This is a genomic window from Rhodococcus marinonascens NBRC 14363 (assembly GCF_001894885.1).
Lineage (GTDB): Bacteria > Actinomycetota > Actinomycetes > Mycobacteriales > Mycobacteriaceae > Rhodococcus_F > Rhodococcus_F marinonascens.
Genome location: NZ_BCXB01000012.1, coordinates 57,672 through 115,342 on the forward strand (window position 1 = coordinate 57,672; position 57,671 = coordinate 115,342).

Annotated in this window: 36 protein-coding genes and 2 pseudogenes (2 of these 38 cut by a window edge); 17 read left to right on the forward strand and 21 right to left on the reverse strand. The window is 64.9% G+C overall.

Going from position 1 to position 57,671, the window contains the following annotated elements:
* Nucleotides 1–1,095 carry the final stretch of an MMPL family transporter gene (locus tag RM2_RS10800; RefSeq protein WP_072688972.1) on the forward strand. The gene continues 1,923 nt to the left of window position 1, outside the view, so only the last 1,095 of its 3,018 coding nucleotides appear in the window; the start codon falls outside the window, past its left edge; it ends in the stop codon at nucleotides 1,093–1,095.
* 24 nt (nucleotides 1,096–1,119) lie between these two features.
* Here the strand turns inward: RM2_RS10800 and RM2_RS10805 are convergent, their stop codons facing one another.
* On the reverse strand, nucleotides 1,120–1,776 hold the full coding sequence (locus tag RM2_RS10805; protein ID WP_072688973.1) for a DUF1707 SHOCT-like domain-containing protein: 657 nt from the start codon (nucleotides 1,774–1,776) through the stop codon (nucleotides 1,120–1,122).
* Nucleotides 1,777–2,091: 315 nt separating this feature from the next.
* Here RM2_RS10805 and RM2_RS10810 point away from each other — a divergent pair, with 315 nt between their 5' ends.
* The 5 genes from RM2_RS10810 to RM2_RS10830 all read left to right on the forward strand — a co-directional run bounded on the left by RM2_RS10810 (nucleotide 2,092) and on the right by RM2_RS10830 (nucleotide 7,470).
* Entirely contained in the window at nucleotides 2,092–3,549 is a 1,458-nt protein-coding gene (locus tag RM2_RS10810; protein WP_072688974.1) for an adenylate/guanylate cyclase domain-containing protein, read from the forward strand.
* 29 nt (nucleotides 3,550–3,578) lie between these two features.
* Nucleotides 3,579–4,715 carry a lysylphosphatidylglycerol synthase transmembrane domain-containing protein gene (locus RM2_RS10815; RefSeq protein ID WP_072689083.1) on the forward strand — a complete coding sequence of 379 codons (1,137 nt, stop codon included), beginning with the start codon at nucleotides 3,579–3,581 and terminating at the stop codon, nucleotides 4,713–4,715.
* Nucleotides 4,716–4,920: 205 nt separating this feature from the next.
* Nucleotides 4,921–5,475 (forward strand): YceI family protein, encoded by a 555-nt coding sequence (locus RM2_RS10820; protein ID WP_072688975.1) that lies wholly within the window; start codon nucleotides 4,921–4,923, stop codon nucleotides 5,473–5,475.
* An 87-nt stretch (nucleotides 5,476–5,562) separates the two neighbouring features.
* On the forward strand, nucleotides 5,563–5,958 hold the full coding sequence (locus RM2_RS10825) for a DUF3054 domain-containing protein (RefSeq protein ID WP_072688976.1): 396 nt from the start codon (nucleotides 5,563–5,565) through the stop codon (nucleotides 5,956–5,958).
* A 39-nt stretch (nucleotides 5,959–5,997) separates the two neighbouring features.
* Nucleotides 5,998–7,470 carry a peptide MFS transporter gene (locus RM2_RS10830; protein WP_072688978.1) on the forward strand — a complete coding sequence of 491 codons (1,473 nt, stop codon included), beginning with the start codon at nucleotides 5,998–6,000 and terminating at the stop codon, nucleotides 7,468–7,470.
* 33 nt (nucleotides 7,471–7,503) lie between these two features.
* On the opposite strand, the pseudogene RM2_RS10835 reads toward RM2_RS10830, so the two are convergent.
* The 3 genes and pseudogenes from RM2_RS10835 to RM2_RS10845 form a co-directional block, all read right to left on the reverse strand.
* A pseudogene (locus RM2_RS10835) lies at nucleotides 7,504–7,761 on the reverse strand (TSUP family transporter); the annotation flags it as partial.
* Nucleotides 7,762–7,779: 18 nt separating this feature from the next.
* Nucleotides 7,780–9,459 carry an NTF2-like N-terminal transpeptidase domain-containing protein gene (locus tag RM2_RS10840; protein ID WP_084721739.1) on the reverse strand — a complete coding sequence of 560 codons (1,680 nt, stop codon included), beginning with the start codon at nucleotides 9,457–9,459 and terminating at the stop codon, nucleotides 7,780–7,782.
* 96 nt (nucleotides 9,460–9,555) lie between these two features.
* Nucleotides 9,556–11,367 (reverse strand): penicillin-binding transpeptidase domain-containing protein, encoded by a 1,812-nt coding sequence (locus RM2_RS10845; protein ID WP_072688980.1) that lies wholly within the window; start codon nucleotides 11,365–11,367, stop codon nucleotides 9,556–9,558.
* A 111-nt stretch (nucleotides 11,368–11,478) separates the two neighbouring features.
* Between RM2_RS10845 and abmR the strand changes: the two genes are divergently transcribed.
* Entirely contained in the window at nucleotides 11,479–12,045 is a 567-nt protein-coding gene (gene abmR, locus RM2_RS10850) for an ATP-binding transcription factor AbmR (RefSeq protein WP_072688982.1), read from the forward strand.
* Between the two features lie 134 nt (nucleotides 12,046–12,179).
* Nucleotides 12,180–13,775, forward strand: a complete 1,596-nt coding sequence (locus tag RM2_RS10855) for an ABC-F family ATP-binding cassette domain-containing protein (RefSeq protein ID WP_072688983.1) — start codon at nucleotides 12,180–12,182, stop codon at nucleotides 13,773–13,775.
* Between the two features lie 3 nt (nucleotides 13,776–13,778).
* On the opposite strand, the gene RM2_RS10860 is transcribed toward RM2_RS10855, so the two are convergent.
* Both RM2_RS10860 and RM2_RS10865 read right to left on the reverse strand, forming a co-directional pair.
* Nucleotides 13,779–14,735, reverse strand: coding sequence for an isopenicillin N synthase family dioxygenase (locus tag RM2_RS10860; protein WP_072688986.1), 957 nt, complete (start codon nucleotides 14,733–14,735; stop codon nucleotides 13,779–13,781).
* Nucleotides 14,732–15,229, reverse strand: a complete 498-nt coding sequence (locus tag RM2_RS10865; protein ID WP_072689087.1) for a nucleoside deaminase — start codon at nucleotides 15,227–15,229, stop codon at nucleotides 14,732–14,734. The genes RM2_RS10860 and RM2_RS10865 overlap by 4 nt, the downstream gene beginning before the upstream one ends.
* Before the next feature lie 101 nt (nucleotides 15,230–15,330).
* On the opposite strand from RM2_RS10865, the gene RM2_RS10870 reads away from it, so the two are divergent.
* From RM2_RS10870 to RM2_RS10880, 3 genes are all read left to right on the forward strand, one after another.
* Nucleotides 15,331–15,780, forward strand: a complete 450-nt coding sequence (locus tag RM2_RS10870) for a MerR family transcriptional regulator (protein ID WP_072689089.1) — start codon at nucleotides 15,331–15,333, stop codon at nucleotides 15,778–15,780.
* 79 nt (nucleotides 15,781–15,859) lie between these two features.
* On the forward strand, nucleotides 15,860–16,873 hold the full coding sequence (locus RM2_RS10875; RefSeq protein ID WP_072688988.1) for an aldo/keto reductase: 1,014 nt from the start codon (nucleotides 15,860–15,862) through the stop codon (nucleotides 16,871–16,873).
* Between the two features lie 4 nt (nucleotides 16,874–16,877).
* Entirely contained in the window at nucleotides 16,878–17,681 is an 804-nt protein-coding gene (locus tag RM2_RS10880; RefSeq protein WP_072689091.1) for an alpha/beta fold hydrolase, read from the forward strand.
* A gap of 3 nt (nucleotides 17,682–17,684) precedes the next feature.
* Here the strand turns inward: RM2_RS10880 and RM2_RS10885 are convergent, their stop codons facing one another.
* From RM2_RS10885 to RM2_RS25160, 3 genes are all read right to left on the reverse strand, one after another.
* Nucleotides 17,685–18,062, reverse strand: coding sequence for a VOC family protein (locus RM2_RS10885; RefSeq protein WP_072688990.1), 378 nt, complete (start codon nucleotides 18,060–18,062; stop codon nucleotides 17,685–17,687).
* A 65-nt stretch (nucleotides 18,063–18,127) separates the two neighbouring features.
* On the reverse strand, nucleotides 18,128–19,366 hold the full coding sequence (locus RM2_RS10890) for an acyl-CoA dehydrogenase family protein (protein WP_072689093.1): 1,239 nt from the start codon (nucleotides 19,364–19,366) through the stop codon (nucleotides 18,128–18,130).
* A 75-nt stretch (nucleotides 19,367–19,441) separates the two neighbouring features.
* The gene (locus tag RM2_RS25160; protein WP_245813838.1) at nucleotides 19,442–20,755 is read right to left on the reverse strand and encodes a hypothetical protein; all 1,314 of its coding nucleotides are present in this window, start codon (nucleotides 20,753–20,755) and stop codon (nucleotides 19,442–19,444) included.
* A gap of 159 nt (nucleotides 20,756–20,914) precedes the next feature.
* On the opposite strand from RM2_RS25160, the gene RM2_RS10900 reads away from it, so the two are divergent.
* Nucleotides 20,915–21,502 (forward strand): phosphoribosylanthranilate isomerase, encoded by a 588-nt coding sequence (locus RM2_RS10900; protein WP_072688992.1) that lies wholly within the window; start codon nucleotides 20,915–20,917, stop codon nucleotides 21,500–21,502.
* A gap of 1 nt (nucleotide 21,503) precedes the next feature.
* On the opposite strand, the gene RM2_RS10905 is transcribed toward RM2_RS10900, so the two are convergent.
* Both RM2_RS10905 and RM2_RS10910 read right to left on the reverse strand, forming a co-directional pair.
* On the reverse strand, nucleotides 21,504–22,400 hold the full coding sequence (locus RM2_RS10905) for an alpha/beta fold hydrolase (RefSeq protein WP_072688994.1): 897 nt from the start codon (nucleotides 22,398–22,400) through the stop codon (nucleotides 21,504–21,506).
* A 37-nt stretch (nucleotides 22,401–22,437) separates the two neighbouring features.
* Nucleotides 22,438–23,077 (reverse strand): annotated as a pseudogene (locus RM2_RS10910) (alpha/beta hydrolase family protein).
* 152 nt (nucleotides 23,078–23,229) lie between these two features.
* On the opposite strand from RM2_RS10910, the gene RM2_RS10915 reads away from it, so the two are divergent.
* From RM2_RS10915 to RM2_RS10925, 3 genes are all read left to right on the forward strand, one after another.
* The gene (locus tag RM2_RS10915; RefSeq protein ID WP_072688996.1) at nucleotides 23,230–24,114 is read left to right on the forward strand and encodes a LysR substrate-binding domain-containing protein; all 885 of its coding nucleotides are present in this window, start codon (nucleotides 23,230–23,232) and stop codon (nucleotides 24,112–24,114) included.
* A 248-nt stretch (nucleotides 24,115–24,362) separates the two neighbouring features.
* The gene (locus tag RM2_RS10920) at nucleotides 24,363–25,712 is read left to right on the forward strand and encodes an MFS transporter (protein ID WP_072688998.1); all 1,350 of its coding nucleotides are present in this window, start codon (nucleotides 24,363–24,365) and stop codon (nucleotides 25,710–25,712) included.
* Nucleotides 25,713–25,735: 23 nt separating this feature from the next.
* Nucleotides 25,736–27,082, forward strand: a complete 1,347-nt coding sequence (locus RM2_RS10925) for an enolase C-terminal domain-like protein (protein ID WP_072689000.1) — start codon at nucleotides 25,736–25,738, stop codon at nucleotides 27,080–27,082.
* A gap of 49 nt (nucleotides 27,083–27,131) precedes the next feature.
* Here RM2_RS10925 and RM2_RS10930 read toward each other — a convergent pair whose 3' ends face one another.
* The gene (locus RM2_RS10930; protein ID WP_072689097.1) at nucleotides 27,132–27,311 is read right to left on the reverse strand and encodes a hypothetical protein; all 180 of its coding nucleotides are present in this window, start codon (nucleotides 27,309–27,311) and stop codon (nucleotides 27,132–27,134) included.
* 340 nt (nucleotides 27,312–27,651) lie between these two features.
* Between RM2_RS10930 and RM2_RS10935 the strand changes: the two genes are divergently transcribed.
* On the forward strand, nucleotides 27,652–28,416 hold the full coding sequence (locus RM2_RS10935) for a pirin family protein (protein ID WP_072689001.1): 765 nt from the start codon (nucleotides 27,652–27,654) through the stop codon (nucleotides 28,414–28,416).
* 64 nt (nucleotides 28,417–28,480) lie between these two features.
* On the forward strand, nucleotides 28,481–30,430 hold the full coding sequence (locus RM2_RS10940) for a M13 family metallopeptidase (protein ID WP_072689003.1): 1,950 nt from the start codon (nucleotides 28,481–28,483) through the stop codon (nucleotides 30,428–30,430).
* 86 nt (nucleotides 30,431–30,516) lie between these two features.
* Here the strand turns inward: RM2_RS10940 and RM2_RS10945 are convergent, their stop codons facing one another.
* From RM2_RS10945 to RM2_RS10985, 9 genes are all read right to left on the reverse strand, one after another.
* A complete protein-coding gene (locus RM2_RS10945; RefSeq protein WP_072689005.1) occupies nucleotides 30,517–31,431 on the reverse strand; it encodes a L,D-transpeptidase in 915 nt (304 codons plus the stop codon).
* Between the two features lie 129 nt (nucleotides 31,432–31,560).
* Nucleotides 31,561–33,240 carry an FAD-dependent oxidoreductase gene (locus RM2_RS10950; RefSeq protein WP_072689007.1) on the reverse strand — a complete coding sequence of 560 codons (1,680 nt, stop codon included), beginning with the start codon at nucleotides 33,238–33,240 and terminating at the stop codon, nucleotides 31,561–31,563.
* A gap of 147 nt (nucleotides 33,241–33,387) precedes the next feature.
* The gene (locus RM2_RS10955) at nucleotides 33,388–34,608 is read right to left on the reverse strand and encodes an MFS transporter (protein WP_072689009.1); all 1,221 of its coding nucleotides are present in this window, start codon (nucleotides 34,606–34,608) and stop codon (nucleotides 33,388–33,390) included.
* A 242-nt stretch (nucleotides 34,609–34,850) separates the two neighbouring features.
* On the reverse strand, nucleotides 34,851–35,072 hold the full coding sequence (locus tag RM2_RS10960) for a dodecin (RefSeq protein WP_072689099.1): 222 nt from the start codon (nucleotides 35,070–35,072) through the stop codon (nucleotides 34,851–34,853).
* A 72-nt stretch (nucleotides 35,073–35,144) separates the two neighbouring features.
* Nucleotides 35,145–35,660, reverse strand: coding sequence for a DUF6764 family protein (locus RM2_RS10965; RefSeq protein WP_072689011.1), 516 nt, complete (start codon nucleotides 35,658–35,660; stop codon nucleotides 35,145–35,147).
* 54 nt (nucleotides 35,661–35,714) lie between these two features.
* Nucleotides 35,715–36,752, reverse strand: coding sequence for a DNA polymerase domain-containing protein (locus RM2_RS10970; RefSeq protein WP_072689013.1), 1,038 nt, complete (start codon nucleotides 36,750–36,752; stop codon nucleotides 35,715–35,717).
* Nucleotides 36,753–37,796: an ATP-dependent DNA ligase gene (locus tag RM2_RS10975; RefSeq protein WP_072689015.1), complete on the reverse strand. Its 1,044-nt coding sequence runs from the start codon at nucleotides 37,794–37,796 to the stop codon at nucleotides 36,753–36,755.
* 206 nt (nucleotides 37,797–38,002) lie between these two features.
* Entirely contained in the window at nucleotides 38,003–39,163 is a 1,161-nt protein-coding gene (locus RM2_RS10980) for a magnesium and cobalt transport protein CorA (protein WP_072689017.1), read from the reverse strand.
* Nucleotides 39,164–39,492: 329 nt separating this feature from the next.
* Nucleotides 39,493–57,671: the 3' portion of a non-ribosomal peptide synthetase gene (locus RM2_RS10985; protein ID WP_072689019.1), read on the reverse strand. 8,548 nt of this gene lie beyond the right edge of the window; 18,179 of the gene's 26,727 nt are visible here — the last part of the coding sequence; the start codon falls outside the window, past its right edge — the gene reads right to left on this strand; the stop codon is at nucleotides 39,493–39,495.

Genomic DNA, 57,671 nt, shown 5'->3' on the forward strand with positions numbered 1-57,671 from the left:
CTCATCCTCATCGTGGTCACCGGTGCGTTCGGATTCTCGGAACTGGTGATGATGAAGTACATCTCGTACGGCATGATCGCTGCGCTGATCATTGACGCCACCCTGATCCGTATGTTCCTCGTGCCCGCCACGATGAAACTTCTCGGTGACGACTGCTGGTGGGCGCCGGCGTGGATGAAGCGCATCCAGGAGAAGACAGGTCTCGCTGAGCCCATCCTCGACACCGAGATGATGCCGACCGACGTTCCGGAACTCACCCCGATCGGTGCCGCCGCGTCTGCGCGCGATGCCGCCGGGGCGTTCACGCCCGGGAAGCCTGAACCGCTCACCGAGCCAATCCCCTTGGTCACCCAGGCCCCGGCCGGCAAAAATTCCGAGGACGACGCCGAGACTCTTCAGGCCCAGACCGAAGCTCGACGGTCGGCGACCGGCCGGCCCGCCCGTCCACAGAAGGAGAGCGAGGACGCCTCGCCGGCGCAACCGCAGACCACGGCGCTGTCACAGCCCACTCCCCAGCGATCAGCCCCGACGCAGTCACATCCCGCACCGCAGTCACATCCCGCACCGCAGTCACATCCCGCACCGCAGTCACATCCCGCACCGCAGTCACATCCCGCACCGCAGTCACATCCCGCACCGCAGTCACATCCCGCATCGCAGTCGCGTCCGGCGCCGCGACCCCGCCCGGCAGCTCCGACAATGGGGCCCGCCACCGAGTCGCGGCCCATCGAGAGCTGGCTCGCAGACCTTCGATCCACATCCACAGCCGAACGGCGTGCGGTCTCCCTGTCTACGGAAGCGCACCGGACTGCGTCGGTGCCGCCGCTCCCGACCGTCACGCCCCGCCCGGTGTCCCCGCCGCCGAAGCCTCGCGAACCGGAGGCCCCGGAGTCCGCGAATAGCGATCAGCGCGAAAAAGGCACGAGCGGAACCCCTGCAAAGGACGCGACCGACGCACCGGCCAACGGCACGCGTCGTCGTAGCGGCGACGAGCCCCCCTCCGATCCGGACGACGCGTCGAGCGGCAGGCATCGAGCGGACGACGCCGCCGCCGTGAGCGTGAGCGAGCTCATCGCCCGGCAGCACCGGCAATGACGAAATCACATCCGATGAGGTTTGCTACCTGAACATCCGGCGAAACGACGTGCCCAGAGAATGTCTTGCGGTGACGCTCCCGAATCGGAGCTTGCCCCGTGCTACGACATGCAGTGGGCCGATCGGCGGGCCGGTCCGAACCTTGTTACTCACCATGCCGCCGATCGTTTCCACCCCGGCGAGGTCGACCGTCGCTTCTTCCGGTACAACAAGCGTGATTGTGCTTCCGTAATCGTCGATCGCGACATGCACCACCTGCGTCGCCATGACGGCTCGGGTGAAGTCGAGCGACACTGTAGACAGCTTGGTGTTCACTTGGAGGACCGGTGCAACACTCCACCGCCCGGTACGGCTAATGGTTGACAACCGGCCCTGGATGACGCCTCCCGCCATCGGGGCCTGTGGCAAATACGCGTTCGGTGGCGCCGGGCGCGCCACCTGTTGTGGGTCAGGGTACGGGGGAACGGGGTACGGGGTACGTGCGAACTCGGAAACGATGGCGATACCGGGGAGATCCGCCAGAACTGCGTTCAACTCCCCCCGCGTCTTCGCGGCGAGAGCCGTGTCCATCCGTTCCGTGAACTCACCGAGCGAAAGCATCCCCTGGCCCACAGCCCGCTGCAACAACTCGCCGACATGTTCCCGTTCCGCATCCGATACGCGCAGATTCCGTGCCTCCATACCGATCAGAATAGGCAACCCATTCTTAGAAGTATCCGGAAGGCTCCGGTCTTCACCGCGTCCGGAACGTGCCCATTGACGTCGGTGGTGAGGTTTGCGTTCGAGTTCTTCCTGTTTCCGAGTGCTGCTCGTTCGCTGCACCTGCGGAGGATATCGACGTTCGGAGAATATCGGGCGGTTCGCTCCCGGGACGCACGCGTTCGCGCGCATTGAGGGACATGCACTACTCCACTGTTGACACCCGCTAAGTTAAACGGCGTGCGGGAATTCTATAGAGCGATTGCGACGACAGTCCGCAGCCGATGGCCGCTCTATATGTTTTCGATGCTTCTCGCCAATTTCTTCGGCGCCATTCTCGTCTTCGCGTTCGTGCGCTACGGCGTGCCGATCCCGGAAACGCCGGCCATCGCCGCCGACCGGGTGCGCAACTTCGTCATCTTCGGCGGCTACCTCGCGTTCGCCACCGTCGTGAGCCTTATCGCCGCCGCGATGATGCTGAGATCGGTCGTGCAATGGCAGTTGCGGGGGGGTCCACCGACACGCAGCCAGCAGATGTCGGCGCTGCACGCACCGCTGAGGCAGGCGATCGTGCATCTGGTGTTGTGGATCCTGGGCGGCATCCTCTTCGTGATGGTCACGATCAAGGAGATGCCGGATCTCGCGATTGTTGTGATCGTCACTGTCGGCATGGCGGCCACGACCACGTTCGGCTTCACCTACATGCTCGGCGAACGCATCCTTCGCCCGGTGGCTGCTCGCGCCCTCAGCGAGGGCGACTTCGACCGGACCGTGGCTCCCGGCGTCGGCATCCGGATGGCTATGACCTGGGGGCTCGGAACGCTGCTGCCCGTCATCGGCATCATCCTGCTGTGCGTCATGCAGCTGACCGACGGACTGCGATATTCTTCCAAAGCCCTCGCGTGGGCGATCCTGCTGCTATCGATCATCACGATCGCCCAGGCTTTCGCGTTGTCGATGCTGACGGCTAGCCAGATCTCCGACCCCATCAAGCAACTGCGACGAGCCATCGAACGCGTCCAGCGCGGTGCCACCGATGTCCACGTCGAGGTGTTCGACGGAAGCGAGATCGGGCGACTGCAGGTCGGGTTCAACCGCATGATGCGCGAATCGGACGAACGACGACGCCTGCGCGAGTTGTTCGGTCAACATGTCGGCGAGGACGTCGCGCGCCGCGCGCTGCAGTTCGGAACCGAACTCGGGGGTGAGACGCGGTTCGTGGCCGTGTTGTTCGTCGACATGGTCGGTTCCACCGGCGCTGCGGCGGAGCGACCCCCGGGAGAGGTCGTGAACCTGCTCAATGAGTTCTTCCGCATAGTCGTCGGGGTGGTCGACCGGCACAATGGCTTCGTCAACAAATTCATGGGTGACGCAGCCCTCGCGATCTTCGGAGCCCCCCTCGACCGTCCGGACGCGCCGACGGCCGCGCTGGCCGCAGCGCGGGAGTTGCGGTTTGCACTTCACCGGATCACCGGCCTCGACGTCGGAATCGGCGTCTCCGCGGGCCTGGCAGTCGCAGGCAACATCGGCGCCTCCGAACGCTTCGAGTACACGGTGATCGGCGACCCCGTCAACGAGGCGTCGCGACTCACTGAGCTCGCCAAGCTTCACCCGAGCCGGGTGCTGGCATCCACGAGTGCCTTGTATTTCGCCGACGACGACGAACAAGGGCACTGGGAACTCGGTGAACAGGTGCAGTTACGAGGGCGTCGCCGCAACACGCATCTGGCTTGGCCCGAGGACTATCCGGTGTGATCCGCTACCCGTTGGTTACGCTGACCAACGTGGCCCAGCCTCTATCCGACCCGCCCCCTGCCGAGCCAACTCGGCAACGAAGTCGCTTCTGGTGGATCAAGTGGCTGCTCGGCGGCGGCCTTCTGGCACTGCTCACCGTCGAGGCCATTTACCTGTGGCCAACGCTCAGCGACTCGTGGAGAGCGCTCACCGAGATCCACTGGGGGTGGGTCGCCGCGTGCATCGGCGCTCAGGCCGTCTCCTTGAGCGGGTACGGCGCCGTCCAGCAGCGGTTGTTGCAGGCGGGTGGGGTCGTCGTTAGTCAGCGGAAGTCGGTGTCGGTGATCTACGCGAGTACGGCGATGGCCGTCAGCCTGCCGGCCGGTCAGGTGTTCTCCACGGCGTTCACCTACAAGCAGACCCGCAAGTGGGGCGCTACTCCCGTCGTGGCGTCGTGGCAGCTGGCGATCTCGGGGGTGATCGCCGCGGGCAGCCTTGCGCTGCTCGGCGCTGCCGGCGCGTTCGCGGTGGGTACGAGGGTCAGCCCGATTACCCTGGCGCTGTCGTTGGTCGCGGCCTTCGCTCTGTTCTTCGCTCTGCGGTACGTCTCCCGGAACCCCGATTCCGTCGAGTCGATCGGACGGTGGGTGCTGTCCCGGTACAACATGTCGCGCGACAATCCGCCGGACACCGGCGTCGACCGGTGGAGGAGGATCCTCAGCCAGCTCGATTCGGTCGAACTCGGCCGCCGCGATTCCCTGATCGCGTTCGGATGGTCGGGCGTGCACCGGATCGCCGACGTCGCGTGTCTCGGTTTCGCGTGCTGGGCGGTGGGCGCGGAACCGTCACTGGCGGGCTTGCTCATCGCGTTCGCCGCAGCCAAGGCCGTGGCGAGTATTCCTCTGGCCCCCGGCGGGCTGGGGTTCGTCGACGGCACGCTGATTGCCACCTTGACGGCAGCCGGGGCGACAGCGTCGCAAGCCCTCGCGGCCGTCTTCGTCTACCGCGTGGTCAGCTACATCCTCGTCGCACTTGTCGGTTGGATAGTCTTCCTCATCCTGTTCCGGCGCAACCAGCACGAGGACCTGGGGATGGACGTCGAGTTCGAACGACAGGAACAATCGTCGGCGGCCGCCGACGACCACACCACGCGTGCTGCAGACCCCGAGCCCGATTCCCAGCCGTAAATCGCGCACTGCAACGCAACGATTGAGACACCGCGCCTGGCTCTATACTTGCTGGCACATGCTTCCTGGCACGCCCTTCTCACGCACCCACCACACCGTGATGCGCATCACACTCTGGTTGCGGAACAAGTTCCTTTCAGGCATCGTTACATATATTAAATTGAACCTTCAACTACTTCAGTTGTCGTCGATCTAAGGAGTTCACATGACCACCGCCACCGCCGCTCTCCCCAACCTGGCCTCCGGAACCTGGGCCATCGACCCGACCCACTCTTCCATCGGTTTCTCCGTACGCCACCTGATGGTCAGCAAGGTCCGCGGCACGTTCAACGACTTCACCGGCGCGATCACGGTCACCGAGGACGGCATCGCCTCGGTCAACGCCGAGATCCAGGTCTCGTCCATCGACACCAAGCACGCCGACCGCGACGCGCACCTCGCTTCGGCCGACTACTTCGGCGCCGAGCAGTTCCCGACCGCCACGTTCACGTCGACCGCCATCCGCGCACAGGGTGACGACTACGTAGTCGAGGGCGAGTTCACCCTCCACGGCGTGACCCGTCCCGTCGCACTCGCGCTCGCCTTCAACGGCGTCAACCCGGGAATGGGCCACGGCGCGGTGGCGGGCTTCGAAGCCACCACCGAAATCAACCGCAAGGACTTCGGAATCACCGTCGATATGCCGCTCGAAACGGGCGGAGTCGTCGTCGGCGACAAGATCAGCATCATCCTCGAGATCGAGGCCAGCCTGCAGGGCTGAGTCTCCCCGAACAGCAGGCGCCCGTCCTCCTCTCGCAGGGGGCGGGCGCCCGTTCTGCTCTCACAGGCCCACCTCTAGGCTGGGCCTGTGAAGAAGCATCTGCCCGCGCTCGTGCTGGATATCGTCCTCGTCGTCGTGTTCTGTGCCATCGGTCGCCGCAACCACGGCGAGGCCAATGCACTGACGGGGCTGGCCGATACGGCATGGCCGTTCCTGACCGGTCTGGCGGTCGGTTGGATCGCCACTGTCGCGCTCTACCGCGACAAGTTCGACGCGCTCCTGATCGTCCCGACCGGAATCGTGTTGTGGCTGTCGACACTTGTGGTCGGCATGGTGCTACGCATCGTCAGCAGTCAGGGCACGGCACTGAGCTTCGTCATTGTGGCGAGCACCGTTCTCGCCGTGTTGCTCCTCGGCTGGCGTGCCGTTGCGAAAGCTGTCACGAGGGCGCGCCACCACACGATCGTCAGCAAATCCGTATAGTCGGCGCCCGAACTCCGACTCGATGTGAGACAGGTTCCCATGAGTGACACCATCGATCCACGACTGGACGAGAAGAAGTCCGATCACGGCTTCTTCGGCCAACCCGTCGCTCTCTCGAACCTGTTCGGCGTCGAGATGTGGGAACGATTCTCCTTCTACGGGATGCAGGGCATCCTGATCTACTACCTCTACTACTCGGTATCCGACGGCGGACTGGGGATCTCCCAGGCCTCGGCTACCAGCATCGTCGGCGCCTACGGCGGCACGGTGTATCTCTCGACCATCCTCGGCGCTTGGATAGCCGACCGCCTCCTCGGCTCGGAACGCACACTGTTCTACAGCGCTTTGCTGATCATGCTCGGCCACATCGCCCTCGCCGTGCTTCCCGGTCTCGGGGGTGTCGGAGTCGGCCTCGTCTGCGTGGCCTTCGGCAGCGGCGGACTGAAGGCCAATGCCACGTCGCTTGTCGGTGATCTGTACGAGGAGAACGACGACCGCCGCGACGCCGGATTCTCCATCTTCTATATGGGCATCAACCTCGGCGGCCTGGTCGGCCCGCTGCTCACAGGCTGGGCTCAGAACGCGATCGGATTCCACGCCGGCTTCGCGCTCGCCGCGATCGGCATGGCCCTCGGTCTCACCCAGTACACGCTGGGCCGCAAGCGCCTGCGCGGTATCGGCGCGACGGCACCGAACCCGCTCCCGCAGAACCAGCGCGCCCGGTGGATCGCGATTGGCGCTGCCGCAGTGGCCTTGGTGGCGGTACTGAGCTTGACCGGCGCGATCAGCACCAGCAACATGTCGAACATCGTCATCGGATTGACGATCGTGGCGACTATCGGCTACTTCGCGGTCATCCTGACGAGTCGGCGCATCACGGCCGTCGAACGCAGCCGCGTTTACGCGTTCATCCCGATGTTCATCGCCAGCGCAGTCTTCTGGTCGCTGTTCCAGCAGCAGTTCACCACCATCGCGGTGTACGCGGACCAACGACTCAACCGCAACGTGTTGGGCTGGGATTTCCCGCCGTCGTGGGTGCAATCGCTCAATCCCGTCTTCATCATCATTTTCGCGGGTGTCTTCGCGGCGGCCTGGACCAAGCTGGGCCCCCGTCAGCCGTCGACCCCGATCAAGTTCGCGGCTGGCACCACCATCATGGGTATCGCGTTCCTGGCGTTCATCCCGATGTCCGGCGGCGGCACCAACAGCGCGCCGGTGCTCGGCTTGGCCGGCATCCTTCTGCTGTTCACATTTGCCGAACTGCTACTTTCCCCGGTCGGTCTTTCGCTGTCGACGAAACTGGCGCCCAAGGCATTCCACACCCAGATGGTGGCGCTGTTCTTCCTGTCCGTGGCGCTCGGAACTGCCATGGCAGGCACCCTAGCCAGCTACTACAACCAGGACAACGAGGTTCCGTACTTCACAGCGATCGGGCTCGGATCCATCGCCGTGGGCATCACCCTCGCCATCGCCGCCCCGAAGATCAAGCAGCTCATGAAGGGCGTGCACTGACGACCTGGGTTTCTTGTCGGTCCACCCGCAAACTCAGCGCACCCACAGCCAGGCGGCCAGCCCGAATCCCGCAATCGCGATGACGACGCGGAGCGCGGACGGCGGTATCCGCTTGACGACGGGCGGGCCGCACCAGCCACCGGCCAGAGCGCCGATCGCCATCGCGGCGGCGGCGCCCCAATGGACGGGGCCGAAGACCGCGAATCCGATCGCCGCTACCAGATTGGCGACGCCCAGCAGAAAACTCTTCAGTATGGTCGCGCGCCAGATCGTCTCCGAGGTGAGGATCAGGTCGCCATCACCGCACCATCAGTTCGGCGGCTTCGCCATCTCACGGAATAGCTTGTCGGTCATCTTGATCGCTCGGTCACCGCCGTCGGCATCGGCGACGAAGATCGCGAAAGCCAGATCGCCGCGCGAGCCGTAGACCCAGCGGTCGTCCCCGCTCACCCCGCTCATTGCCAAGAGATCCGGGTGCCCCTTCAGATACGACGCTCCGCCTCGCACGACGCTGTCGCGCATGATCCCGCGCAGTTGGTCGTTGACGTGTGCTGGAAGCGGCTCAGCCTCCACCTCGGTACTGCCCGGCTGGCCATGAACGATCACCGGGGTCGGTGCACTTCCTCGCGCAATCGACGCGGCCACCATGGCCATCCCGAACGGTGTCACTGCCGGTAAGTCGCTGCTCTTGCGGTTCATCACCTTGCTCACGCCCGACTGTTCCGCCGTGAATGCAGCGGTCTGATGGTCGAGTCCGGGGACCTTCCAGTTCATGCCGAGCCCGAGTTGATTCCCCGCTTTATCGACCTCCTCGATCGACAGCGACGACGGGTCGACGCCCTTCTGCAGTGCGGCCGCCTTCTTCACCAGATCGAGGTTCGATCCGGCCGGATACAAACCCTCGAACGCGATCGAGCCTTCCTCCATCGCCTGATTGTTCTGTGCCGCGGCCAGAACGGCACCGGTTGACGGCTGGATCAGAACGATCGCCGCGGGGGTTCCGACACTGACCACCGCTTCTTCGGACGCCAGTTGGATGTGGGAGTCGATGGTCGCGTGAATGTCGGGACCGGGCGGGCCCTGGAAGCCGGCCTGCGGAATCAGCGTCCCTCTCGGATCGACGAGGTGGACGGCCCAGCCGGCGGTGACGTCACGGTTGGCTTGCCACACATTCCGCAGCGGATCCAGCAGGGGTGTCGTGATGCGCCGATCCGCCGTGATCAGTTTGGGAGTCTTGATGACGATCACACCAGGGATGTTCAGGTCCTCTTCGAGGTACAGATAGTCCTGATCACGGAGCAACACTGCAGTTACCTGTTCGTGCGGATCCGCCGCCAGTTCCGCCATCATCATGTCCGAGGTCACCAACGGAGCTACGGGCTCGAGGACCTCTTCGAGTCGACGCGTGGTGGCGACGGGATCGGGCATGGTGGCCGGATCCAGGGTGATGGCGTTGATGGTCTGCTCGTTCAGCAGCAGCGCACCGGTGGCATCGAAGACTCGTGGCGGGGCGGCATCCGTCCGGTCATAGCGGACGGTTCGCCCACTACCCATGTCGGGCGCGAGGATTGACGGATCCCAGGAGATCCGCCATCCGACCGAAAGGTTCCGGACCCCACCCTGTACTTGATAGTTCCACTCCTTGTCTTCGCCGAAACGCCAAGCGGCAGCGACGCTGAAGAAGCCGGTTTTCGGCCCGAGATCCATGAACTGGGTCAGGTCGAACGTCGTGTCCTTCGGGTTCAATCCGTCGAACATCTGCTGGATCGCCGACTCCGCGGCGTTAGGGTACGAGGTCTGCGCAGCAGCGGCGGCGGCGTCGCCCTCGTTCAGTGCGCTGACGAATTCGTCGACGACCGACTGTGCTTCGGACTTATCTTTCGACAGCACACAAGAGCCCAGAATCACCGCCAAAACGACACCAGAGGATAGGGCGATCACATAATTTTTCCGGCGGGCGAGCGATCGTCCATTCTCCATGTCCACCATCATGCTTTCAGTCACATGCGTAACAAGCACAAGTTGCCTACGAAGAAGTTACGGTTGAGCTACAACTTGTCCTCAAAATGCAACGTGCAAAGGCTTTTATCGCAGAAAACGCCCCGCAGCCAGCACTGCAGGGGCCGAACTGTCGGCTCCGGCGATGAACACGGCAAACGCCAGGTCGCCCTTGATTCCGACGAACCAGCCGTGAGCCGGTCCGCTTTCCGACTCCGCTGTGCCCGTCTTCCCGAGAAGCCCCGGAATGTCCTGCAGCGCAGTGGCGGTACCGGCGGTCACAGTTTCACGCATCATGGTCCGCAGGTCGGCGGTGACGCTGGCCGGCGCCGGCGGGGGCGTCTGGTCGGCGGTACCCGGCTCCCCCTGGACGACCATCGGCAAGGGGGTCGAATCGTTCGCGATCGATGCGGCGACCATCGCCATACCGAACGGCGAAGCGGTCACCTGCCCCTGCCCGATGCCGGATTCGACTCGGGCGGCGGAACTATCGGCGACGGGCACGTTTCCGGTGACTGTCGTCAGCCCGGGAGTCACGTAGTCGACCCCCAGGCCGAATTGCAGGGCAGCCTTCTCGAGCGCGTCTGCCGGCAAACCCGCAGCCAATCGCCCCATAGTGGTGTTGCAGGAGTGGGCGAACGCGGTGTGCAACGGGACGTCACCCAGATCGAACTCGCCGTCGTTGGGGATCTGCCTGCCCTCGATGTTCTCGGTGCCGGGGCAGGGCAGGACCGTGTCGGGTGTGACGGCGCCGGCCTGCAGGGCAGCCGACGTCGTCACCGTCTTGAACGTCGATCCCGGCGGGTAGAGACCGGTGAGCGCAATCGGGCCGATCGCGTCCGCGGAGGCATTCTGTGCCACCGCCAGCACCGCCCCCGTCGAAGGACGCAGCGCGACGATCACAGCCTGCTGCGGCACGTCGGCGAGCGCCCCCTCCGCCGCCATCTGCATCGGGAGGTCGAGAGTCGTTGCGATGTCGGGCGCTTCGGGACCCTGCTCGCCGGCGATGCTCTTGGCGGAGCCGTCCTGCGCGACCAGTTGCACCGCCCATCCTGCGGACGCATCCTGCCCCTGCTGCCACAGGTCACCGAGATCGGACAGCGTCGGCGAAGCCAGCGCCTTGTCAAGCGTGATCAGTCTGGTCTGCGGGGCCAGGGTCACTCCGTCCAGTTGCCGCAACCGCGACTCGATCGGCGCTAGGTCCTCGGTGCGCAGGGTGATGGCCGTGACCGGTTTTCCATCGGCGCCGTCCAGGTCCTGCTGCAGGGAGGGTGCGGTGATCGTGGGTTCGATCGGGGCGAGCAACTCGGCCACCGCCGCGGTGTCCGCACCCGACTCGAGGTTGACCAGCGTCACCACCTGTTGCTCGAGGATCGGAGCGCCGGACGCGGCGAGGACCTTCGCGGGCGTCCCGGACGTGGGGGTGTAGCGCAGGGTGGTGCCGTCCGTGAGACCGGGCGCAAGTACTGCCGGATCCCAGATGATCTTCCAGTCGTCGCCCGCCTTGGTGGCGTTGCCAGAAGTGCTGTATTTCCACTCCTGCCCCGGTGCGAACGGCCACGATACGTCCATCGTGAAGATTCCGCCGTCGCCGCCCGACTCGTGGACGTCGGTGCGGGTGAACGTCCCGTCGTTGTTGCCGAGTCCGTCATACAACGCCTGGATCGCGGCCGAAGCGGCGACCGGATCGGTGGTGAGGTCTGCCGCGGACTGTACGTCGTCGCTGTTCAGCGCGTCGGCGAACTGCTGCGACACCGTGTCGGGCTGGTCGGGCCCAAAGAGTCCGCAGGCGGAGAGCACCGTCGCGAGTACGACCACCCCCGCCGCCGCCTTGCGGCGGTTGCGCGTGGGACGGGCGGTGCTGTGACGAACGGTTGAGGTGCGCACGGTCTCGATCATGCCTGACGTGGTGGCGCACTTCGAGAAAAGATGTAATCATGTAATTATAGTTTTTGCATCACCGCGTTTTTGCACCACCGCGTTTGTGCCACAGGCTCCCAGGAGGACCCCATGAAGAACGCACACGGCCCCGGCGGTCGCCGCTTCGGACGGCCCGGCGGATGGCAGCAAGCAGATGTTCCCGACACAAGCGACGCAGCCGACTGGTTCGGTGGCCGCCTCCCGGACGACTGGTTCACAGGACCGGCCACCGTCGAGGTCGACCGCGAGGAGATCGTGGTGGTCGGCGAGTTGCCACCCGTCGAATCTGGCGACTCAGGTTCGGAGGCCGCGGCCGACGGCCGCATCGCCCGATTCCGTGAATCGACCAGAGCGTTCCGGATGCGTATCGCAGACGAAGCCGAGATGCGCTATGGACGCAAGGTCGCGTGGGGTGTCACCCTCGATGGCCGCACGTCTCTCTTCACCCACCTCGCCGTCCCGGTGATGACCCGACTCCGTCAACCCGAACGCAAGGTTCTCGACACCCTCGTCGATGCCGGGGTTGCGAGATCGCGGTCGGACGCCCTGATGTGGACGGTGAGATTGGCCGGGCGGCACAGCGAGCAGTGGCTCGCCGAACTGCGCGAGGCCATGGCGAAGGTCGACGAACTCAGGGCCGACGGTCCCCAGATCTAAATCGATTGCGCAAATGGTGGGTGGCGCCATACCGTGGACGTTGTCAACAAGCACCGGACACGAGAGGAACGGGCCATTGCTCCTGAAGAGGTAGTTACGCGAGTCTGCATCCGCATCTTCCTCTGGAGTACCCGATGGCCCAGTCATATCTGTCTCTCTCCGATCTCACCTTCACCTGGCCGGACGGCCAACCCGTCTTCGACGGGCTCGATGCCGTCATCGGTTCCGGGCGCACCGGTCTCGTCGGCCTCAATGGCTCGGGCAAATCCACACTGCTCCGGTTGATCGCCGGCCACCTGCACCCCGACAGCGGGTCGGTGGCGACGCACGGCGAGGTGGCGTACCTCCCACAGAACATCACACTCGACCCGACTCTTCGGGTCGATCGGATCCTAGGCATAGCCGACGTCCGGGCGTCGCTGCACCGCATCGAGTCCGGGGCCGGTACGTCCGCTGATTTCGATGTCGCCCAGAGTCGCTGGGACATCGAGGAACGTGCGGTATCCACCCTTCACCGACTCGGTCTCGAACGCGTGCTGGAGAGTGCATCCGACCTCGATCGCACTGTGGGCACCCTGTCCGGCGGCGAGACCGTGCTGCTTTCCCTCACCGCACAATTACTGAAGGAACCGGAGGTTCTCCTTCTCGACGAGCCCACCAACAACCTCGACACCGAATCCCGAAGTCGACTCTACGAAGTAGTGCAACGGTTCTCGGGCACGCTGCTGGTGGTCAGCCACGACCGCGAACTGCTCGACTCGATGGACTCCATCGCGGAACTGCGTGACGGTCGGATTCGCATGTTCGGGGGAAACTTCAGCGCCTACCGGGAGACTATCGAAGCCGAGCAGGAGACCGCGAGAACCGCGGTGCGCGACGCGCGTAACGACGTGGAGAAGCAGAAGCGGGAGCTGGCTGAGGCCCGTATCAAGCTCGACCGTCGTAAACGGTACGGACAGAAAATGTTCGAAGACAAGCGCGAGCCGAGAGCCGCGATGAGGCTCCGAAAGCGTCAAGCACAGGAGTCGGCGGGCAAGCTGAGGAACAACCACCTCGGCAAGGTCGACGAGGCGAGGGAAACGCTGACCGAAGCGGCGAGCGCACTGCGCGACGACCGAGAGGTGCGAATCGACCTCCCGGACACGGAGGTGCACTCCGGCCAGCAGGTTGTGTCCGTCCGGGGACTGAGCCTCGTGAGCGGACAGCGGGTCTCGCTCGATGTCGTCGGCCCCGAGCGCATCGCCCTCGTCGGCCCCAACGGTGCCGGGAAGACGACCCTACTCGAGGCCGTCGTCGCAGCCGGACCGCGGGTGCCGTCCAAGACCCTGCCACAACGACTCGACGTGTTCGACGAGTCGCAGTCGGTGGCCGAGAATGCCGCGGCGGCTGCTCCGCACGCGTCGGCCGAACAGATCCGCGCCCATTTGGCCCGGTTCCTGTTCCGGGGCACCGATTCCGATGTGTGCGCGTCCACACTGTCCGGCGGGGAACGATTGCGTGCGGCGCTCGCAACCATCCTGCTGGCCGAACCAGCACCTCGCCTACTGCTGATGGACGAGCCGACAAACAACCTCGACCTGCCGAGCCTCGCGCACCTCACGCAGGCACTTCGAAGCTACCGGGGTGCACTGATCGTGGTGAGTCACGATCGGCAGTTCCTGCACGACGTCGGCATCACCCGCTGGCTGGCGCTGACCGGCGAGGGGCTTCGCGCCTGCCCGAGCCCGTAGGGCCTACATCGTGATCGCTTCTATCCGCGTCTTGATGAAGTCGGCTGTGGTGACGGGCCCGAGCCCGGCGACCGTTCCGATCGGCGGGTCGAGAGGTGTCACCTGCGCATCGTGGTTGAGTTCGTAGAAATAGATAAGCGAGACGAGGTCCTCCTCGGGAGCCCCTGCCTGCGGTGGCAGGACGCGGTGTCGACCCGACGACCAGCGCTTGCCGCTCCAGTATTCGAGGAGATCGCCGATGTTGACGGTGAGGGCGTCGGGATCGTAAGGCGCGTCTTCCCAGCCTCCATCGTCGGTGTACACCTGGAGCCCGCCTTCGCCGGGTTCCCGGTCGAGGACGGTGACTGTACCGAAATCGGTGTGCGGCCCGATACGGAACTGACCGGGTTCGGGCTCACCCACCGACGACATCGGCGGGTAGTGGTTGATCTTGCATGTCCACGTCGGCCGGTCGGCCAATTCCTCGAAAAAGTTGCTACGCAACCCGAGTGCCACTGAGAACAAGGCCAGGAGTTCGTCGGACAATCGGCGCATCGCCTCGGTATAGGCGGTGAGGAGATCACGTAGTTCCACCACTTCGGTGGGCCAGACGTTGGGTTTGAACCACACGTCATCGACGACTGGGTCTCCAGTGCGCGTCTGGGGCCCGACGGCAAAGGACTCCTTGAGGTCCGGGGGCGTCTCGGTGCCTTCGGAATAGCCGTCCGCCTCCAGCCCGGGCGCGATCCAGCCGCGTCCGCCGACGATCGCCGCGTACTGCGCCTTCACCTCTTCCGGGAGGGCGAAGAAGTTGCGCGCGGCCGCCCGCACATCAGCGACCAGGTCGCGTGGTACTCCGTGACCGCGGACCAGGAGAAAACCGGCGCGCTGCAGGCTTTCGTCCACGTCCTGGGCGACGGCCGCCGCGGATTGGCCGGCCTCCCGCCAGAGTGAAATGTCGATGGTGGAAATCGGGGTCATTCGGTTACTCCCATGTCGTCGGTTACTCCAATGTCTTCATTCCAGAGTTCGGGTTGGTTCTCGATGAAGTCGGCCATGAGATCGATGCAGTGCTGATCGCGGAGGACGGTCACGTCGACGCCATTCTCGCGGAGCCATTCGTGCCCGCCCGTGAACGTGACACTCTCTCCGACGACGATTGCGCCGATGCCGAACTGGCGTACCAATCCGCTGCAGTACCAGCACGGCGACAGCGTCGTCACCAGGATCGTGGACCGGTAGTCGCGCTGCCGCCCAGCCGCACGGAATGCATCGGTCTCGCCGTGTACGGACGGGTCGTCGTGCTGGACGCGCCGGTTGCGGCCACGTCCCAGCAGGGTTCCGTCGCCGGCGAAGAGTGCGGCCCCGATCGGTATCCCGCCCTCTCGTGCTCCGAGTTCGGCTTCGGCGATCGCCACGCTCAGCAGTTCCTCGGGATCGAGGGCTCGCCGTGCAGTGTTTACGAGGATCGACATGCCTTCAGCTTCCGCGCCGGAGACTGCGACCACAACATTCACACGGCGACGAATCGCTCCGGGCTTGCATTGGAGTGCACTCCAAGTCGTACGGTTGGATCATGACCACGCAGTTCGAGCAGGCGACCGGGGTTTTCGTGAGCATCTCTGAGGTTGCCTCGACCACGGGCCTCACGCAGGACACCCTGCGGTGGTACGAGCGCGAAGGAATGATCCCCGGGATCGCGCGGGGATCGGACCGTCGTCGGCGCTACAGCGACCGGGACGTGCGACTGATCGAACTGCTGGTGAAACTACGGAACACGGGCATGCCGACCAGTGAGATGCAGCGATTCGCGGCGCTCCTGGAGGGAGGCGCCGAGACCTACGGGCGGAGGTTGTCAGTACTCCTCGAGCACCGCGAACGCATCGTCGCTCAGCAGTCGAAACTCCACGACGCCCTGGCCGCCCTCGATACCAAGGTCGATCACTACCGGGCTCTCATCGCCGACAGCCTCGACGACAGGGCTGCGCCAGCGGACACGGCACAGCGTGGGTTCGGTAACAACTGAACGCAATGCGATTCACCCCGACTTCTCCCAGACCCCACGCAGCCTCTTCGCTGTGCCCGGAAACAAAGAAGGATGATGTATGACCACCATCGGTACGACCACCCTGGGCAGCTCCCTCACTGTCTCCGACATGGGTTTCGGAGCAATGGCTTTCACACCGGTCTACGGCGGGATCGAACCCGAGAAGGCGCTCGCGACACTGCATCACACGGTGGATCTCGGAGTGACCTTCATCGATACCGCCGATGTGTATGGGGACGGTGACAATGAGCGATTGATCGCGAAGCTACTGAAGGACCGGCGCGAGGAAGTCACGCTGGCCACCAAATTCGGAATTCAGGGGGATCCGAGAAAACGCCGTGAGGGCGGCGTTTCGCTTCGCGGTGACCGCGCTTACGTCCACGCAGCGGTCGACGCGAGCCTGCGCCGACTCGAGATCGACACGATCGATCTCTACTACATGCACCGTCTTGATCCTTCGGTTCCGGTCGAGGAAACCGTCGGCGCGATGGCCGAACTGGTGGCGGCGGGCAAGGTGCGGCATCTCGGACTGTCGGAGGTGACGGCCCAAGAATTGGCGGCCGCACACGCGGTGCATCCGATCACGGCGATCCAGTCGGAGTGGAGCATTTGGAGCCGCGACGTCGAGACCCGAATCGTGCCGGCTGCGGCCGGACTGGGGATCGGGTTCGTCCCCTACTCCCCGCTCGGGCGCGGGTTCCTCACTGGAACCGTCACCGATGTCGAGTCTTTGGGGCCCAATGATTTCCGCCGGTTGCTGCCACGATTCGCGGAGGGCACGTTGCAGCGGAATTTCGGCGTGGTGGATGCGGTAAGAGCCGTCGCAGATGAACTCGGGGCCACCCCCGCGCAGATTGCGCTGGCGTGGCTCTACGCGCAGGGCACCGAGTTCGGCGTGACGGTCGTGCCTATTCCCGGGACCCGCAGCGCGGAACGGGTGGAGGAGAATGCCGGTGCGCTCGGCATCGAACTGAATGCGGCGCAGATGGCTGTGCTGAATTCGGCCCGGGACCACGCCGAGGGTGCCCGTTCGATGGATCCGCAATGGGTGTCGCAGGGCCGCGAATCTTAAAGTGATGCAAACTGGGCGGGTGCAGCACGCCACCAATCCCGCCGACGGCGTGCGGATCGCTTACGAGACCGTCGGCGACGGGGAACCTTTAGTCCTCATCCACGGCACGGCCCTCTCCCACGCGATCTGGCGCGGATTCGGGTATGTCGCGGCGCTGCGTGACAGGTACCGGCTGATCCTTGTGGATCTGCGCGGTCACGGGCGCAGCGACAAGCCGCACGACGAGACCGCGTACGCCATGGACCTGGTCAGCGGCGACATCCTGGCGGTCCTCGACCACCTGAAGATGCCCAGCGCACACGTTCTGGGGTACTCGCTCGGAGGCCGGGTCGCGCTGGCTCTGGCTGTCGGGGCGCCGGAACGTCTGGAGAGCCTGATTATCGGCGGCGGCAGCAGTCGACCGCAGGCTTGTGCCTTCGACCGCTTGTTCTTCCCTGGCTGCGTCGATGTCCTCGACCAGGACGGTATGGATGCGTTCCTCGAACAGTGGAATTCGCGGCGCTCGTGGCCGATCGACGCCGGTACACGAGCCGCGTTCAAGGCGAACGATGCGAAGGCACTCGCCGCGTATATGCGGCGCTCAGGAGTGGAACCCGGTGTGGACGACGAAGTTCTGCGCGGAATCGCCGTCCCCACCCTGCTGTTCGTCGGCTCGCACGACACCGAGCGACTCGGCGACACCCGGCGGGCCGCAGCGCTGATCCCCGGGGCGTCGCTGGCGATCCTGCCCGGGTTCGATCACTCGACGACTGTGGCAGCGAGCACCGAAGTACTCGCGGCCGTCGAACCGTTCCTCGCTCGGACGTGAGCTCTACACCCACTCCACCAGTTGAATGATCACGCCGTTGGGGTCGCTCATCTGGAAGTAGCGCTCACCCCAGGGTTCGGTGTCGATAGGCGTCACGATGGGGACGCCCTCCGCCTGCAGTCGCTCGTACTCACCGTCGATTCCGTCGACGACCAGAGCGATGAGCATCCCTTGGCCTGCATCGCCCGCAATGTGCGCGGGCTTGAACGTCTCCAGTCCGGTCTTCAGGAAGATCAGGTTGAAGCCGACGTCCTCCCGTGTGAGAGACACGAAGCCTTCTGCGGCCATCTCTTCCGTGAACCCTAGATGTGACTTCGCGAAATCCGCAGACGCCGTGGGATCTGCGACGTTCAGCGACACTGCGCTCGAGGTGACCTTCACCGAGGTGTCCTTTCGTTGACGACACCACTCCTAACGCAGGTGGTTCGTTACTCGTTCCCGGCCGTTCAGAGCGCGAGCAATCCTTTCGCAATGTGTGTCACCTGAATCTCGTTGCTGCCGGCGTAGATCATCAGCGACTTCGCGTCACGTGCGAGTTGCTCGACGCGATACTCCGCCATATAGCCGTTGCCGCCGAACAATTGAACGGCTTCCATCGCCACCTCGGTAGCCGCCCGCGAGGAGTAGAGCTTCATTGCAGACGCCTCCGCAAGGCTCACCTGATTACCCGCCACGGTGCGCTCGATGGCATTGAACACCATGTTCTGCACATTGATACGCGCGATCTCCATCTCGGCGAGCTTGAGTTGGATGAGCTGGAATTGGGCGATCTCCCTACCCCACAGCTTTCGCGACTTCGCGTAGTCGATGCACAACCGGTGGCATTCGTTGATGATGCCGAGCGACATCGTCGCGATACCGATGCGCTCGGCGGCGAAACTCTCTTTGGCACTAGACTTCCCGTCAGACCTGCCGCCGTTTTCGGTCTCGCCCAGCAGTCGATCTCGGGTGATGCGTACATTATCGAAGAACAACTCGCCGGTGGGCGAGGAATTCATGCCCATCTTCTTGAACGGCGCCCCCTGAGTGAATCCCTCCATGCCGGCATCGAGGACGAAGGCCAGGACCTTGCGGTCGCGACGGTCGAGCGACGAATCCCCCTCGTCGAGTTTCGCGTAGACGATAACAACATCCGCATAGGGACCGTTGGTGATGAACGTCTTCTGCCCGTTGAGGATGTAGTCGTCTCCGTCTCGCCGGACGTGCGACTTCATGCCGCCGAATGCATCCGAACCGGAATCGGGCTCGGTGATCGCCCACGCGCCGACCTTCTCGAAGGTGACCAGGCCGGGAAGCCAACGCTCCTTCTGCGCCAGCGTTCCGCGACTCCGGATGGTCCCGGCCGCCAACCCAAGACTCACACCGAGCGAGACGACGAGTCCGAGGCTCACACCGGCCAGTTCGGCGTTCATGACGACGCCCATGCTGCCCGCCCCACCGAGTCCGCTTGGCTTGTCTTTCTTCGCCTCGTCACTCGTGTCGCCGCTGCTTTCACGGGCGAGAGACTTCTCCAGCGTGTCACGGGCCATCTCGTCCAGTCCGAATGTGACGAAGAGCTTGCGGATGATGCCGAACGGGGGCATCTCGCCGGACTCCAACTCGTCGACGTGCGGTCGAATCTCCTTGTCGATGAAGCCGCGCACCGCATCGCGGAACATCAGGTCGGTGTCGGACCACTCATACATGCCGTGCACTCCAGTCATTGGGAGACGATGGGCTGCCGCAAATATAGAACACATTCCTACTGTCGGGCAGGCTGACTAGCGAATGTCAACTGACGGAAGCCGTACCGGGCTCGATCGATATGTGACCGCGACAAGGACCAGAACTACAGTCACCGTTGCGACGAGGATGCCGGACGGCAGCGGGGCTGCAACCGCGACCAGTGGGTAGTGGCCGGGTGCGGGGTAGCCGTTCGACCACACGAATTCTCTGATGACCGGCGCTGAGACGGCGAAGAGGGTCACAGTGAGCGGCATCAGGACTCCGGTCACCACTATCAGCGCGCTCGCCGGCAGGCACGAGGAGACGGTCAGACCGACAGCGAACGGCAGGACGCCGACGTAGGCGACCGTGAGAACTGATTCGAAGGTTGCGCTGCCGGACATCACCCCGGTCACCGTTACTGCGGCGAGCAGGACCATCCCTGCCCCCGGTGCCGGCCGGAACCACCCGACCGCCGCCCCCGCCGCCAGCAAGACGATGCCGGCAAGCACGAGCCACCACGACCCTGCGAAATACCGCGCTTCGTTGACCGAGGTTGCTGCAATTGCAAGACCCACCAACAGGAATCGGCCTTCACGCAGCGGAAGCCACCGAGCCGCGGCGAGTGTGGCCGCAGCAGAAAGCACGACCGCTACGGTCCACGAGACCGTACTCGCCGAGGTCGATCCCAACCAGGCGTACAGCACTGTGAAGACCAGCGGAAGCCCCACGCTCACGACGACGTCCCGCCGACGAAACCCGGGCACGCTATCCGGACTTGCACGGATCGCAGCGCCGACGATGACAATCGCAGCCGTCACTGCGACGAGCACCGGCACCGCGGCCGGCACCGTGGTCGGGTCATCCGGCAGCGTGACAGACCAACGTAGCAACCGCGTCCGCCACAAGGCAGCGGCGCCGTAGAAGAGGGTGGTACCCAGCACGCCCACCGCGACGGCAACCAACCCGGCACGACCACCGGCGGCCGTCGACGCTGCAGCAGCGAGTAGAACACCCGCCCCGACCGCGTTGAGGGTCACCGCCGGTGAGGCCGCTACGCCGACGAAGGCGGGCAGTGCGATGACAATCGCACCCACCACAGCGGTCAGGGCTGTAAGCAACCTCGACCCCCGCATGGACAACACGGCGAGAACACCGACCGCGGTGAGCGCGGCCGCAGTTCCTGCCCACTGCGGAGTGACCAGCACCGACCACACACCGCGCGCTAACTCGTAGTCCTGGACCTGCGATTCCCGAATCGCGAATGCTGCCACCGCCCCACCGGCAAAGCCGGAAACGGCGGGACCGCACCTGTCTACGATGCTCATCGCGCAGCCCGGCGTGTCGACCGGCACCCGGGTGTCACTCATTACCGAAGAAGTCTAGATGCGCGGCGGCGGTGAGTTCCTCGTAGTCCATCCCGAACGTCGTCGCGGCATGTCAGAAGGCCTCGATCGCGGCCTCGAGGGTGCCCACATCCGGGGCTATGCTGCGTCGATAGGCGCGTAGCCGACCATTAGAGTTGTGGCGTGACATTCATCAAGATCTGCGGTTTGCGTGACGAAGCCTCTGTCGATGTGGCGGTGCGCCTCGGCGTCGACGCCGTGGGTTTCGTCTTCGCCGACAGTGTCCGCCGGATATCCGCGCAGGACGCCACGCCGCTGATCCGCCGCGTCACCGGCCCAACAGTCGCAGTGGGTGTGTTCAAGGGCGCTCCCATGGCCGAGGTGATCGAGGTGGCCGACGCGGCAGGTGTCGCCACCGTTCAGGTACACGACCTGAAGTCCGCAGACGATGTGAGCCGGCTGCACGAGGCAGGTCTCCGCGTGATCCGAGCTATAGCCGCCGGTGACGGTTCCGGCGATTTCGGCGCAGACCACCTACTGGTAGACGGGGCGACCGCGGGCGCCGGAGTGCCCTGGGACTGGGCCGGGCAGAATCGGCCGACCGGCGAGTGGATCCTCGCCGGCGGACTTCATCCGGGCAACGTGAGGATTGCCATCGATGCGACCGGCGCGTGGGGCGTCGACGTCTCGAGCGGTGTCGAATCGTTGCGGGGCGTGAAGGATGTGGCGCTGATCGAGCAATTCGTCGCCGCAGTCCGGTCCCAGGCCTGAATCAGCCCGGCATCCCCGACACGGCGTCTTCTGCGTCCCAGGACGCGAGAACGGTCCGGATACCCGCAACCAGCGCGAGCGGCTGGTCGATCATCACGTGATGTCCGGCGGCGGGGATCTCGGCCACCAGAGCGGCAGGTCCGAAACGGCGACGCATGCTGTCCATCATGGCGTCGTCGATGATGCCGTTCTCGGCGCGGAAGTAGGCGATGCGGCACCGCGGGTCGGATCCGCCCAGGTGGTCGCTGCTATCGCGGGTGAAGAAGGCGGGATCGAACTTCCACGACCACCCGCCCTCTACCTCGTGCATCGACGTCTCGGCGACGTGATACCGAACCGCGGGCACGTCCGAATCCTGGGGCGGGATGAACCGGAAACGCTGGAGAGCCTCGGCCTCTGACGGATAGACCTTCTTGGGACCGAATGCCTGCTGCTTCCGTGCCTCTTCCTCTTCCGGCGTGCGGGCTCGGACAGGCGAATCGATCAACTGGACACCAGCGAGATCCTCACCGAACAACTGGGCGGCCACATAGGACACTATTCCGCCCATGCTGTGCCCGACGAACACGGGTTCGCCCTCGATGCCGGCGGGCTTCGCCACGGCGAGCGCTTCTTCCGCCCACTGCTCCAACCCGTATTTCGCACGCCGGTCGCTGTCGCCGTGCCCGGTGAGGTCGAGTGCGACGACGCGGCGACCGATGGCCAGCATCGGTGCCACGTGGTCCCACCATCGGCTGTGGGCGGCCCCACCGTGCACCAACACGATCCCCGGCGATCCCGACGGACCCCACGCGCGGTAGTGGACCTGCGCACCTGCGACGTCAACCCGGCCCGTCTCGACCGGAGACGCCAACGCCGAAGTGAACCAGTGGGGCGCGGCTGTCTGCACGTTGTCCATTCACCGAACATACCCACAACATTCGGACGGTTCCGGCCTACAGCAGGTCCAGCATCGCCGTGACTGCGTACTCGGCCACCGGAAACTTGTCCGGCGAAAGATCGTGGCGCGCGCCGTCGAGTTCGACGAGGGTCGCCAACGCTGGAATCAGGTCGAGTGCAGACCGTATTTCATCTGTGGTGGCGAACGGATCCTTGGACCCGTGTACCAGTACGGACGGGGTGCGCAGTTCCTGCAGGTGCTCGGTGCGGAGCCTCTCCGGTTTGGCCGGCGGATGCAGCGGATACGACAGCAACAGGAGTGCGTCGACGAGTCCGGGCTGTTCGGCGGCGAGCATCGACGCCTGCCTGCCACCGTACGAATGCCCGCCCGCCCACACCGGCACAGTCACCAACTCCCGCATGACAGCCACCGCCGCGGCGATGCCGTCACGATCCTCCGCCGCCCTCGACGGATGCGGCGGACCCGCCGCACGGCGCTGCCGGAACGGCAGGTCGAACCGCAGGACAACAACCCCGCGATCCACGAACCCCTCAGTCACATCCATCAGGAGCCTTGTGTTGCAATCACTTCCCGCTCCGTGCGTGAGAACGATGCCTGCCATCGGATCACTCGTCGGGCGATGCAGATGCCCCCGGACACCCCCCACGTTCCAGCAACTCGCTCATGCGGTTCACGGTAGTGGCACACAGCAGCACGTGACGGCCTCCGACGGTTAAATCGAACAGCCGTCGGCGTCGACCTGATCGAGCCTGACGTCGAGACAATTTGGTGGGTATCATTCAGGTTCAGCACTCGTTTGCCATCTTGTGATTCAGGTAAGGTATCGATGTTTTCACTCGCTCAGCTGACCCATTTCGTCGCCGTCGCAGAGGAGTTGCACTTCGGGAGAGCCGCTGAGCGGTTGAAGATGACCCAACCGCCGCTCAGCCGGCAGATCCAGCTACTCGAGAAGGAACTGGACGTACAACTGTTCGACCGATCGAGCAGAGCCGTCAAGCTGACCCCCGCGGGTAAAGCATTTCTGTCCGACGCTCGAAGGCTTCTCCAGCAGTCCGAACGAGCGGCGCTGTCCGTCCGTAAGGCGTCAGCTGGTCGATCCGGCACGCTGAGGGTCGGTTTCACCGGTGGAAGCGTGCATTCGGGCCTGGCGATGCTGCTCGACACCGCGCGCGCCACCCTCGACGATGTCGAGGTCGACTTGCGCGAACTGGTGACTATGGGCCAGCTCGAGGCTCTGTCGGAAGGTTCGCTCGACATCGGGCTCGTGCGCCCTCCCGTCACCAGACCCGATCTGTCGTCGCGCACGCTGGTCCGCGAGTCGCTGATCGTGGCGGTACCGAGAAACCATCCCCTGGCCCAACTCGATCGCCCGATCGATATCACCGAACTACACGGCGCGAACCTCGTGATGTATACGCCGATCGAATCCCGCTATTTCCACGAACTGTTGTCGTCTGTGTTCCACGAGTCTTCCGTTGCACCGGTGATAACCCAATACATGACCCAGATTCACAGCATCATCGCCTTGGTCAATCTGGGCTGGGGGCTGGCCGTCGTCCCCGAATCCGCCGGCCGAATGCACTACGACGGAGTCTTGTATCAACCGCTGACCTTGCCCCGCCCCGCGCTGGTCGAACTCGACCTCGTCTGGCGGCTCAACAACGACAATCCCGCGTTGCACCGGCTGTTGTCTGCCCTCGACTCGAATTGATATCGGGCCACTGCCTGCGGAATACCACTTCGGCGTAGCGTGCGATTAGCTGGCAACGGTATTCGGAGCCAGCCTACTAATACCTTTTTTGCATCTCAGAATCCAAAACTGATCTTGGACGAGCATAGGTTGTTCACCTACATTCGATTTTGTGAGCCGAGTCACGATCTTGTGAGACACCGCGGACGACTCACCCCACCCAGTCCAGTTGCGCGCTGAATCGCGAGATCGTCCGAAGGGAGTGACCGATGCCGATCACTCACCCAACAAAAACCAGCCTCGACTCCGCCGTATCCAAGATCTTCCGGCGAGTGGTCCCCCTGTTCATCATCATGCTGATTTGCAATCAGCTGAACAGGTCGAACATCGGATACGCCCGCGAGTATCTCGAGGCCGATGTCGGCATCGGCGCCGCGGCATACGGATTCGGCGCAGGTGTCTTCTTCATCGCGTACGCGATTTTCGAACTTCCCAGCAACATCATGATGGAGAAGTTCGGAGCCAGGATCTGGCTCACTCGCATCATGGTCAGCTGGGGGCTCATCTCCGCCGCCATGGTCTTCGTGCAGAACGCGGAAATGTTCTACGTACTACGGTTCCTCCTCGGCGCCGCTGAAGCAGGATTCTTCCCGGCCGTCATCTTCTACCTGGCGAAGTGGCTCCCAAACTCCCACCGAGGACGCGCCACCGCACTGTTCTTGGCCGGGTCGTCCGTGGCTGCCGCAATCTCCGGGCCCGTCTCCGGGCCACTGCTCTCGCTCAACGGTCTGCTCGGCGTACACGGTTGGCAGTGGATGTTCGGCATCGAAGGCATCCTGTCCGTTGTCGTCGGCATCATCGCCTACTTCTTCCTCGATTCCCACATCAAAGACGCCAAGTGGCTCGGCGACGACGAGAAGAGTGCGTTGTCGCAGGCCATCGACCGTGAAGAGGCCGAAAAAGCCGAAGCCTCCGGCATGGGTGACGGCCGCTCACGCTGGCGTATGCTCGCCGACCCCAAGATCATCCTGTTCTGCTGGATCTACTTCGCCATCCAACTCTCGATCTACGCGAACACCTTCTGGTTGCCCTCGATCGTGCGCCGCATCGAAGGGACCAACGACATCACCGTCGGATTGCTGTCCTCGCTGCCGTGGATCTGCGCCGTCGTCGCGATGTACCTGTCGTCCCGAGTCGGCGACCTCACCGGCAACCGCCGACCCCTGCTGATCATCGCCCTCCTGACCGCGGCTGTCGGCACCTACCTCGCGGCCATCGCCTCACCGTGGTTGGCGCTGGTGTTCCTGTGCATCGCCGCGATGGGCTTCAAGAGCGCCAGTCCCCTGTTCTGGTCATTCCCGCAAACGATGCTCCACCCACTGGTCCTCGCTCCCGCCATCGCGGTCATCAACTCGATCGGCAACCTCGGCGGGTTCGTTGCACCCTACGGATTCGGACTCATCCAGTCCGCGACCGGCGAGGTGACCTGGGGACTGTACGCACTTGCGATCGCCTCCGCTCTCGCCGCCGCATCGGTTCTGCTCATCCACAAGAACAGCAAGCCGGCAGGGGCTGAGACCGAAGACGAACAAGAAACTGCATCCGCCACAGTCAACTGACCCACCGACAGGAAAACCCCAGGATGAACACCTACGCATGCACACCGGTCATCACCGACATGCGAGTCATCCCCGTCGCGGGACATGACGACATGCTGCTCAATCTCAGTGGTGCTCATGCACCGTTCTTCACCCGCAACCTCGTGGTGCTCACCGACTCGGCCGGCAACACCGGTGTCGGCGAGGTTCCTGGGGGGGAACCGATCGGCCGCACCCTCGAAGATGCTCGACCCCTCGTCGTGGGGCACAGCCTCGGCGGGTACAACGCGATCCTCGGTGGCATGCGCCGAGCCTTCGCAGGCCGAGACTCCGCTGGGCGGGGGGCGCAGACGTTCGATCTGCGGATTGCCGTCCACTCGGTCACCGCCGTCGAGTCTGCGCTGCTGGATCTGCTCGGCAAACATCTGGGTGTGCCGGTAGCGGCACTCCTCGGAGACGGGCAGCAACGCGAGCGGGTTCAGGCACTCGGCTACCTCTTCTTCGTCGGGGACCGAAACAAGACTGACCTCGCCTACCGATCGGCAACAGATGAGGCTCCCGACGCCGACGACTGGATGCGCCTGCGCCACGAAGAGGCACTCTCCCCCGACTCCATCGTCCGACTGGCAGAAGCCGCGCACGCTCGGTACGGATTCGCCGACTTCAAGCTCAAGGGCGGCGTCCTGCCCGCGCTGGACGAGGCCGAGGCAGTCACTGCCCTAGCCGAGCGATTCCCTTCCGCCCGAATCGCATTGGATCCCAATGGTGGCTGGCTCCTGAACGATGCCATCGAAACCTGCCGCGGGCTCACCGACGTATTGGCCTACGCCGAGGATCCGGTCGGGCCCGAAGGGGGATACTCCGGCCGCGAAGTGATGTCGGAGTTCAAGCGCGCAACCGGCCTCCCCACCGCGACGAACATGATCGCTACGGACTGGCGCGAACTGGGCCACACCATCCGGTCTGCCGCCGTCGACATCCCGCTCGCTGACCCCCACTTCTGGACGATGAACGGGTCCGTACGCGTCGCCCAACTGTGCGACGCGTGGGGACTGACCTGGGGATCTCATTCGAATAACCACTTCGACGTCTCCCTCGCCATGTTCACCCACGTCGCCGCGGCCGCTCCCGGGAACATCACCGCAATCGACACACACTGGATCTGGCAGGACGGTCAGCGGCTGACCAAGAATCCCTACACCATCACCGACGGATACCTACACGTTCCCGAAAAGTCCGGCCTCGGAGTCGAACTCGATATGGACCAAGTCGCCGCAGCGAACGAACTCCACCAACGGGAAGGACTCGGATCCCGAGACGACGCCGTCGGAATGCAATACCTCGTCCCGCGATGGGAATTCGATAGCAAGCGGCCCGCACTGGACCGATGATCCCGAGGGCCGTGGGCTCGACACGGGAGACCGCACACGATGGCGGGGGCTACGCGGGGGCTTGATCGGCGGGTTCGACCTTCTCCACAGCGGCGCGGTCCGACTGGTTTCCTGCGATCCCTTTCGCCTCACGCTCGGCGGCCACACGTTCTTCCATGGCATCGACGAGGTCCGCGATGCGCTGATGCTCGGGGAGGTGCTGATCATATCGACTCAGATTCGTCTTCATCACACTCCTTCCGCTGTGCGACCGTTCGGTGTCGTTCCACGCCGGTACGCACAGTTCGAATTGTACGCCGCGGAAACGGTAAAAACCGGCACCTGCGTGTCGAACTGGACAATCGTCCTGCACTCACGCAACAACATACCAGCGAACTCTGTTGTCAAGCAACATCTTTAGGAGGTTCTCTCCGTCAATGTCGCATGGCGCAACACAAATTCCCCCACAAAGGCGCATCCACCGCCGTCGCGAGTGCGCAATCAGTTCGATGCGCAATCGACACCGCCTCGCGAGTACACACCGCCTGCACCTCGTACTCTGGACGGGAACCGCCCGAAGGAGGACCGATATGCCGGCAGTCACCACACCTCACGTCTTCGTTCACCGCGCTGGTGACCGGCTCAAAACCAGGGTTTCCTGGTTGGATTCGAAGCACTCGTTCTCCTTCGGCCAGCACTACGACCCGGACAACACACACCACGGACTACTCCTCGTGAACAACGACGACACCGTCTTGGCGGGACGGGGATTCGACACTCATCCGCACAAGGACATGGAGATCGTCACGTGGGTGTTGCGTGGTTCGCTCGTCCATCAGGATTCGATCGGCCACTCCGGCATCATCTATCCCGGACTTGCGCAACGGATGAGCGCCGGCAAGGGCATCATGCATTCCGAGAAGAACGACAGCTGGCGCCTCGGGGGTGAGCAGCATCACGAACCGGCGCATTTTGTGCAGATGTGGGTGGTACCCGACGAATCCGGCCTCACACCGAGCTACGAACAACTCGAGATCGAGGATGAAGTTCTCAAGGGCGGTCTGGTCGTCGTTGCGTCCGGAATGACTGATTACCAGGATAATTCGGCGATTCGAATCAACAACAAGTACGCGGCCCTGCATGTTGCGCGGGTCTTCCCGGATAAACCGGTAGCCCTGCCCGAGGCACCCTTCCTCCACGTCTTCGTGGCCCGTGGCACTGCTGAGATGGAGGGCGTCGGCACACTGTATGAGGGTGATGCCGTCCGCGCGAACGCTTCGGGTGGTCAGCAGATCTCGTCCGATTCTGGCGCCGAAGTCCTCGTCTGGGAGATGCACGCCCGCATCGGCGGATAATTTCCCGGAATATTCTGCGCGCAACGGTGGACCGCCCGTGGAGGGACGGTGTAAGGATGGACAGATGACCACGGCTCATCATTCCGGAATCGACCTCACTCACCTCGATCCCGACACCCGCGCCCAAGACGACCTCTTCCTTCATGTGAACGGCGGGTGGATCGACAACTACGAGATTCCCGCGGACCGCGCCATCGACGGCGCATTCCGCACCCTGTACGACAGGGCCGAGGCCGACGTCCAAACCATCATCGAGGAGGCAGCGGACTCCGCCTCCCTCGCAGGCACCGACGCGCAGCGCATAGGCGACCTGTACGGCAGTTTCATGGACGCCGACGCCGTCGAGTCCGCGGGCCTGACGCCCATCGCCGACGAACTCGCCGCCGTCGCCGAGGCGACCGACCTGTCGACGCTCGCAGCCGTCTTGGGCAAGTTGCAGCGTACGGGCGTCACCGGCGCCGTGGGCCATTACGTGGACACCGACGCCAAAAACTCCGAGCGGTATCTGGTGCACTTCAGCCAGTCGGGCCTGGGACTGCCCGACGAGGCGTACTACCGTCAGGACGAGCACGCCGAGATCCGCGAGGCGTACGTGGCACACATCGCGAAGATGTTCGCCCTCGCCGGGATCGGTTGCGACGCCCAGCGCGTCTTCGACCTCGAAACCAAGATCGCCGCCGGACACTGGGACGTGGTGAAGCGTCGTGACGCCGAACTCAGCTACAACCTCGTCCCCCTCGACGAACTGCCCACCGGCCTTGACTGGGCGGCATGGATCGGTGCGCTCGGTGGCACCCCGGAACAGTTCGCAGAGATCGTGGTCGGTCAACCGGACTTTTTGACCGCATTCACCGGGCTGTGGGCGTCGGAGGATCTCGAGGATTGGAAGGCTTGGGCGACGTGGAACGTCATCCATTCCCGTGCCCCCTACCTGACGCAGGCACTTGTCGACGAGAGCTTCGCGTTCTTCGGCAAGACGCTGACCGGCGCCGAGGAGAACCGCGAGCGATGGAAGCGCGGCGTATCACTGGTGCAGGACCTGCTCGGCGAGGCCGTGGGCAAGCTGTACGTCGAACGTCACTTCCCCGCCGACGCCAAAGCCCGTATGCAGGAACTCGTCGCCAACTTGCAGAAGGCGTACCGCCGCAATATCACCGATCTCGATTGGATGAGTCCGGAGACTCGGCAGGCCGCGCTGCGCAAACTGGACAAGTTCACACCCAAGATCGGTTACCCGGACAAGTGGCGCGACTACTCGGCAGTGACCATCTCTCGCAACGACCTGGTCGGCAACTACCGCAGTGGGTATTCGGCGGAGTACGACTACGAACTCGCGAAACTCGGCGGGCCCGTCGACCGCGACGAGTGGTTCATGACCCCGCAGACGGTCAACGCGTATTACAACCCGGGCATGAACGAGATCGTCTTTCCCGCGGCAATCCTGCAACCCCCGTTCTTCGACGCGAACGCCGACGACGCGGCCAATTACGGTGGGATCGGCGCCGTCATCGGCCACGAGATCGGCCACGGCTTCGACGACCAGGGCGCCAAGTATGACGGTGACGGCAACATGATCGACTGGTGGACCGACGACGACCGCAGCGAGTTCGGCAAACGCACCAAGGCATTGATCGAGCAGTACAACCAGTTCGAGCCGAAGACCCTCCCAGGTCACAGTGTCAACGGCGAGTTCACCATCGGCGAGAACATCGGCGACCTCGGTGGGCTGTCCATCGCGATCGTCGCCTACCAGATCGCCACCGAGGGCGCGGAGCCCGAGGTACTCGACGGCCTCACTGGCCTGCAGCGGGTGTTCTTCGGCTGGGCGCAGGTCTGGCGCGCAAAGGCCCGGGACGCCGAGGCTCTCCGCCGCCTCGCCATAGACCCGCACTCGCCTCCGGAGTTCCGGTGCAACGGCGTCGTCCGCAATCTCGACACGTTCCACGAAGCGTTCGACGTGAGGCCAGACGACGCGCTCTATCTCGACCCGGAGCAGCGCGTGAAGATCTGGTAGCCGCCGCTACGGCGCAAGTGTCGGACATATCCGGGGCCCGCACAGCAAAATGTGCGGGCCCCGGGTATGTCCGGATCCGATCAAGTTCAGCGGTTCCAGTCGCCCAGTCCGTCCGAACCACTCAGGGTGCCGCCGGCGGTGTTCTGCACTACCACCGCGTCGCCCTTCTTCGAGTTGTCGAAGAACCACCTGGCGTTCTCGGTGCTGACGTTGAGGCAGCCGTGGCTGACATTGCTGCGCCCCTGCTGGTTCACCGACCACGGGGCGGCGTGAACGAAGATTCCGCTGTACGACATGCGGGTGGCGTACTCGACGTAGGTACGGTAGCCCTCCGGCGATTCGACCGGCACACCGTAGGTGGACGAGTCCATGTACATGTCACGGAACTTCTCGCCGATGATGTACGTGCCGTTCGGCGTCTCGTGATCGGTCTTGCCCATAGACGTCGGCATGGTCTTGACGACCTCGCCGTTGACGGTGACGGTGATCTGCTTGGTGTTGTCGTCCGCGGTCGCAACGAACGCGTCACCGATGTCGAACGTGGAATGCGAGTCACCGGCATCGACCGTGACCTGGGTGTTCGCGGGCCAGAGCTGGGTGGGCTTCCACCGCACCTGGCTGTCGTTGATCCAATAGAAGCCACCCTCGACGGGCTGGCTGGTGGTGACCTTGATAACCCGCTCGGCGGCGGCGCGGTCGTCGATCGGCTCGTTGAAACGGATGATCACCGGCTGTGCAACGCCGACGACTTCACCCGCGCCGGGGTTGAGTGACGGAGCCGAGAAGTTCGCAGGTTCGGGAAGCGGCGGTTGCGATGAACCAAACAGCCCCGGAAGGCTGGGGATCTCCGGTCCGCCGGGAAACAGCGGCACGGCATTACCGACCCCCACCAGTGCCGTTGCGGAGACCAGCGTTCCGTAGGCCATTACCCCGGCTACCGTGACAGCGACACGCGACGCCCAGCGCCTCTTCCTGGAATTACCGATTTCTGACTTGCCCATACATGACCACTCTCGTTCGACGACGTCTCTACGCGCATCCCCGACGGAACCGCCAAGCGCATTGACCAATTAACACACATCGACTAGCAGCGGGCAATTTGACCGCAACCGCTCCCGCTCCGCAGCTCTTCAGGAATCCGCACGAGCGGCGGCGAGCATGCTTTCAGTGGTGACCAGCTTGGTCCGAGGGCGACCGGTTGACTTGCCCGCAGCACTCTCGGTCTTGTCGATGCGCTGCCAGCCTTGGTAGTCGACGGCGGCGGGCGCACGGTCGGCAATCAGTCGGTCGAAAGCCTCGCGTTCGGCGGGCGCATCGAGCCTGCCCGCCGAGAAGTCGTCGATCAGCATCTTCACGGTCTCCGCGGAGCAGTACTTGTTGGTGCCGATCACGCCGGTCGGCCCGCGCTTGATCCAGCCGGCCACATACACACCGGGCACTGGCGCTCCGGTGCCCGGGTCGATCACCCGGCCGTTCTCGTTGGGGATGACGCCGCGGCGGTCGTCGAAGGGGATTCCGGCCACCGGTTGACCGCGGTAACCGATCGAGCGCAGCACCAGATTCGTGTTCAGCGTCGAGGTGACATCGGACGGTGTCGCCCCCAGTGCGCCTGACGCACCCGCGACCATCTCGTTCTTGACGATGCGCACCGCTTCGACGGAGTCGGTGCCCAAGACCTCGACGGGCGAGGTCAGGAACCGCAACACGATTCGCTTCTTCGACGAATCGGCTGTGCGCCGAGCGAACTCCTCGACCTTGGTCACCTTGTTGCGCTGCCACGGCTCCGACTCGTCGCCGTCGATGAACGCGCGACTGACGGGATCGAGCGCTGCTTCGTCCGGGTCGACGAAAATGTCGACGTTCGGGATGCGGTCGAGGCCCAGGAGTTCGGGGTGGGTGTAGGCGGCCTGGGCGGGACCTCGACGCCCGAGGATCACGACCTCGCGAATGTTGCTCGCCCGCAGCGCCTCGAGGGCGTGGTCGGCGAGGTCCGTCTTGGCCAGAACTTCGGGATCGGTGACGAGGATGCGGGCCACATCAAGTGCTACGTTCCCATTGCCGACGATCACGGCCCGCTCACCCGACAGATCGAATGTGTGGTCGACGTAGTCGGGGTGACCGTTGTACCAGGCCACGAATTCGGTGGCAGCGTGACTTCCGGCCAGATCCTCGCCGGGAATCCCCAGCTCCCGGTCGCCGGCCGCGCCGACCGCGTAGATCACGGCGTGATGGTGCCGAAGCAACTCCTCGTGGCTCACGTCCCTGCCCACTTCCACGTTGAAGTGGCAGTGCACGGTGCGCTTACCCATGACCGAACCGAACAGGCCGGTAACACCCTTCGTGCCCTGGTGGTCAGGCGCAACCCCCGCCCGCACCAACCCGTACGGAGTGGGTAGCCGGTCGAAGATGTCGACCTCGACGCGCGGCTTGGCCGTCAGTTCCATCGCGGCGTAGCAGGCGGCCGGACCGGACCCGACGACGGCGACACGGAGGGTTCCGAGCGCCTCGTCGATCAGCGGAAACTTCAACGGTTCGGGCCAGTCCGGTCCGATGGGGTACTTGGTGTAGTACTGCGCGTTGATGTCGAGGTATGGCTCGTCGATATCCGCGAGATCGTTTTCCGCGTAGATTGCGTCCACCGGGCATTCGTCGACGCAAGCACCGCAGTCGATGCAGGTGTCCGGGTCGATGTACAGCATCTCCGCGGTTGCGAAGGGCTTCTCGTCCGGAGTGGGGTGGATGCAGTTGACCGGGCAGACATCGACGCACGAGGCGTCGTTGCAACACGGCTGCGTGATCACATAAGTCACGGTTCTCCCCTACCTGGGTACGCGCAGTTCAACATCTAAAACGTGAGACCAGACTATAACGTGTTCCAGTTTTGGGCGAGTGTCGAACGGCGTCGACTTGCAATCGGCGGATGCGTCCTGAGGTGCGGCGCCCGATATGACAAACCTCTAAACCCGCGCGGACTCATTCTCTGGCGACAGGTCACTGGTCACGTGGCGGTTCTCGTTCACGCCGATCATCACCACCGCGCCCACCAGTGGGCCGATCGCCAACACGACAAACGCCGAATAGAACGACCCCGTCGCCGAGAACACCGGTCCGACCACCGCCGGTACCAAGACGCTACCGAGTTGCCATACGGCATTGACTCCGCCGGCCGCCGAGCCGACCAGTTGCGTACCCGTCAATACGGGCGTTATCGCCGCAGTGAGCGGCGAATAGGCGTAGGCCCCGATTCCCAGTATCGGAGCGCACCAGAGAAATTGGGTATAAGTGTCGAGTCGTCCGAACACCAGTAGCGTGACGCCGAACAGAAGGAGGATGGCCACAATCGGCAGCTTTCGTCCAATTCCGAGTTTGTCGGTCGACCACCCAATCAATGGTTTCGTCACGAGAGCTACACCAGCAAAGATGACGAGGACGACACCCGCGTCTACAGGGTCGATGTTGCTGCCTCTCGTCATCAAAGTGTTTGACCAAGTTATGAACCCATACGTTCCCCACAGCCCGCCGAACCCCGCGATCCCGAGAAGTATCAGATCACGGTTCTGAAGCAGCGGACGCAAGTTCGGCGCGCTACGCTCAGGCGGCACCTGGTCAGGCTGGCCGTTCCGGACAAGGATGAGACACAACAGTGCGATGACGATGGTGACCGAGCCGAACACCCGGTACGGCTCTTGCCATCCCGACGCGATGATCATCCGCGGTACCGCGGCGTTGGCGATCAACGTGCCGAGGGAGGTCGCGGTCAGGAAGATCCCCATGGCCAGCCCGTACTCGGAAGGCCTGAACCACGTCGCTATCAATTTCAGCCCGGCCGAATAGTCTGCGCCCGCAAAGAATCCGACGGCCCCTTGCACGATCAGCCCGGTGGTAATGGAGGTGGTGGAGCCGAAGACAATCATGAACGATCCTGCTACCAGCATGGTGGTGGACAGCATTGCGCGGCCACCGATCCAATCGGCGAGGAATCCGCCGAACGCGTTCGAGACCACATACCCGATGTAATAGCAGGTGGCGAAGATGCCGATCGCTGCCAACGGTACCGCCAATGAGTCGCTGACAGAGGCTGCGGCGGGACCCCACGTCGAACGATCCACCGACGTCATGGTGAACGCCGCCCAACACATGAGGAGGACTACCCACCGATATCCCGGGGAGGCACTCATCAACGATCCTCCCTGAAGTGGGATCCACCGTGGCTCGGGCTATCGAAGAGGCCGGCATCCGGTGGGTTCTGGACCAAGCCGAGGGTAGCCGCGCATCGGTGACCACGCCATGAACCGATCCAGTGGGCCGCAGGCTCCTCACCCCATCGATCGGCACCGGTGCGGGGTCGTTTCGGCAGCGCACCGGTTCGGCTGGTTCTTCGTTCCGCCGAAGAACCAGCCTTGCACCGGAATTTTCCCGGTCAGACGGCGTCGCCCGGCTCCACGCGGAATCCGACCTTGACGGTCACCTGATAGTGCGCGACGGCGCCGTTCTCGATATGGCCGCGGGTGCCGACGACCTCGAACCACTCGAGATTGCGCAAGGTCTCGTGGGCTCGCCCGATCGCGTTCTCGATCGCTGCATCGGTGCTCTCACTCGACGAACCGACAATCTCGACAACCCGGTACACGTGATCACTCATCATGTTTCCTCAAGTTCGTAGGTGTAACTACGTTGTGACTGCCATCACCCTACGACGTGAACCGCGGTCGAGTCAGGGCAGCTGCCACACTGTGGTGCCGTCGCTCAGACATGCTTGACCTGCAAAGAAATTGATGGCGAGCGACGGCCCGCCTGAGCACACCACACCCCTGGCCGGTTCAGCGACGAGCGCTTGCCCGCCCGGGCCGCTGAGTACCAGCGCGGGACCGGTATCGGTGACGGTCCCGATGGCGACGCTCCCGGGCCCGACCGCGACCGCGGCGACGGCGCCGCCACGCGCCTCAGCGGCACCGACCCCACCGTCCAGTCCTACCCCGAGCGCCGCGCCCGCCTGGGCTGCGTCGGCGAAACCCACGCCGTCGGTGGCGAAGGCCACCGAATTGCTGCTCGGGTCGGCGTTGGCGGCGCACGCGCTGCGACCGACGATCACGGTTTCCGCTCGGCCCGCTTGTCCTGTGCAGGAGAGGGAGGCGGCCGACGCGGTGGCCGCTGCAATCGCCAAGGTTCCGAGTGCCGCTACGACCACACCGAGGAAAACTCCGGCGGTACTGACTGTCGTGTGTTCCATTGCGACCTCACCTTGTTCCCGATGCCGACCCTTGTGGAGTCTACGTGTGGGGCACTACCGGCGATCACGGTCCCTACTGGGCTGTACCCGCTTCGGTTCGCCGGGCATCTTGGGGTAATTGGGCGGGTAAGGCGGGTAAGGGAGGTCACCGAGTCTACTCGCGGCGTCCCGATCCGCCATCGCCAGCAGTACGTCGAGCGACTGCACCGCGTCATCCATGGTCGACATGGGGTCGCCGCGCTTCTCGAGTAACGCCGGCACCGTTGCGATGGTGAAATCGTCCGGGTCGACGTCGACAAGCTCTTCCCAGGTGACCGGCGTGGACACAGTCGCGATTGGCGTCTTGCGGGCCGAGTACGCGGACGCGATGGTCTTGTCGCGAGCGTTCTGATTGAAATCGAGGAAGATACGCTCGCCGCGCTCCTCCTTCCACCAGTTCGTGGTGGCCCGGTCCCCGCTACGCCGCTCGATCTCGCGGGCCAGCGCGATCCCGGCCCGTCGCACCTCGACGAAGTCCCACCGCTGCTCGATACGCAAGTACACATGCAGGCCGCGGCCGCCTGACGTCTTGGGAAACCCGACGAGACCGAGTTCGTCCAGGAGTGGCCGCAGCACGTCCAGCGCGACCGCACGGGCGTCGTCGAATCCGGTGCCGGGTTGGGGGTCCAGGTCGATCCGTAATTCGTCGGGATGGCCGACGTCAGGACACCGGACCGCCCACGGGTGGAACGTGATGTTGCCGAGGTTCGCCGCCCAGACGATGTCCGGGGCGCTTCGCACGCGCAGCACGTCCGCCTTCCTGCCCGAAGGAAACGCCACCTCGCACGAGTCGACGTGGTCGGGACGCTTCGCCGGAACCCGTTTCTGGTAAATCTCCTCGCCGTCGACACCGTCCGGGAACCGCTGCAGGTGCGTCGGCCGATCGAGCAGGGCGCCGAGCAGCGGTCCCCCGAGTGCGACCGAGCGGTAGTACTCCACCAGGTGCCGTTTCGTGCCACCTCCGGCTCCGAGTTTCGGGTAGTAGATCTTGTCGGGATTCGACAGGCGCACGGCGACGCCGTCGACGTCGAGTTCTTCTGCAGGGCTTGCCATCTAGAAGCCTCCCGTCAGCACATCGTCAAGGTCGTATCGCACCGGAACTTCCAGTTGTTCGAACGTGCATTCGCCGGGTGCCCGGTCCGGACGCCAGCGCAGGAACCGTGCGGCATGCCGGAAACGCGCACCCTCCATCTGGTCGTACGCCACCTCGACGACGCGTTCCGGTCGCAGTGGCACCCACTGCCGGTCGTTGCCGGAACGCCAACGGGTGGGCGCGCCCTCAGCGACGACGTCCTCACCGATGCGCAGTTCGTCCAGTTCGGCGAGCAGTTCGATGCGCCGGGCCGAAGTGAAAGCCGATGCGCCGCCGACCATCGCCATCTGGTCGCCTTCATAGAGTCCCAGCAACATCGACCCGATACCCGGTTGACTCTTGTGCGGCCGGTATCCGATGACGACGCAGTCTGCGGTACGGGAGTGTTTCACCTTGACCATTTCCCGCTTGTTCGGCAGGTACGGACCGACGAGTTTCTTCGCCACCACGCCGTCGAGGCCGGCTCCCTCGAACATCTCGAACCACTCGGTGGCGGTCGCGCTGGATTCTGTGGCTGCGGTCACGTGGCAGGTGGGTCCACCGCCGATGGTGTCGACCAGTTCTGCACGACGAACCGAGAAGTCCTCCCGGCTGAAGTCCCGGTCGCCCAGCGCCAGCACATCGAAGGCGATGAACTGGGCCGGGGTCTTCTCCGACAGCATCGTCACCCGACTCTCCGCAGGATGAATGCGCTCCGACAACGATTCCCAGTCCAGCCGGATGCGGCCGTCGATACTCCGCGGCACGACGAGTTCGCCGTCCACCACGCATCTCTGCGGCAGTTCGTCCCTCACGGCACGCACCAGTTCGGGAAAGTACCTGGCCAGATCCTTTCCACCCCGCGAACCCAGCACCACCTCGTTGTCGTCACGGAAGACGAGCGCGCGGAAACCGTCCCACTTCGGCTCGTACGACCACGTGAGCCCGGACTCCGGTTGCGGCGGAACGCACGACGCGGCCTTCGCGAGCATCGGCTGCAACGGCGGCATCACGGGAAGATCCACCTGTCCATACTGTCACCACGACTGACACCATGATTGGCAAATCGGACGGTGTTGTCATCAATTAGTTCGCTGCGGAGTTGATCATCGCGGGTCTGGTCGGACGGTTGTGCACATCGGTTGCCGCGCCGTCGGCAGCGGTACTTCTCGTTCGCGCATTGTCCCCACAGCCGACCTGCTGCGGATTCACACCCCGCAACCGACGCCGGTCACAACCAGTTGCGGCGTTTGAAGACCGTGAACAGCGTGCTACAAGTAACCGCCATCAGCGACAGCGCGAACGGGTACCCGAAATCCCAATGCAATTCGGGCATATGGTCGAAGTTCATACCGTAGATGGTCCCGATCAGAGTCGGCGCGAAGAGAATCGCCGCGTATGCCGACACCTTTTTGATCTCTTCGTTCTGCTCGATGCTGGCATGGGTCAGATTGCGGATCTCCTCGTTCTGCTCCTGCGACACCAGGGTGGCGTTGACCTTCAGGATGTTCCCGAGTAACTGTCGAAAGTTGTCCGCTCGCTCGACCGCAACAGTCGCGTGGTCGGTGACGTCCCGCAGGTACCGTTGCAGCTCGTCATCGGTGTTGTACTTGTCGAATCCCGCCGATAATCCCTTCAGCATCCCGAGCAGTGGCCTCGTCGCCCTCTGGAATTCGATGACCTCTCGGGTCAGTTCGTAGATGCGTCGCGACACTCCGGGCGCTCCGCTGAACACCTCGGTCTCGATCTCATCGATGTCAGTCTGCAGCCCGGACACCACCGGCGCGTACCCGTCGACTACCGCGTCGAGGATGGCGTAGAGGACGGCCTCTGTCCCGAGACTCAGCAGGTCCGGATTGCTCTCCATTCGCCGGCGGACCGCCGACAGATCGGGTGACTCACTGTGCCGGACGGTGAGCACGAAGTTTCGCCCGCAAAAGATGTGCAACTCACCGAATTCGACGCGCTCGGTCTCATCGCAGTACCGCGCTGCCCGCAGGACCACGAACAACGTCTCACCGTAACGCTCGAGCTTGGGTCGCTGATGGGCAACGATCGCGTCCTCCACGGCCAGTTCGTGCAGATCGAATTGCTCTGCTGCCGCATACAACTGGGACTCGTTGGGACGGTACATGCCAATCCACGCCATCGAGGCCGAATCGAGCACACCCCCGAAAGCCTCCGACAGGGTGCTAGTGGTGGCAATCCTCTTTCCGTCACGGTAGACGGCGCTTTGGACCACTTTCCCATTGGGATGTTGGACCACTTTCGGTTTGGAAGAAGCGGTTTCGGCGGCGCAGTGCGTGGCCTCGCCACCGGCGACGCTATCGACGTCGGTCAGACCAGTGGAACGGCTGGGCAGAATGGAACGGATCGGACGCAACTGAGGCATGGTGGAGCTTTCAAGAAAGAGGGCAGAACTATCTGCACCGGGAAACACGGGCTGAGGAACACAAGATGAAACCGCGGCACCTATCGGTGAGACGATTTCAGCTGGTACTGGGAGGTTGGCTGCTCATTCGAATGCCACACCTCCTCTTTCCCTCGAACTCACTAACCTCGAAAACACTGACCTTGAAGTACCGACCTTCGAACACATTGAAGGCGATATGCACACTCGCGACGTGGCGCGACTGGCATACCTCCGTACACGGTACCCGCGGTGAGCTGTGGCGACAACCAGCGATCTGGAATAGGCCGGCCGAGATCGGATGATGGAAGTCAGCTGCGGTCGGAGACTACGCGGGAGAGCACCGGACCGATGACGGCGAGAGACTGCGGCTCGATCATCTGATTGTGCCCGCACTCCACCACGTGCTCGGCGATTCGGCCGGTCACGATCGGTCGCCATTCCTCCGCCGATCGCGTTCGAACCATACTGTTTTCGGTGTTCGACCCACTTTCGGTGTTCGACCCGCTTTCAGCGCTCGATGCAGAAAAGATAAGTAGATCACCATCGAAAACGCGGGGGACGAACCGATGTACCAACCGCCTCGAATTCTCGTAGCCCGCGTTGATCCGCTCGAGATGAGCAGCCGTCACTCCCGTCTCGGTGCCAAACGACTCGTTCAGTAGCCGGGCGGCACGCTCGTACGTCAGCTCGCTGTCCGAAATATCGGTATCGAGCCCCAGTCCGAGTAGCAGTTCACGCATTCCGAGCCTGCCGTATATCGGCTCCACCCCGTCTTCCGGATAGCTGTCCATGAGGGCGAGCGTCGACACTTCCACTCGAGCTTCTTGGAGTTCGACGGCCATGGCGTGGGCGATGACCCCGCCGAGCGACCACCCGAGCAGATCGTAGGGTCCTTCGGGCTGAATTGCCCGGATCTCCTCGACATATCGGTGCGCGAGTTCCTCGATCGATTCGGGCAACGGCTCACCACTGATCGCAGGAAGTTGCAGTCCGAACGCACGGCGATCCTTCGGCAGATACGGCACGAGTCCGGCATACCCCCACGACAGCCCGATCCCCGGATGCACGCAGAACAACGGCCGGCCTCCGCCCTCGGAACGCAATGGAATCACCACGGCCAAGGCCTCCTCGACACCGCTCTCCGCCGAGGGCAGTGCGAGCCGACGGGCGAGTCCGGACGGCGTCGGGTCCAGGAAGATCCATTGCAATGGGATCGCCCGATAGAGACGATCCTGCAGGCCGGAAGACACTTTCGTCGCGAGGAGCGAGTTGCCACCCCGCTCGAAGAAGTTGTCATCGGCGCCCACTCGCTCGAGGCCGAGCACCTCGGTGAACGCGTCGACGATCGCTTCCTCGATCGGGTTCTCCGGTGGCCGGAACGCCGTACCCGAGAGGAACTCGGGCGCTGGGAGTGCGGCACGATCGAACTTGCCCGCCGGGGTCAGTGGAACCGCATCGAGTTCGACGATCGCCGCCGGCACCATGTGGGCGGGCAGGCGCTGCCCGGCCATCCGGAGGAGTTCCGCGGAGTTCACACTCGCGCCGCCGACCGGGTGGACGTAGGAGACCAGTAGCGATTCACCCGCGGGACCGACTCTGCCGATCGTGACGGCGAACTCGACATCGGCGTGAGCGCGCAGCACCGCGTCGATTTCCCCGGGCTCGATACGAAACCCGCGGATCTTCACTTGGAAGTCGCTGCGACCCACGTACTCGAGAGTTCCTTCGCGGCGCCACCGCACCACGTCTCCGGTGCGGTACATCCGCTCTCCCGGCGCGCCCCACGGGGCGGCCACGAACCGCGACGCCGTCAACGCGGGTCGACGGTGATACCCAGCGGCCAGGGCGCGCCCCGACACATACAACTCACCCACCACACCCACCGGAACCAGGCGCAGACGGGAATCGAGCACTACCTCCGCCACACCCCGGGTCGGTGCGCCGAGGGTGATCGGCTCGCCCGGTACCAACTCGTCGCTGATGTTCGACATGATCGTGGTCTCGGTCGGTCCGTAGGCGTTGAACATCCGGCGACCGGGAGCCCACCCCGCGACGAGTTCGGGTGGACACGGCTCACCGGCCACAACCAGCGTCCGCAACGTCTCGAACCCCAGCGGGTTCATCGAGGCCAACGCGGTGGGAGTGACGAACCCGTGGGATACCCGCTCCTCGCTGATCAGCCCGGCCAGTTCGGCACCGCCGTAGATCGTCGGCGGCGCGATCACCAGCGTCGCGCCCGCGCAGAATGCCATGACGAGTTCGAAGACGGACGCGTCGAAACTCGGCGACGCGAAGTGCAGAATCCGGGAGTCGGGTGTCACTGCAAGGCGGTCGCGCTCCTCCGCTGCCAGGTTCGCCACGCCACGGTGCGTGACGACCACTCCTTTCGGTGTGCCCGTGGATCCGGACGTGTAAATAAGGTATGCGGGATGCGACTCATGCAGCGGCGCAGTCCGATCGAAATCGGTGACCGGCTCGCTGGACTGTTCCTGAATCCGCCGTTCGTCCTCGGCGTCATCGAGCACGATCCAGTTCACGCTGTCCGGCAGCCGATCTCTATGCGCCAGGGTGGTCACGCCCGACACCACACCGGAGTCGGCGAGCATGTGCTCGATCCTTTCGAGCGGATACTCGGGATCGACCGGCAGGAACGCCGCTCCGGCCCGAGCGACGGCCCACACCGACAACACCGATTCGGCCGATCGTGAGGCACTCACGGCGACCGACGTGCCCGGCCCGGCCCCGATCTGAATCAGCCTGCGCGCCAGCCGGTTGGAGGCCACGTCCAATTCCCGGTACGACATCGACTGCCCCTGATACACCACCGCGCCCGCGTCGGGGTCCCGGTCCGCTGCTGCCGACAGCAGTTCCGGCAGAAGAAGATCCGGCGCATCGGAGGAACCGCGGACCGGAGCCAGGCCGGCGATCTCGTCGGGTCCGAGGATCTCGATGTCACCCACCCAGAGGTCGGGGTCTGCGGTGACGGTCTCGAGAATTCGCACGAATCGCTCCGCAAAGCCCTGCACAGTGGCCGCGTCGAACAGGTCGATCGCGTAGTCGATCGCTCCCGCCATTCCGGCGGCGACGCCATACGACGCGACCTGATCGGCGAGGATGACCTCGAGATCCACTTTGACCACGTGAAGCGCGGGATCGAGACCCTCGACAGTCAGCCCCGGCAACTGCAGCGTGGGACGCTCGTTGTTCTGGAATTCCAGCGAGACCTGGAACATCGGTGAGTGCGCAGTCGACCGCACCGGGCCGACGGCGTCCACCACGCGTTCGAAGGGAATGTCGGCATGCGCGAAGGCGCCCAAATCGACGTCCCGGATATGCGCCAGGAGTGCGGCGAAAGACGCTCCTGCTTCGACCGTGCTGCGCAGGGCGAGGGTGCCGACGAACATGCCGACGAGATCGTCGAGCGCGGCGTCACCGCGGCCGGCGATGGGCGTTCCGATCACCACGTCGTCGGTGGCGCCGAGTCGTCCGAGAAGAACAGCTAGTGCGGCATGCACAACCATGAATTCGGTCGACCCGTGACGGCGCGCCAGCGTCCGGATCCTCCTGTGCAGCCCAGCATCGATCGCGAACTGCACGCGGTCTCCGCGGAACGACTGTTGGGCGGGACGGTGCCGGTCCGCCGGTAGTTCCAGGAGTTCGGGAAGCCCCGACAGCGCGGACGTCCAATAGTCCAGTTGTCGCGAGATCAGCGACTCCGGGGCGTCTTCGCTGCCCAGCAACTGCCGCTGCCACAGCGTGTAGTCCGCGTACTGGACCGGCAGCGGCTGCCAGTCGGGGGAGCGCCCGTGCACCCGGGATTCGTACGCGATCATCATGTCCCGGACGAGTGGTGCCATCGAGAACCCGTCGGCCGAGATGTGGTGCACGACCACGGCGAGTACGTGTGTTGCATCGTCGACAGTGAACAGGGCGACGCGCAGTGGCACCGAGGTTGTGACGTCGAATCCGGCCGACACCAGTCGGGTCAACTCTTCCCGCAACCGGTGCTCGTCCACGTCCAGTGTGCGTGCGAGCATCGGTGTCTCGGGCGCCAGCACCTCCTGGACAGGTTCGCGGTCCCAGAGCGGGAATCGGGTGCGCAGCGACTCGTGCCTGGTCACGACATCGGTAATCGCCGAGGTCAACGCGCCCACATCGAGTTCTCCGGTGAGGCGCACGACCATCGGAATGTTGTAGGCAGGCGAACGCGTGTCGAACTGGTTGATAAACCACATGCGCTGCTGCGCATAGGACAACGGGACCCGGTCGGGGCGCTCGCTCGCAATGAGCGCGGGGCGGCCGGAGGAGCCGGTGCCGGCGTGTTCGATGCGCGCGGAAATCGCCTCGACCGTGGGCGCTTCGAACAGCGACCGTACTCCGATGTCGGTACCGAGCGCGGCGCGCAGACGGGCCACCGCCCTGGTCGCGCTCAGGGAGTTGCCGCCGAGGTCGAAGAATCCTGCATCCACGCTGACGCGATCCCGGCCGAGTACCTCCGCGAAGACCTCGGCGACCGTCTCCTCGACCGGGTTCGCCGGCGCCCGGTATATCGCCGTCGAGACCCCGAATTCAGGCTGTGGCAGGACCTTACGATTGAACTTTCCGACCGCGGTGAGCGGGATCTTTTCCAGCACGGAGATCGATGACGGAACCATGTGGGCGGGCAACCGACCAGTGAGACGGCGCGCGATCTCGTCCGTCTCGAGGGCACGTCCGGGCGCAGGCACGACGTACGACGCGAGAAGCGTGTCGCCCGCCGCACCGCGGTAGGCGACCGTGACGGCGAATCGGACGTCCGGATCTGTGGTGAGCTCGGCGTCGATCTCGCCGAGTTCGATCCGGAATCCGCGCACCTTCACCTGAAAATCGCTGCGGCCCAGGTATTCGATGGTGTGGTCGGCAGTCCAGCGCACGATGTCACCGGTGCGGTACATTCGCTCACCGGGCTGGGACGGGTTGGCCACGAACCGATCCGCGGTGAGCGCCGCGCGGCGATGGTAGCCCCGCGCCAGGCCTGCACCGGCAATGTACAACTCCCCGGGTACGCCGACGGGAACCGGCTGCAGCCGCGTATCCAACACCATTTCTTCGACACCACCGATCGGTCCACCGATGGTGATCCGCTCACCCGCAACCATCGGATTACTGATGTTGGACATCACCGTGGTCTCGGTCGGCCCGTACGCGTTGTAGAGGCGACGCCCCGGCGCCCACCTGGCCACGAGTTCGGGCGGGCAGGCCTCCCCTCCGACGACGACATCGGTGAAGTCGTCCAGGCCGGTCGGATCGAGCGATGCGAGCGCCGCGGTGGTGATGAAGGCGTGGGTGACAAGCCGGTCGCCGATCACCTGGGCGAGTTCGTCTCCGCCGAATATTGTGGTCGCCGCGATCACCATCGTCGCGCCCGCACCGAACGCCTGCAGGTACTCGAACACGGACCCATCGAAACTGGGCGTCGAGAAGTGCAGCGTGCGCGACCCCGGCCCCGCGCCGAAGCGGGCGAGTTGTTCACGCGCGAAGTTGTCGAGGCCGCGGTGCGTAACGGTGACGCCCTTCGGCCTGCCGGTAGAACCCGACGTGTAGACGAGGTAGGCGGCCGTGTCGAGAGTCATCGGTGCAAGGCGGTCGGCGTCACCCACAGGTGCCGCCGACTGGGCCGCGCACTCGTCGGCGAACGCCGCTTCGTCGAGAACCAGCCAGACGGTGCTCTCGGGTAGCCGATCGCGGTGCCGGGCAGTTGTCAGGCCGAGAGTGCATCCCGAATCGGTGAGCATGTCCAGGATGCGCTCATCGGGGTAGTTCGGGTCGACGGGCACGAACACGGCCCCCGTCTTGGCGACCGCCCAGACGCATACGACCGACTCGATTGAGCGGGCAATACCCACGGCCACAGAGGTTTCCGGTCCCGCGCCGAACTCGATCAGCCTGCGTGCCAGCCGGTTCGAGCGATCATCGAGTTCCTGGTACGACATCTCCTCGTCTACGGACGACAGCGCGAGCGCATCCGGGTCAATCGCGGCGGCGTCCGTGAAGATCTGCGGGAGCGTACGGATCGAGCGGGCTTCACCACCCCGTACGGGTAGCAGATCACTGCGTTCCCGGTCGGTGAGCAGCGACAAGTCGGCCAACTTCGTGTCGGGGCCGGTGCAGGCGTAGAGCACCCGCACCACCCGCCGCGCGATGCTTTCGATCGCAGACTGGTCGAACAGATCAGGCACGTACTCGAACTTCAGGTGCAGACTCGTGTCGGCCGACGCGACGAGGCTCAGCGGGTAGTGGGCTGCGTCACGGACGTCCACCCCTGTCACACGCAGGCCGGCGATGTCGGTGTCCTCCGACAGCCCGGCGCGATCCACCGGATACGACTCGAAGACGGTCAACGTATCAAAGCCGACACCTGTTCCCGCGGCGTTCTGAATCTCCCCGAGCCCCGTGTAGTGGTGGTCGAGCATCGCCGCCTGTTCGGCCTGCACCCGCTCGAGCAACGCGCCCAAGGTATCGGCCGGACGCAGCGCGACGCGCACTGGGACCGTGTTGATGAACAGTCCGATCATCGTCTCGATTCCGGAAAGATCTGGCGGCCTGCCGGATACGGTGGCACCGAAAACGACGTCGTCGCGCCCGGTCAGCATTGCCAGAACTATGCCCCACGCGGTCTGAAGAATGCTGTTGAGCGTGAGCCCCCGAGCGCGCGCGAACTCGCGCAGCTCGTTCGTCCGGTCCTCGTCGAGGTCGAACACCCACTCTGACGAAACCGTGGACAGCCGTCGCGCCCGGTCCTGGGGGACCAATAGCGTTGGTTCCTCCACACCCACCAGGGTGTCCGCCCAGGCGCGGGCCGACGCGTCGCGCTCGCGCCCCGTCATCCACGCAAGGTAATCGCGGTACTCCCGGACCCGCGGCAGCGACGACGGATCCGCATCCGTGGCGTACAACATGAGTAGTTCCCGAATCAGCAGTGGCATCGACCAACCGTCGAGAAGGATGTGATGGTTCGTCGACACCAAGCGGTACCTGCCACCGGCGGTCGCGATGAGGAGGAACCTCATCAGCGGCGGTGTCGCCATGTCGAACGGCGTGGTTCGGTCGGCGGCCAGCAGTCGCTCGATTTCTGTTGCAGCAGCGTCGTCGTCCAGTCCGCTCAGATCGATCTCCCGCCAGGGCAAAGAAATTGAGCGCGAAACTACCTGCACGGCCCCGCCCTCGGCATCGTGGACAAATGCGGTGCGTAGGTTGGGGTGCCGGTCGAGGAGGGTGCCTGCCGCACGGCGCAGTCGTCCGGCGTCCACGTCGCCACCGAAATCGATGCTCAACTGCACGAGGTAGGCGTCCACGGACTCGTCGGCCAGTTCGGCATGGAACAGCATGCCCGACTGCAACGGAGCCAGCGGCCACACGTCGGTCATCGCCGGATAGCGGCTGGCGAGGTCGTCGATCGCACCCTGGCCAAGTCGGACGAGGTCGAGGTCGGATGGGCTGAATCCGCCGCCACCCGACTGCGCGTGCTTCGTGAGAGCTTCGAGTGCCGTCACCCACAGTTGAGCGAGTTCGGCGGCGTCAGCGTCCGCGAGCACGCCGACGGGGAACGACCACGTGGCGACCAGCGTGGGGCCTGCAGCGGTGTCGGTGGTCATGGCGTTTACGTCGACCGTGGCAACCGGTGGCAGACCAGAGTGTGCTGTGGCGTCGAGTCCGGCGTCGGACACCGGCATCCAGCCGCCGTCCTCCGCGGGCCCGGCGCCGAGCCGACCGAGGTAGTTGAAACTCACCTGCGGGCTCGGCAGATTCGAAAGATACTGTGCTGTTGAGTTATCGAGATAGCGGAGCAGCCCGAACCCGATGCCGTGGTCGGGGATCGAACGCAACCGTTCCTTCACTGTCTTGATCGCGTCGCCGGCTGCCCGGCCCCCTGCGAACGCGTCGTCGACGTCCACGTCGCTGAGATCGAATCGCACGGGAAATATCGTGGTGAACCACCCGACCGTGCGTACCAGATCCGCTCCGGGAACCACCTGTTCCTCCCTGCCGTGTCCCTCGAGATTCACCAGAGCATCGGAGGATTCGATCCCGCGCGTCCGCCGCCAGCGCACGAGCGCCAGCGCCAGGGCAGTCAGCAACCCGTCTCCCACGTTGCCGTGGAAGGCCTGCGGGAGCGAGGTCAGCAGGACTTGGGTCACGTCTGAGGTAACTCGGACCTCGACCACTGCAGTCTGGAGGTCCGTGGTCTGGAAGTCCGTGGTCTGGAAGTCCGTGGTCTGGAAGTCAGGGGCCTGGAGGTCGGACCCGGTGAGAGGCCGCGACCCCAGCAACGGGTCTGGACCGTCCAGCGTGCGCCGCCACAGGTCGAGTTCGGCTGTGCGAGCGGGTTCCTGCGCCACGTCTGTGAGGGCATGCGCCCACCGGCGCATCGACGTTCCGACAGCAGGTAGAGCCGGTTCCTCGCCCGACCGCACCCGCGCGCAGGCAAGGGCGAGGTCGGGGATCAAGATGCGCCACGACACCCCGTCGACCACCGTGTGGTGAGCGACGATCAGCAACCGGCCGGTGGTCGGCGGTGTCGCGTTGCTCTCGAACCACACCGCCTGCACCATCACTCCCGACTCCGGGTCGAGCCGGTCGGCGGCCGAGTCGAGTTCACGCTGCGCGGCGGCGGTGAACGACGCCTCCGATTCGAGGGGTACCGTCCGCATCACTGTGGTCGCCCGTACCCAGCCCGGCTGCTGCACCGCCATCGACCAGCCGCGCTCGGATCGGTCGCTCCGATGAAGTCTGGCGCGCAGAGTGTCGTGCCGGTCCAGAACCGCCTGCAACGCCGTCATCAGGGTCTCCGCGTCGAGATCGGCCGGGGTGGTGAACAGGGCGGCCTGGGAGTATCGCCTGAAATCACCTCCCCGGTCCAGCATCCAGTGCACGATCGGGGTCAGCGGGAGCTCACCAACTCCGCCGCCCGGCAACTCCTCGAGGCTGACCGCCTCCTCTCCCAGCGTCGCAATCTCCGCTAGCGCGGCGACGGTCTTGCGCTCGAACACGTCCCGCGGGGTGATCACCACACCCGATGCCTTCGCTCGGGTGACGAGCTGGATCGACATGATGGAGTCGCCGCCCATAGCGAAGAACGAGTCCTCCACGCCTACCGATTCGAGGCCGAGCACCTCCGCGAACAGGTCGGCGAGGATCCGCTCCGCCTCGGTCACCGGGGCTCGGGCCAGCGACACCCGTTGTCCGAAGTCCGGTTCGGGTAGAGCACCGCGATCGAGTTTCCCGTTGACGGTGAGCGGCAGCGTGTCGATGATCACCACCGCCGCGGGAACCATGTGTGCCGCCAGCCGATCGCCCACTGTGCCGATGATGGCCGCCGGATCCAGGACCCGGCCGGCCTCGGGCACCACATAGCCCACGAGTCGCTCTTTGCGCGACAGGACCACCGACTGCGCCACCCCCTCGCAGGCGAGCAGTGCGGATTCCACCTCGCCGAGTTCGATCCGGAATCCCTTCACCTGCACCTGGAAGTCGTTGCGGCCGAGGTATTCGATCCGTCCCTTCCCATCCCAACGGCCCAGGTCACCCGACCGGTACATTCGGTCGCCCGGTGCGTACGGGTCGGCCACGAACCGCGTCGATGTGAGAGCGAACCGGCCGAGATACCCGCGAGACACCTGCGTACCCGACACGTACAGCTCGCCCACCACGCCGGCCGGCACCGGGTGCAGGCGGGCGTCGAGCACGTACACCCGCAGGCCGGGAAGCGCCCGGCCGATCACGGACCCGGAAGCCTGCGCGGCGAGCGCCTCGCCCATCGGCAGATGGCTGACGTGCACCGTAGTCTCCGTGATGCCGTACATATTCACCAAAACGGGCGCGGTGTCGACGTGCCGGGTGTACCAGCGGGTGAGCTGGCCAAGGTCCAGCGCCTCCCCGCCGAAAACTACGTAGCGAAGGGAGAGTTCGGAACCACCGGACGCCCGGTCCGCCTCCACCAGTTGGTAGAAGGCGGTGGGTGTCTGGTTCAGCACGGTGACCTTCTCGTCGCGAAGGAGCCGCAGGAAGGTGTCCGGTGAACGCGTCGTGAAGTAGTCCACCACCACCAATCTGCCACCGTGCAAGAGGGCGCCCCACAGCTCCCAGACGGAGAAGTCGAACGCGGCCGAATGGAACATGGTCCACACGTCGGCCGGGCCGAAGCCGAACAGCGACTGGGTGCTGGAAAACAGAGTCGCGATATTGCGGTGCGACACCTGAACGCCTTTCGGCTGCCCCGTCGACCCGGACGTGTAGATCACGTAGGCCACGGCATCCGGATGCACCGGCCCGGTTCGGTCCACGTCGGACACCGACTGGGGCGATACACGCTCGAGCTCGGCAACCGTGGCAGGGTTGTCGACGACTAGGATCGGAATTCCGCTCGACCGCACCGCATCGGCATCGCTCTCCGTGGTCAGCACACACACCGGACGCGCGTCCGCGAACAGGAACGCCAACCGCTCCGCCGGAGACGTGACATCGACCGGAACATAACCCGCGCCGGCCTTCACCACCGCTAGAACCGCCACCACGAGATCCACCGACCGGGCGGCCGCCACCGCTACCAGGGTCTCGGGCCCCGCGCCCCGCGCGATCAGCAACCGCGCCAGCCTGTTCGACTGAGCATCCAGTTCGTCGTAGGTGAGCGAGACACCCTCGCAGACGACGGCGGTCGAACCCCTGGAGCGATGCGCAACCCGCTCGAAGAGTTCCGGTAGGGTTGCAGCCGACTCGACCGGCCCAGCGGCCGGCGGAGGCAGGAGCAGCCCCCGCTCCACCGAATCCAGGATCTCGATGTCCCCCACCGGCAGGTCAGCGCCGGCAGTCACCGACTCGAGCACCCGCATGAACCGCTCCCCGAGACGGACCACCGTCTGGCGATCGAACACATCCGTCGCGAATCGCAGGCCCGCAGCGATCCCAGCCGGCGCACCCTCCACGTCGACACGTTCCTCGAGGCTGAGTTCCAAGTCGAACTTCGCAACTCCGAGGTCCACGTCGAGCGAGTCCACCGTCAGTCCGGGCAGTTCGAGACGAGGATCCTCGGCGTTCCGGAACTCGATCAGCACCTGGAACAGCGGCGCATGCGAGGTGGACCGCTCGGGGGCGAGATGGTCGACCACCCGCTCGAACGGGACGTCAGCGTGCTCGAACGCTCCGAGGTCCGCCGCTCGGACCGCCGTCACTACCTCACCGAACGGGGCCCGCGCGTCCACCAGCGTCCGCAGCACCAGAGTGTTGACGAACATGCCCACCACGTCATCGAGCGCCGCCTGCCCCCGTCCCGCGACCGGCGTTCCGATCGTGACGTCGCCCGTGCCCGACATCCTGGACAGCAGGACCGCGAATCCCGCGTGGACCACCATGAACAGCGTCGAATTATGCTTCGTTGCCAGATTGTCCAATTCCCCGTGCAGACCGGCCGGAACTGTGAACTCCACAACATCACCGAGGTACGACCGCTCCGGGGAACGCGGCCGGTCCAACGGGATCGCCAACACCTCGGGAGTTCCGGAGAGAGTGTGCGACCAGTAGGCGAGTTGCCTGGATATCACCGAGTCGGGCTCGTCCTCCGAACCGAGGAAATCCCGTTGCCACACACTGTAATCGGCGTACTGGACCGAAAGCGGTATCCAACCGGGCGTCTCCCCCATGATCCTCGCCGTGTAGGCGAGCATGACATCTCGCGCCAGGGGCATCATGGAGAATCCGTCGGCTGCGACGTGATGCACCACGATGGTCAGGACGTGCTGCTCGGCACCGAGTTCGAAAAGAGTTACACGGAGAGGAATCTCGGCGCTCACGTCGAATCCGGCGCCGACGAAGACTGCGAGCGCGTCCAGCAGGTCCCGATCACCCGAGACCGCCACCGACTCGAGCGGTGGCGTCGCCCGTCCGGGATCGACGATCACCTGGTGCGGTCCGTCGACCGAACCTGGAAACACGGTTCGCAGGGATTCGTGCCGCTCCACGACGTCGCCCACGGCCGCGATCAGGGCGCCGCGATCGAGGACGCCGGTCAGTCTCAGGGCGATCGGGATGTTGTACGCGGGCGACGACGTGTCGAACTGGTTGACGAACCACATGCGTTGCTGGGCCAGCGACAACGGTATCCGTTCCGGACGCGGTCGCGCGGCGAGCACCGCCGACGTTCTACTTCCCGGAGCGGATTCGATCCGGACTGCGAGGTCAGCCACAGCCGGCGCGTCGAACAGCGCGGCCACGCCGATTCCGGCGTCGAGGGCGGAGTTGATCCGCGAGACGGCCCGGGTGGCACTGAGCGAGTCGCCGCCGAGTTCGAAGAAACTGTCTTCCGCACCGACCCGCGGCACGCCGAGTACATCGGCGAAAGCCTGCGCGACAGCCTCCTCGACCGGCGTGACGGGTGCTCGGTAACCCCTGGTGGGCGACACGAATTCCGGCGCAGGCAGCGCCTTCCGGTCGAGCTTGCCGACTGGCGTCAACGGAATCTCGTCGAGCACCACCACGGCAGCGGGGACCATGTGCTGGGGCAGGATTCGACCGACGAACGCAAGCACATCCGGCCCCGCCACCACCTCACCGTCGTGCGGCAGAACGTATGACACCAGCGCTGTGTCTCCGAGTGGGCCGGTCCTGCCGAGAGTGGCGGCGAAGTCAATGTGCGGGTGGGTGGTGAGAACGGAGTCGATCTCCCCGAGTTCGACGCGCTGACCACGGATCTTCACCTGGAAGTCACTTCGCCCGAGGTACTCCAAGGTGTGGTCGCGGCGCCACCGTACAACGTCGCCGGTGCGGTACATCCGGCCGGAACCGTTCGGGTTGGAGACGAACCGTTCCGCGGTGAGCCCCGGCCTCCGATGGTATCCGCGGGCCAGCCCCGGTCCCGCGATGTAGAGTTCGCCGGGCACCCCCGCCGGAACCGGCTGCAACCGGTTGTCGAGGACGGACAGTGCGACACCGCGGACCGGTCCTCCGATGGTGACCGGTTCACCTGGGGACATCGGCTGGCTCAGCGTGGTGAGGATGGTAGCTTCGGTGGGGCCGTAGCCGTTGAACATCGTCAGATCCGCACCCCAGGCGGTCACCAATTCGTCCCCAACGGTGTCGCCGGCGACCACGAGAGCCTCAAGGTGTTCCAGGCCGTCGCCCTCCATGGTGGCCAGGACTGCCGGGGTGATACAGGCGTGCGTGACACGTTCCCGACGCATCAACGCCGCCAGTTCCGGGCCCCCGTAGACGTCGGGGGGCGCTATCACCAGAGTCGCACCCGCCGCACACGATTGAATCACCTCGAGAATGGCGACGTCGAAACTGGGTGAACAGATGTGGAGGCACCTCGCCGCCGGGGAAAGGGCGTAGCGCTCGGTCTGCTCGGTCAGCAGGTTCGCGAGGCCTCGGTGGGTGACGACGACACCCTTGGGCCTCCCCGTCGACCCGGATGTGTAAATCGCGTAGGCGGCGTTGTCGACGTCGAGCACCGACCGGCGATCGACGTCGGTGACGCGAGCCCCGGAGGGGGTATCGGTGGCAGCCGGGTCCTCGCCGAGAGCGGGATCGTCGAGTACCAGCCATGGCAGGGAGTCGGGCAACCGGATCCGGTAGGCGGACGTCGTCACACCCATCGCCGCACCGGAATCTGCCAACATGTGCTCAATCCTGTCGACGGGATAGTTCGGGTCCACGGGAACGAATGCCGCGCCCGTCTTCGCGACCGCCCACACCGACAGCACAGACTCGGCCGATCGCGGTAGCCCGAGCGCCACGAACGTCTCCGGTCCGGCACCCCGTTGGATGAGCACGCGTGCCAACGTGCTCGAGCGTTCGTCGAGTTCGCGGTAGCTCGTCTCGCGTCCGTCGAAGACGAGCGCGGGCGAGTCCGGCCGGTCCCCCGCCACGGCGGTCAAGATCTGGGACAAGCACCGTGGTGGTCCGGCGGGCGCGCCGGGGACCGCGGTGTACTCCTGGAGTTCGGCCTTCGACAGCAACGTGAGGTGAGCGATCGGGGTGTCGATGTCCGACAGCATGATATGTATGACGCGCGCGACCCGCGCCGCCACCGATTCGGCGAACTCGCTCTCGAAGACGTTCTGCTGGTATCGAAGGCGCAGATGCAGTCCGGTATCGACGTGCGCCATCAGGGTGAGCGGATAGTGGGTGGAATCGATCCCCTCGATACCGGCGACGCGCATGCCGCCGATGTCGGTGTCTTCCGAGAACCCCATTCGGTCCACCGGATACGACTCGAACACGGTCAGGGTGTCGAACGCGGCACCGTCGCCAACGGCACGCTGGATATCAGTGAGGCCCAGGTAGTGGTGGTCGAGAAGGGCCGCCTGTTCACGCTGAAAGCGCTCCAGCAACTCGGCGAGCGTCTCATCACGGCGTAGGCGCAGACGGACGGGCACGGTGTTGATGAACAGCCCGATCATCGACTCGATGCCGTCCAGGCCCGGTGGGCGACCGGACACCGTGGCCCCGAACGTCACGTCCTCGCGCGTGCCGAGTGTGGTGAGCACCAAACCCCACGCGACCTGGACAAGGGTGTTCACAGTGAGACCCCGTTCGCGAGCAAGCGCCTCCAGCATCCGAGTCTTGTCGTCGCCCACGTCCAGGCGTACGTCGACCGGTTCGGCAAAGCTCGCACCCTGTGCGACGGGGGCCACGAAGGTCGGCTCATCTACACCGGCAAGAGCCGATGACCAGGCAGCCGTGGATCTTTCGCGGTCCTGTTGGCCGATCCACTGCAGATAGTCCCGGTACGGAGTGATCCGCGGAAGGGCAGCCGCATCGCCGCCCGTGGCATAGAGCACCAGCAAGTCCTTGATCACGAGTGGCGTCGACCATCCATCGAGGAGAATGTGGTGGTGGGTGAGCACCAACCGGTATCGGTCGGGTGCTATGCGCAGCAACGTGAATCGGAGCAACGGGGAGACGGTCGTGTCGAACCGCGAAGCGCGGTCTTCCGCCATCGCGCCGGCAAGTTCCGCGGAACGGCGGGTGTCGTCGAGACCGGACAGATCGATCTCCGCCCACGGCGGCCGCACGTGATCCGGAACCACCTGCACCGGGCCGGTGGCGGTGTCGGCGAACGCGACCCGGAGGTTCGCGTGCCGGTCGAGCAGCCCCTGCGCGGCGCGGCGCAATCGGCCGGAGTCGACGGTACCGCGAAGGTCGAGTACCAACTGGACCTGGTAAGCATCGGCGTGATGCTCGGAAAGTTGCGCATGGAACAGCAGGCCCGCCTGCAGCGGCGAGAGCGGCCAGATGTCCGCCACTGAAGGGTAGGTCGTCTCGAGCCGGACGATGTCCGCCTGCCCGACCGAGACGAGGTCGAGATCGGTCGGCGTCAACCCACCCGCGTCCGGCCGGCTCGAATGCCCGGCGAGTGCGGTGAGCGCCCGAACCCACAGTTCAGAAAGATCTTCCACCTCTTCGACGTCCAGCACAGTGGTCGGGAACGACCATGTCGCCGTCAGCACCGATTCGCCGTCCCGGGTGGTCGTGGCCGCATTGACGTCCACCACCCAGGCAGCGGGCATATCGTCGTTCTGAGTTCCGCCGAGGTCACCACTACCCTCGAGGGGAAGCCAGGGCATGTCGCCTGCACTTGTTGCCACGCGGCCGAGATAGTTGAAACTCACTTGCGGAGCGCGGAATCCGCGAAGCACCGCCTCCGTGTTCGGTTTCAGGTACCGAAGCATCCCGTACCCGATTCCGTGATCGGGAACCGCGAGCAGCTGTTCCTTGACCGCCTTGATCGCTGCCCCGGCATCCGCACCGCTCGCGAAGGCGGCGTCGACGTCGATGTCCGTGAGGTCGAGTCGCACGGGGAAAAGTGTGGTGAACCAGCCGACGGTCCGGGACAAGTCGGCGCCGGGCACAACGTGGTCTTCGCGGCCGTGGCCCTCCAGGTTGATCAGCGCGTCGTCCGTCTCGACGCCGCGCTGCCGCCGCCATTGGATCATCGCCAGAGTGAGCGCCGTGAGGAGTCCGTCGCCGACTGCGCCGTGGAAGGCCGTCGGCAGCGTGGTGAGCAATGCATCGGTGACGCTGGCCGGCACCTCGACAGTGACGCGGCCCGTCACGGCGTCGACGTCGACCGCCGGGTCCAGCGGCCGAGAGCCGAGCAGCGGATCGGAACCAGCCAAGATCGACTTCCACAACCCGACTTCGGCGCGTCGGTGCGCCGCGACGTCCGTAAGCCCGTGCGCCCACCGGCGCATCGACGTCCCGATCCCGGGCAGCGTCGCGGGCAGGCCGTCTGCGACGCGGGCGTGGGCCGCCGCCAGGTCCGCAATCAGGATGCGCCATGACACGCCGTCGACCACGAGGTGATGCGCGACCAACAGCAAACGCCCGAGCCCGGCCGGACCGTCGAACCAGAGCACCTGGACCATACTTGCCGCCGCCGGGTCCAGTCGGTCGGCGGCAGCCTGCAGTTCCGGAGCGGCGATGGCTCGGAACTCGCGGGCGTCGAACGTAGCCATGGGCACGCGGCGGATCAGCGCGTTCGCCGACACTGATCCGGTCGGCAGAACCGTCATCTGCCACTGTCCGTCTTCATCCGTCGCGAGACGTGCACGGAGCATGTCGTGACGGTCGAGCACAGCGTCGACGGCGCCGGCGAGTTCCTCACGGGTGAGGCCAGCCGGCGCAGTAACCAATACCGCCTGGGAGAACCGGTCCAGCCGGTCACCACTGCGCTCGAGCATCCACGCGACGACGGGTGTCAGCGGCACCGGACCCACGCCGCCGCCCGCCAGTTCCTCGAGCACCACCGCGTCCGTGCGTTCGTGGTGGGCCACCCCGGCGAGGCCGGCCACGGTCCTGCGCTCGAACACGTCGCGCGGTGAGAGGATCAGTCCCGCCGCCTTCGCACGGGCCACCAACTGAATCGACATTATGCTGTCGCCGCCGAGTGCGAAGAACGAGTCCTCCACCCCCACCGACTCGAGCCCGAGTACGGCCCGGAACAGATCGGCGAGCACCGTCTCCGTCGCGGTTCGCGGCGGCCGACTATCGGTAACCACGGCGCCGAAGTCTGGTTCCGGCAGCGCCTTTCGATCGAGCTTGCCATGGACCGTCACTGGAAGCGCCGCGATCACCATCACGGCGGCGGGCACCATGTACGACGCCAACCGGGTGCCGGCCAATGCGAGCACGGCTTCCGGATCGATTTCGACGCCGGGTTCGGGCACCACGTACCCGATCAGCCGATCGCTCGAGTGCCCGTCCCGGCGTACGTCCGCGACTGCCGCCGTCACGGCGTCGTACGCGAGCAGAGCCGACTCCACCTCCCCGAGTTCGATCCGGAACCCGCGAATCTTCACCTGAAAGTCGGTGCGTCCGAGGTACTCCAGTTGCCCGTCCACGGTCCACCGCACGAGGTCGCCAGTCCGGTACATCCGGTCGCCCGACGCCCCGAAAGGACCGGCCACAAAGCGTTCCGCGGTTAGCGCATGCCGACCGTGATAGCCGCGAGCAAGCGCAGGACCGGCGAGGTACAACTCGCCCGCCACCCCGACCGGCACGGGATGCAGCCGTGAGTCGAGGACCGCCTCGGTGAAGCCGAGTGTCGGCGCACCGATGGTCACCGGTTCGCCCGGCACCAGCGAGGTACTGATGCTCGACACCACCGTCGACTCAGTCGGCCCGTACGCGTCGAACATGTTTCGGCCCGAGGCCCAGCGGGCCACGAGTTCGGGAGGACAGGCCTCGCCGCCGGTCACCACACACTCCACGTCCCCGAGACCGGCGGGATCGACCGAGGCGAGCGCCGCCGGAGTCGCGAAGCAGTGGGTGACCCGCCGACGTCGCAGCAGATCCGCCAATTCGTCGCCGCCGTATACGGACGGGGAGGCGATTACCATCGTTGCGCCCGACGCGACCGCGAGCATCAGTTCCAGCACCGACGCGTCGAAGCTCGGCGACGCGAAGTGCAGGGTCCGGGCGGACGCTGTCGTGCCAAACGTGTCTTGCACCGTCGCAGCGAAATTGGACAGACCGCGGTGTGTGGTCACCACACCCTTCGGCTTGCCGGTCGATCCCGACGTGTAGATCAGATACGCGGGATGGTCGATCCGCAGCGACGACGTGCGGTCGGTATCGGCGACGGGCGGTGCCGGGAACGGTGCGCACTCCGCGTCGATCCCGGGATCGTCGAGTACCAGCCACGGAACCGTCGACGGTAGCGCGGACCGGACAGTGGACGTGGTAAGTCCGGCGACAGCGCCTGAGTCGGAGAGCATGAATTCGATGCGCTCGACAGGATGGCTCGGGTCGATCGGCAGGAATGCTGCGCCGGTCTTGGCCACCGACCAGACGGCCAACACGGACTCGATCGATCGTGCCAGCGCCAGCGCCACCACCTGTTCCGGGCCCACATCGCGGGCAATCAGAAGCCGGGCGAGGCGGTTCGACCGGTGGTCGAGATCCCGGTAGGACAACTGCCGTTCCTCGAATATCAGTGCAGGCGCATCGGGGT

Bases quoted from the DNA above. Each gene is read 5' to 3' on its own strand.
- RM2_RS10870 (WP_072689089.1), top strand. From the start codon at position 15,331: ATGACCACGCAGTTCGAGCAGGCGACCGGGGTTTTCGTGAGCATCTCT.
- RM2_RS10935 (WP_072689001.1), top strand. From the start codon at position 27,652: ATGCCGGCAGTCACCACACCTCACGTCTTCGTTCACCGCGCTGGTGAC.
- RM2_RS10965 (WP_072689011.1), bottom strand. From the start codon at position 35,660: ATGGAACACACGACAGTCAGTACCGCCGGAGTTTTCCTCGGTGTGGTC.
- RM2_RS10940 (WP_072689003.1), top strand. From the start codon at position 28,481: ATGACCACGGCTCATCATTCCGGAATCGACCTCACTCACCTCGATCCC.
- RM2_RS10860 (WP_072688986.1), bottom strand. From the start codon at position 14,735: ATGACCCCGATTTCCACCATCGACATTTCACTCTGGCGGGAGGCCGGC.
- RM2_RS10805 (WP_072688973.1), bottom strand. From the start codon at position 1,776: ATGGAGGCACGGAATCTGCGCGTATCGGATGCGGAACGGGAACATGTC.
- RM2_RS10865 (WP_072689087.1), bottom strand. From the start codon at position 15,229: ATGTCGATCCTCGTAAACACTGCACGGCGAGCCCTCGATCCCGAGGAA.
- RM2_RS10890 (WP_072689093.1), bottom strand. From the start codon at position 19,366: ATGTATGAGTGGTCCGACACCGACCTGATGTTCCGCGATGCGGTGCGC.
- RM2_RS10820 (WP_072688975.1), top strand. From the start codon at position 4,921: ATGACCACCGCCACCGCCGCTCTCCCCAACCTGGCCTCCGGAACCTGG.
- RM2_RS10925 (WP_072689000.1), top strand. From the start codon at position 25,736: ATGAACACCTACGCATGCACACCGGTCATCACCGACATGCGAGTCATC.
- RM2_RS10955 (WP_072689009.1), bottom strand. From the start codon at position 34,608: ATGAGTGCCTCCCCGGGATATCGGTGGGTAGTCCTCCTCATGTGTTGG.
- RM2_RS10945 (WP_072689005.1), bottom strand. From the start codon at position 31,431: ATGGGCAAGTCAGAAATCGGTAATTCCAGGAAGAGGCGCTGGGCGTCG.
- RM2_RS10880 (WP_072689091.1), top strand. From the start codon at position 16,878: ATGCAAACTGGGCGGGTGCAGCACGCCACCAATCCCGCCGACGGCGTG.
- RM2_RS10840 (WP_084721739.1), bottom strand. From the start codon at position 9,459: ATGGTGGACATGGAGAATGGACGATCGCTCGCCCGCCGGAAAAATTAT.
- RM2_RS10930 (WP_072689097.1), bottom strand. From the start codon at position 27,311: ATGAAGACGAATCTGAGTCGATATGATCAGCACCTCCCCGAGCATCAG.
- RM2_RS25160 (WP_245813838.1), bottom strand. From the start codon at position 20,755: ATGAGTGACACCCGGGTGCCGGTCGACACGCCGGGCTGCGCGATGAGC.
- RM2_RS10810 (WP_072688974.1), top strand. From the start codon at position 2,092: ATGTTTTCGATGCTTCTCGCCAATTTCTTCGGCGCCATTCTCGTCTTC.
- RM2_RS10855 (WP_072688983.1), top strand. From the start codon at position 12,180: ATGGCCCAGTCATATCTGTCTCTCTCCGATCTCACCTTCACCTGGCCG.
- RM2_RS10845 (WP_072688980.1), bottom strand. From the start codon at position 11,367: ATGATCGAGACCGTGCGCACCTCAACCGTTCGTCACAGCACCGCCCGT.
- RM2_RS10960 (WP_072689099.1), bottom strand. From the start codon at position 35,072: ATGAGTGATCACGTGTACCGGGTTGTCGAGATTGTCGGTTCGTCGAGT.
- RM2_RS10905 (WP_072688994.1), bottom strand. From the start codon at position 22,400: ATGGACAACGTGCAGACAGCCGCGCCCCACTGGTTCACTTCGGCGTTG.
- RM2_RS10830 (WP_072688978.1), top strand. From the start codon at position 5,998: ATGAGTGACACCATCGATCCACGACTGGACGAGAAGAAGTCCGATCAC.
- RM2_RS10875 (WP_072688988.1), top strand. From the start codon at position 15,860: ATGACCACCATCGGTACGACCACCCTGGGCAGCTCCCTCACTGTCTCC.
- RM2_RS10915 (WP_072688996.1), top strand. From the start codon at position 23,230: ATGTTTTCACTCGCTCAGCTGACCCATTTCGTCGCCGTCGCAGAGGAG.
- RM2_RS10920 (WP_072688998.1), top strand. From the start codon at position 24,363: ATGCCGATCACTCACCCAACAAAAACCAGCCTCGACTCCGCCGTATCC.
- abmR (WP_072688982.1), top strand. From the start codon at position 11,479: ATGAAGAACGCACACGGCCCCGGCGGTCGCCGCTTCGGACGGCCCGGC.
- RM2_RS10980 (WP_072689017.1), bottom strand. From the start codon at position 39,163: ATGCCTCAGTTGCGTCCGATCCGTTCCATTCTGCCCAGCCGTTCCACT.
- RM2_RS10970 (WP_072689013.1), bottom strand. From the start codon at position 36,752: ATGGCAAGCCCTGCAGAAGAACTCGACGTCGACGGCGTCGCCGTGCGC.